This is a genomic window from Anaerocolumna sp., from assembly GCF_032079385.1.
GTDB lineage: Bacteria > Bacillota > Clostridia > Lachnospirales > Lachnospiraceae > Anaerocolumna.
This window is the reverse complement of the sequence record NZ_DAMAUC010000012.1, coordinates 1-57,671: the sequence shown is the minus strand read 5'-3', so window position 1 is coordinate 57,671 and position 57,671 is coordinate 1. Positions and strand designations below refer to the sequence as shown.

Genomic DNA, 57,671 nt, shown 5'->3' with positions numbered 1-57,671 from the left:
TCTTGTACGAATAATTGAGCAAAGAGGATATTTACTGCCTATGTAATGCAGTTCCTTATTTATGATGCATTCAAGAGCTTTCTGAGGTAGCACGAGATTGTTATCCCAAGAACTCCATGAACAAGTACAATGCGCAAAATCATAATTTTTATGAATCTCTTCTACCTCTCCCCAAAAACGAATAACTATCTGAATCTTATCCGATAAAGTAATTGCATTACTGGTAAGATAAACCGGTCTATACTTAGGCTTTTCTTGTTGTTCCTGAGCGACCTGTTCTGTCTCTTCCGGAATAACTGGCTCAGTTTCATCATCCTCTCCAGCAACGCCTTTGCTCTGGATAAAGATTTTAATCTTTCCGTTTTCATCCTTGATAATCGCACTAGTTTTGTGTGATTCATTGAATTTGTCAACATAGTATGTAGATACTGTTAAAACTGCTTCTTTTGTCTTGAAATACACATCATAATCATTAACTTCCGCACCGGTTAGGAGCGACACTAATGCTCCTCCGGATATAATCGCATTCTCCTTGATAACCTTTTTAACTTCGTTATCATCAATGCTTTCTAGCCATATATTTAACTTGGAATTAAGAGCCTTTTTTATATTTTTACTGTTCATATTATTTTACTCCTTTCTTATCCGATGTCTTCTTAAGTGCATTCATTACACGCGGGAATAACGCTTCTGTTATATCCTCTAACGATGCAATATCATATTCTTCTCTGGCACATACCGCCTTAGCGCTAATTCCGGTTCTATCAAGTTCCTTTTGGATTGCTGCAAGTTTGGCTTGTCCAATTTTCTGTTTTGCAACTGCAGCAGCTTTTTCATTCATTTCCTGTTCACTCTTTGGGACATTACTTTGTTGAGTAGGTTTATTTGCTGACTTTGTTTCTTTCTTTTTATTGGATTGTTTTCCATTAATGTCATAGGTGTCAGCATCAGGATCCTGCATTTCTTCTGTAGGAATACAAAAGACTTGAAAACAAGCATATTTATATGCAATGCTCATAGCCTTATTAGTGGCCTTATCTCCACTATCCATGGCTTCACCAATTATCTTAGTTTCTATAAAACTTCCATCAACTGTGTAAAACTTATAAGAAACTTCAAGCCTGGTATAAAACAATACACCGCCTTTTTGAGTGGTCCGTTCTTCCCTTTGCTCACTTATTACTTCCGGAGCAATAAATACCTTATTTTTCACCAGTGCCGGCTGCAGTGCGTTCATTACATCATCTATACCACGATACATAAATCCTTGTTGCAGGTTCTTTTTCTCCTTGCCAATGGCTCCAATTTCAGCCATTACATTGCTTATTGCTTCGTAAATCTTACCGTTTTCCATTAAGCATCCTTCCTTTCAAAGAACAATCCAATGCTATTAAGATATAATTCCACTTGTTCTATTTCCTCAAATGTCCCAACTACAGTAAATGTAGCTTTAACCTCGCCGACAGTTACAAAAGGAAGTTCACCTTCAACTTCGAACGGCTCTTCAGAAAAGGATTCTTCAGCAAACGGTTCTTCCGGTTCTACAAAGAATGGCTCTTCCGGAATATCATCTTTTACAGATGGAATGTCTGCAGGTATTTCCTGTATGGAATTCCGGGCCTTTTCTTCTTCGACTTTTCGCTTTTCGGCTTCAACTCTCTGTCTCTCTTCTTCAATTGCTTTCCGTCTTGCTTCCTCTCGAATGCGTTCTTCCTCGGCCACTCTCTTGCGCTCCAACTTGCGAATACGCTCTTCTTCAGCCCTGCGCTTACGTCCTTCCTCTTCCTTACGTTTTTGTTCTTCCCTTGCAAGAATTTCAGCTTTTTGCTGTTCATACCGGTTTACATAAGTTATTGCATTGGCAAGGCTTAAATCCTTCTTATACAGCTCCAGGGCCTGGGGAACAGCTTCGGAGTTCATGCCTTTAATAGTAGTAACAGCCATTACCGTGCTGGATATTGCATCTTCCATTTCTTCACGAATAGTTTTCATCGTAACGGACACATTCTCCCATTTGCTGTTATAAATTCTGTCCAGCGGAATATATTCACCCATTTCGCCAATAAGCTCCTGATAGGAATTCTTAATATCCTGCTTCTTCTTGAGTTTCTGACTTTCTTCAAATACTTTAACTTGGTTATCTATAAGCTCGATCGGATCATCTATCAAGGCTGTAAGCTCCTTTACTTTAGCCTCAAAGTCATCACAAGGTTTTAAATATTCCTTTTTTACTTCAATTCGCCTATCATCTAAAGCCTTTTTCATTTTGCGAAGAGTTGCAATGTCTTTCTTCCGTTCCGGCTTATTCTCTTCGGTAACCTCCAGCTCCTTATATATGTCCATTCGAGCTGATAACTCAGCCTTAATTTCTTCGAAATTCGTAGAAATAACCCCCGGCTTTTGATTTACAACAATCTGCAATTTATTCATTAGAATGGTCCCTCCTCTTTTTTGCTCTCAGGCAATTCAAACCCCAATATCGTTGCTATAACTTCATTGTCAATGCTGTACTTAGACGCTTTCACTGTATCAGCTAAAATCTTTGCCCTTGTTTCTGTACTTAGTAATTCGTTATATCTATCGAACGTAATAGTTATCTTTAAATCTTCACCCATAGCTATTTAACCCCCTTAGAGAATTTTTCAATGCACTCTGGACACATATGTACTCCATCAACTACGATGAGCTTGTCCTCGTTATCATTTCCACAGCACACACACTGCAGCTTTATTGTTTCCATGCAGATTACCCCATCCTTTAAATAGATATCTACAGGATCACCTTCTTTAATCTTCAGAGCCCTTCTCATTTCCTTTGGAATAACTACTCTACCTAAATCATCAATTTTTCTTACGATTCCTTTTACCATATTGTTTTCCTCCTAATTTATAAACAATTTTTTAGCATCAATGCTTGTTATCAAAGCCGTAGATTCTTTTTTTACCTCAATTTCAGAGGTATTAAATCCTAATTCATCAAGTAACTTCAAACTATCTTTTGCGATATTGGCCTGACACAAAGCAATCAGGTTATCATATTCGCGTTTTGTCTCTTCAATTTTCTTTTCATATCTCTGATTAATACTTTTTGCTTCCGCTACTTCTATGTAATACTGTTTTAGACTTGAACTAGACAATTTACTGCATAATTCATTAAAATAAGAATGAGGATTACTATATCTATCCATAAAATTAGCTAATCCTAAATCCTTTATTTTTTCTGCTAAACTGTCATAACTTGCACCAGCTTTAATTACTTGTAATTTTATTTCTTCAAATTTTTGTCCGTAAGTCTCAAAGAAAGCATTTTCCGACTGTTCTTGTAAGCTTTTACTCTCTTCGAATAATTTTGCAATAGCTTCCGACTGTTTTCTCTCTAAATATCTTCTGATTTGAATTTTGTTCGCCATCTTGTTTTCCTCCTTAATATGTCTTATAATAAGGCTGTAATATTTTTGTTATGCGCCTTACTTGTGTTCCCGCACTCGTGAGGCTTTTCTTTTTTCATAAAAGATTTCTAATATCTTGTTATTAATCCTGTTATGATCTTCTCTAATAATGGCAGCCTCTTGTTTTGATAGAAGCTCCAACTGCTCCATAGACTGTAAAGCTCCCGTAGCCTTATAAAGCAACTTTTGACATGCTCTAATTTCCATTGCAGACCTTTCTGCTGTTGCAGTATTAGCTTCCTTGGTAAGCATGTCCAGCTGTTTCCGAAGCTCTTCTACTGCTTTTTTGTCTACCGTTATTAACCTTTGCTGCATATGTACCATCCTTTCTTTTTCTTCTACTTGCACACCAGGGACATTCATACCCGGTTCGAGGTATTCTTTTTAATATGCTTATATTCCAGTACCGGTTACACTGCTTACAACGTGCAGTCAACTTCAATCACCACCCTCCTTAGTCAAAATATTCAGGATTATTGATGCCATTACGGACAATCTCTGTATCTAAGTGAAGGAACTCATCCTTGGTGATTTCCCCAAGGTGATATGCCATATCCAACATCCCTTTGGCTTCATAAAAAGCTTGACGTGGGAAATAACCTTTAGAACCTTTGGCTTTCCTAATCTGCTGTTCAATAAGTTTATATGCGTTCTTTTCTATTTTCTCCTCAAGCACCCTTCAATCCTCCCTCCCCAATCTTTTATATGTATCAGCAGCAATTAGCATATAAACTAATGCAGGAATACTAAACACTAAGGCTTGTCCGGATGATATTTTTCCCAAATATAGTGAATCAACCTTGATATAGACAAAGAAGAAAGCAGCAACAGCTGTAATAAAAACAAATAGTTGAGTCAACTTTTTTACATTAAGCCTTCTTTTTTCAATAGCCCTTATAGCCCTGTTTAAAGCAATAATGTCTTTTTCCCAAATCTCGTTATCATCCGGATTAGTATCATAATTATATTTGCTTTCTGCTTTAAGGCTTTCTAATTGTGTAATTACTTCTTTTTTAGTCACTGATTTGCCCTCCTTTATGGTATATTTTGTTATATGGTGTTATAATCTCCTTATCAACTGGGGAGTTGAAATACATATGAAAGGAGATACACAAGTGATTAATGTTAGTGGTATTGTAGTTTCATCAATCGATGATAATTTAAAATCCTTCATGGATGAGGTTAAAAGAGACACTCATGTTAGTTCGGATGGGAGTAGCGAGCGTGTATATAAGGCTCTTATTAATTATTCCACGCTACTCTTAGAGAAATATCACAATGCTTTAAAAGACGAATTATCTAAGCATGGAATTGATATTTAATTTTTAACTGATCAAGCGCTTTAAATAGTTCCTTTTCTTTATTTATTTGCTGGCTTTGAACTTGCCCTTCAAGGTCAGCAATTCTTTTTTCTAGTTCTCCGAATTTTTTCTTTGAAATCCACATATGCATCCTCCTTTCAGATGATAAGTGCCTTTTCTTCATCATTTAACTTGATTGCAATACATAGTCTTCTAAGCTCTCCCAAAGTAAAAGTTTCAGGACGTTTCTTTTTATTCTGGAATGTCCTCTTGGTGCACCTAAGTTTTATGGCAACCTGTTCATCTGTGAGGTTATACAATTCCATATTTTTTGCTATATAAGCCCTTGTGACATTATTTTTTTGTTCTTCTTCAGATAATTTTAGTCTGGGCATGGGTTATCTCCCTCCTTTCTTGTTACCTATTCACTTTCGTATGCGATATTTTCATAAGCAAATTCAACCATCTTGGAAACCACGCTTCTAAGTGATTCCCCTGTTTCATCTGCAACTTCTAAAACTTTATTGTAACTTTCCGCATTGATTTTAATAACAACTTGACCAGTTGCTTCTATTGCCGGACGTTTTTTCCTCTTGAACACTAATTCGGGCATGAATAGCACCTCCTTTCTTATATTGCAGATTTCTTCCTTTTCTCCTATACTTAAGTTACCGGGTATCGGCCGGAATACATAAGAAAGGAGAACACTAAATGAATATCGAATTAATGAAAAAATTAGAAGATTTAAAAAAGGTATCTGGTACCTTAAACTCAAAACTGGGCGAACAAATTAAGCTTAAAAAGGATAATTTTATTCAATCAGTGAGAAATGATTTCGCCAATTTCTTCAAAGAAAAAGACTTTCAAATTGATTCCGAAAATTTGAGCATTACAGCAACTTATGGTAGCTTAATTGCTTGTTTATCTCATGAAAAGCCAGAAACAAATTTCATTGGATGCTATTTTGTGTTTAACATGAATCTAAAATCTTTTAATAATAAAGAATATTCCATTATTCTAAGTAAGGGCGTGCCTTCAATTAGTTTCAACGTCTCTTCATCAGCTAGGTCTAAAGATGATGAATTGCAAAAAGAAATCGAAGCTATTCAAAAAACAATTGATGAAGCACAAAAGCGTCTTGATAATTTTTCACAAGAAGAATGGAAGCTCTTTATAAAAAATGAAGATGCAGCACAAAATAATTTAGTTGGCGAAGGATTCTCTTCTATGAGTGAAATCTTAAGTTCATTAATTGAGTGAAATCTTAAAAGCCATATCCTTTAGAGCATTTTCAAAATAATTGATAGCCCTATCCGGGTCTGTTAATATCATTTCATCAAGCTGGGATTGTTCGTAGGAATCTTCAAATTTAAAGTTCTGTATGGGGATTCTTACGAACAGTTCATTTGTATTCTCTGGCATATTCTTCTTCACTTCCTATCCTGTATTGTGTCTGGGCTACGTTTATACAGACTTTCCATAACGTGGTCCAGATATATCCTCGCCATCTTACTCTCTTCGATGGTTAATTCACTCATTGCTATCACACACTCTTCAACAGCTTTCGCTATCTTCTCACTGTTACGTATCCGATATGTGCGACCATTTAGTTTAGTGATTTTCGTAGTTCTTTCCACTCCTCTTCATCTCCTATCCTATCTTCCTTTGTTCATCTAACTTTTTTTCTTCACTAAGCATCTTATCAATAGGTATTTGCAGTACCGTAGAAAGCTTTATTAGAAATGGTACTTTAATTTCTTTTTGTCTCTCACTATTTTCAATGTCACAATAATAGTTTTGAGAAATTCCTAATGCGTTTGCAACATCTTCCTGAGTTAAACCTAATGCTTTTCTTGCGTGTTTTAGATATATTCTCAATTAATCACCTCCATATTCTCATATTGAGAATTTATATCTAAACATTACATCACAAAATGAGTATTGTCAATACTTATTTTCTCATTTTGTGATTATTTTTATCTTGCTATATCTCGTAATGAGATTTATAATGTATTTATTAAAGATGAGGTGTCATTATGAGAATAAGAGAATTAAGAGAACAAAGAGGTATACAGCAAAAAGAATTAGCTAGTTATTTAGGTATATCGCCTAATACATTAAGCCAGTATGAAAATTATAAAAGGGAACCAGGTTTAGACGCTATAACCAAAATAGCCGATTTTTTTGACGTTTCAATTGATTATGTTTATGGCAATACAGATATTACAACGTGTAAGGATTGCGGGCTTACGTATTGTCCAGTTGATGATTTTGATATCAAATTACATAATGAATTGCATGCGAATTGGAAGAATGCAATAAAAAAATTTGGATTCTGTTATAATCGTGCTGAGTCAGAAAGAATTAAAGCAGAAAACCGGAATATTGTCTGTGATACTTCTTTAATGCTGAATGAGAGATATTCTGCTCAAATAGAAGTTTTTAAATGTCTTTTTTCTCGCAGTTTAGAATTAAATAATTATGATATTGATCATGTCGAATTTGATAAATATGTCTCTATGCTGCTACACCAGAAGCATTTCAAAGATACAATTGATAGTGCGCTATATAGTGAACTTGTGCAAAACTTTGGAACATCTGAAGGATTAATGAATGGAACAACTATATATCAAATGTATATTCCTAAAAATGAATATCCTAATACTATGGCTGCACACTTCGAAGGTGATAAATTTACTGAGGACGAATTAGAAGAAATTAAACAATTTGCAGAATTTATTAAGAAAAGACGTAAATAAGGGGTAGATATACTTGACACATGATGAGGAACTAATGCAAGAGGCATATAATTGCGGGATTGAAATACTTGAGAAATACAATTTCAGAAGCCCTCGCATTAAAGGATTGTATTGCGATAATATTATTGCCTTAAATTGTTCAATCCAAACTAAAAAAGAAAAAGCCTGCATCCTAGCAGAAGAGCTTGGACATTACTATACCTCCTATGGAGATATCCTGGATCAGTCAGCAGTTAATAATCGCAAACAAGAATACAGAGCAAGATTATGGGCTTATAATAAATTGATCGGGCTAACAGGAATAATCAGAGCCTATGAATATGGCTGCCATAATTTATACAGTATGGCTGATCATTTAGATGTTACAGAAGAATTTTTACATGATGCTATTAAATATTATCGGGGTAAGTATGGCGAATATACCACTCTAGATAATTACATAATTTATTTTGAACCACACTTAGGAGTTTTTAAATTAATACAATAAAAAACCGCCCCTGTTACCAGCAGGAACGGCTTTTCATAGATACTATTCGGCGCAGAGCCGATATAATAACGATTCACAATCATATTATATCATTTAAAACTCTGCACCGCAATAGGTGTATTTTTTTTACTCAATTTTAGAAAGGAATGATATTTTATGGCAAAAGCTAAGAAATTACCAAGTGGTAGCTGGAGGGCACTGGCTTATAGTCATTCAATCGTTGAATTAGACGGTAATGGAAATGTTATATATGATGAAAACGGTAAGCCCAAGAAAAAACGTATTTATGAATCTTTCACAAGTGATAATCCAACACTGGATGGAAAAAAAGAAGCTGAGTATTTAGCTGCTGAATTCGCCTTAAATAAAAAGAAAAGGAGTAAACCCGAAAACCTTACACTTGTCGAAGCGATAGACAAATATATCACAAGTTCTGATGCCGTGCTATCCCCTACTACAATTCAAGGTTATGATAAGATTAAACGTAATAGTTATCAGGAGCTTATGGATGTTCCATTAAAAAATATTACTCAAGAATTGCTCCAAATAGCTGTTAATAATGAATCTAAAAGACATTCAAAGCGAAACAGTAAAACTCCCAAGACAATCTCTCCAAAAACTGTTAAAAATTCATACGGACTACTAACGGCTGTGTTAAATAGATATTGTCCTAGCATAGATTGCGATGTGCAATTACCGGCTGCCGAAAACAAGATTAAAGAATTAATACCACCTGAAATTATTATGGACATTGTTAAAGGTACGGAAATAGAACTTCCAGCTTTACTTGCAATGTGGCTATCACTTTCTCTCAGCGAAATACGAGGATTAAAGAAATCAACATCAATAAAAGATGGTTATTTAATCATAAATGAGGTTGTTGTTGATGTTAACTGCGAACCTATTAGAAAACAGCAAGCTAAAACATTTACAAGAATAAGAAAACATAAGATACCGGAATATATAGAAAAGTTAATCTATAATACCAATACAGATGATCTCATTACAATGAGTGGCCATGCTATATACATGAGGTTTAGACGTTTACTAAAAAAGAACAATTTGCCCCACATGACATTTCATGATTTAAGGCATGTTAACGCCTCCGTAATGGCGCTACTAAGAATTCCAGATAAATATGCTATGGAGCGCGGAGGATGGAAAACTGACGAAGTAATGAAAAAAGTTTATACGCATACATTTTCTAAAGAGCGTGAAATAGTAGACGAAGTAATAGATGATTACTTTCAGAAAATGCTCCAAGTTAAAAATGAAAATGTTGATATTCAAAAATATAAAGCATGGTTAACTTTATTCGGAAAACCTGATAACGAAGAATCTATGAATGAATTTAAAGAGTTTATGCAACACGAAATGCAACACGAATAAAAAAAGCCTTGATATATCAAGGCTTTTGAAGTGGAGCATAGGGGACTTGAACCCCTGACCCCCACACTGCCAGTGTGGTGCGCTCCCAACTGCGCTAATGCCCCTAAAACTATTTCTTTCTTTATGTACTAGAATAAATACTTCGTTCCTATTATAAATGAAAGAAATTTCTATGTCAATAGTTGATTAAAAAGCCTCCTGGTGTCGTTAAAAAACTTTAATTGAAAATTTAATTTCCACCCTTTCCTCTCAAAAAGTAGAATTAAGTCTTACAAAAAGGCAAGGTGGATTTTAGTCTTTCAATATTTCTCATAATTCTGTTATTCTTTCTATATACTTCCCTTGCTCTGATATGTCCCCATTTAGAAATGGAGGTAATTATATGGCAATTCAAAAACTATTTCTCTAACAATCTGTTCAAATACTTCGATTTTCATTTCCTTACTATATCTCCAATAAAGGATAAAACAAAGCCGGAAGAATTTTTCATAGTATTCTCTAACATTTGATAAATCAGCTTTGTGGATCTTTTTTGACAAGGATAAGCCTCTATTTATCTTGATTTGATGTTTCTCTCACCAGATTATTCCAACACTTTATACCCCAGCAAACAAGGGCAATACCCCAGCAAATAAGGACAACCGTCTTATGACTGCTGCCCTTGTTTATGGTTATTCGATCTACTTTATCTATATTTTATTATCTGGAAGCCGTTTCACCAGCAATACGTCCAAATACAACAGTATCTACAACAGCATTGCCGCCTACTCGGTTAGCACCATGAATACCACCGGTGATTTCTCCCGCCGCAATTAGACCTTCGATTGGTGTTCCATCTTCTCCTAAAACTCTACACTCTTTGTCTATTCTTACACCACCCATTGTGTGATGAGCAGATGGTACACGAGGAGTTGCAAAGTATGGCCCCTGTTCAATCTTGCAGTTAAGAAGTTCTCTTCCTGTTTCTGTATCCGCACCTGCATCTACACATGCATTGTAGCTATCTAAAGATTTTTGCAGGTTTACAGGATCTGCGCCAATTTGTTTTGCAAGTTCTTCTATCGTTTCTCCACGAAACACAGTTCCCTCTTTAACCATATTTTTAATTTCATCACTCTCAGGATCAATATTGTCACCGTTATGAATAATATACATAACACCATCTGTTTGTTCTAGAATTGCTTTACAAATAACGTCTCTACGTCCATCTTCTCTGATAAAACGATTACCCTCCTTATTTACAAAGATAACCTCATCAGCAGAACGAATTTTATTAAGAACTCCACCAGCAATAGACCCTGTTTTTGGATTTCCAAGGTGTAGAAGTTGGATATGCTCCATATCAACAAAACCTGCGCCAACTTTTTCTGCCATGATAATTCCATCACCTGTTACACCTTTTACATTTGTTGTTAGAACGCTCGTACCAAGATTTGGCCACTTCTGACCTTCACAATATTTTTGGCGAAGTTCTACATTACCTGCAAAACCACCTGTTGCAAGAATTACGCTTTTATTTGCTTTTAAAACAATATCATTGCCATCTTTATCTACTGCATTTACACCAACAACTTTGTTTCCATCAACAATAAGGTCAATACCTTTTGTATTCATCATGATTTCACAAAGGTCTGCTTTTTCAGATAGGTTTTTAACATAAGCGTTAATAAAGCCTGTTCCGTTTGGCTCTGTTGAACCGTGTGTTCTTCTATAGAGAGAACCAGCACCTTGTGTAATAAAGTTTTCAAATGGTACTCCAAGTTCTTTTAACCATACTAAGCCATCGTAAGCATTAGAACACATTGTATCAACGAGTTCTTTATTTGCCACTTTGTCACCAGCTTCCCATGTTTGGGCAGCAAAGAATTCTGGAGAATCTTCAATTCCCTCTGGCTCCTGAAGTTCTGGGTCCGGGCAATTATAAATGCCACCACAAACTAGTGTATTACCACCTAAAACACCAGTTTTCTCTATAACGATTACACTTGCACCATTATCTGTCGCTGTTATAGCAGCTGATAAGCCAGCACCACCGCCGCCAACAACAATAACATCAGCTGTTTTTTCTATTGTTGATTTCTCAGTTTCTTGTTTTTCTGGTGCCTTTTTTAGAGCCTCAATATCTGCACCAGCTTTTTTTAGCCCATCTTGTACTGCATTAAGAATACCTAAACTAGAGAATGTAGCACCTGATACTACATCAATTGCCAGACTCTGCTGCTCTATAATAGCAGGTGGAATTTGATCAAAAGCATTTGTACTTACTCCTGGTGTGTCCGCATGGCTAATAATATCAATTTTTGTAATACTCGTTTCATCCACAGTGACCTTAACTTTCATCTCACCGCCGTAGCCACTGCTCACGCCCTCATATTCACCAGGAGTATAACCTGATACTTGCTTTTCTTCTGTAGTAGTAACAGTTTCTCCATTTGTCTGCTGTTTTTTAGAACCACATGCCGTAAGAGATACAACCATTGAACATACTAGAACTAAGCCTATTGTCTTTTTCATCCATTTCATAAATATCAACCTTTCTCATTTGTAATTTGTATCGTGGACATCCACATTTTCTTGGTATTCAGCGAAATACTTAGTATTTCAATCCAAACACCATACTCCAATTTTGCTAATTTCTTTCTCTTTCATCCTATCAATACAATCCCTTTATTGACAAAATAATAACAATTAGTCATGCAAAAGAATCTTATTGTATGATTGTGAAAACGGATATTCCCACTTGCCTATAGGCATGTTTTCCGTTTACGCTGCCAACTCTACCTCATGCAGCAGAAGCTTCAACTCCTGCCGAAACAGGTGAGTCAGCTTCTCTAATGAGGTTAAATAATTCCTTGTTCTTTAAAACTAAGCCTTGTAACTATGTTATCCACTTTCGTTAAGCTTATAGAACCGCCAAGCACGAATAGCTAGATAAGCCATCAGGGATTATATAAATAGAATAATTCAAAGCCAAATAGTATGATTCAAAATTGTGATTGTTAATATTATAACAAGTTGATGCATAAAAAAATATATGGTAATGATATAATAATCATGGTCTTTCTTGTATTTACAGTACAAATATATTACAATAGAAAAGTCTATACATTTGTACTTAAAATACAAATCTGATAAGGTTAAATTCTAACTAAAATAATTCGACTTAAATTAAAGGAGCTACACTCATGAGTAACTACACAATTGAAAGTGCAAGTAAAACAATATTTGAACTTCTTAGAAAAGAACATACTCTTCAGGATCTTGTAAATTTAGGTGCCCAAATTCTAGGTACTTATACCTCCTATTCAAACTCTGCATACAAACACCGTGCAATTTCTACTGGTTACCCCAAAGAAGATATTGAAGAAAGAGAAAATTATTTCAAATTTCAGGACCCAATGATTGCCTATAAAGAACTTATACTTGCCCTTGAATCTAAAAATGATAATACTCCATTCATTATGGAGGCTACTGGTACAAGAAGACGTTGGATAAGTAAATCTTACTATGGCGGACGTCATGTAGGACACTTTACTGTACCTGAAGTTGATGTTCCTCTCGAAACTGTTGATAGCGAAATCATACGCCTTATGAGTGACGTATGCGCTATTTCGTATATGATGCAAAATAGTGTGCACACCCTTCAGCCGTTTATGCCCACACAAGCTTCTTTGCTGGAATCTGTTCTTAATGGAGCTATTAAAGACGAAACTTCATATAACGATAATGCACGACTTTATGCGCAACAAATTTATTCTAACTATTTTTTAATGTGTGGAACCTTCTCTCCCGATACGGATTCCCAGATTATTAATCTATTGTATCGACAAACAGAGTATTATAAATACAGCACTCAAATAATTTTTTTCAAAGGTAAACTGGTAATGCTTTTAGGTACTGACGAATCCGGGACTATTTCAGAAGCTTTAATGACTATGATGGAACATCTTTGTACAGAATATAAACTTTACTTTGGTGTAAGTGACCCTTTCCATAATATTATGGAAGCAAAAACGCAATTCGAATATGCTTCTAAAACACTAGATTTTCTTTTGAATCGATATCCACAAAAGCATACTTTATTCCACGATGACTGTAAAATTGATATGCTTTTATCCTATACAAAAGATAGCATAACATCACCTATCGATTTCTGCTCTCTCACTCTTAAAATTATATTAAACTATGATTTTAAGCATAATACAAGTTATGCAGAAACTTTAAAGCACTACCTACATAACAACTGTTCCCCACTTGCTACATCGTCCTCTATGTTTATACACAAAAACACTGTGATTTACCGAGTAAAACGTATGGAAGAACTTTTTAATATTGACTTTACGGATACCCACACTTTATTTTTGCTGCGGTTTTCTTTTCTTCTTCTAGAAAATAGTGAGAATTCTTTTATGTAGTTTACAAATTAACTATTTGTTTAGTTATATCATGACTGAAAGAAGACCCTGCTGTACCTATACCAATGAATTCAAAAAGCAAGTTGTTCACTTATAGTTCATCCAGTTCCTGAAAAACAAATTTAGCGTTGCATTTATAGCCACTGCGAAAATTTTGACTGGTAGATTGTATCGTCCAACAATAAAGGCAGCATATTGAGATTTGAAGCTGGTGAAACCATTTTACATGAAGGAATGCCAATTTTATATCTTTTAATTGTTGTAAAAGGTAAGGCTAAAGTTTGTACAATTTGGAAAAATTTTAGAGGGTGTTCCAAAAGTCATGACATGACTTGAGGAACACCCTCTTATGTAAAGAACCTAGGGAATCAAAATACAAATATAATTGCCAATGCAATAAAAATAACAATTAAATTTATAAAAAGAAGATTTATCACAGTCATGATAGTTCTTCTTTTTACATTGCATATTATCTTATAGCTACCAGAGTTTGCTTAAGTTCTGATTCTATTGAAACCAGCTCTGACTCTGCAGCTAGTCTTTCCTCTTTACCCTTCTTTTGTATTTCAAGAACTTGATTAATTGTTTCTATTAAATCCTGATTTACCTTTTTTATTGTTTCCATGGATACAATTCCCCTCTCGCTTTCCTTGGCCACATCCAGAGTACCTGCTTTAAGCATTTCGGAATTTTTCTTTAAAAGCTCGTTTGTCATATCTGTAACCTTGGTCTGAGCAGCAAGAGCGGCCTTTGCATTTTCAAGACCCAGGGATATAACCATCTGGTTCTTCCATAGGGGTATGGAGTTTACAATTGAAGATTGGATTTTGTCGGCCAGCTGGGCGTCGTTGTTTTGAATTAAGCGTATTTGCGGTCCCATTTGAAGTGATATCTGGCGGCTGAGCTGCAGGTCGTAAACCTTCTTTTCAAAGCGATTTACCGCATTAACGAAATCATTCAATCTTTGAGCCTCTGCTTCGTCACCTGATTTAGCAGCCTGTTCTCTTAGTTCTGGAATTACTTTTTCGTTCACTTCCTTAATCTTTTCCTTGCCTGCTACAATGTACATGGTAAGTTCTTTGAAATAATCCAAATTCGTTTTATACATTTCATCATACATGGCAATGTCCTTAAGCATGGTATGACGGTGAGACTGCAGCATATTGGTTATTTTGTCAATATTTACTTCAACATCGCTATAGCGAGCAATCATCTTGTCAATTTCATTTTTTGCCTTTCCGAATAGATTGCCTAAAAAGCCCTTATTTTCGCCAACGTAATCAAAATTTTTTATGGTAACAACTAGATCAGAAAGTAACTTGCCGGCTTCTCCGGAGTCCTTTGTCTTAACATTTTTCAATGTATCGTCCGCAAACTTTGCAAGCTTTGTTTGCGCACCGGAACCATATGTAACAATGGCGTTGCTATCTGTAACATCAATTTTTTCTACAAACTCCAGAACCTGCTTCTGTTCCTGGGGGGTTAAAGATGCCAAGCTCATACCGCCTTCTTCGGTTTGATTTTTTTCCGGTAATGCTTGTGCTTCGTTCCCGAAACCTAATTTGATTTCTTCCATTTTAATCTCCTTTATAAAAAATATTAATTTTTAAGTGCTTCAATTATTTTATCATAAATTTCTTTCTGCAGCCCCTTTGTTGCGGAGGTTATTTCCTGAGGAATTCCTTTTACCGGCACTGAATTAACATCGTATTCTCCGCCTACCACACCAGTTCTGAAGCCGTATTTTTCCCATGCTATCTTTTGAATCTCCGGGTCAGCCAAAGCATCCACATAGGATGTGCCATTCTCTGAAAAACTCATTATACAATGGGAATTCCATATGGTGGGATTCGGATACAGTATTCTTACCTTATCCTTGACCTTGTCAAAGCCGTCAGGATTGTTATTGGCAAAATCAATAATGGATTTTTCATAATCGACTATCATTGGATAAGCACCCTTCCCCATTCTAAGATACAGATCAAATAGATCGGCAGGAGTATTGTTCATAAAGCCTGAAAGTTTGTAAAAATCCTTGAGCTTTGGAAGAACATTGTCAATATTACTTTCATCCACATATCCCTCGTTCATAATTGATGCCAGCAATCCGTAGTATGTTGCACCAGGTGAGGATGTCACCGGATCAGTGCTGGCAATATTAATTTTGCCGTATATGTCCTTTATGCCTATATCCGACCATTTTGTATTATTTTCAATGTATGACAAAACCGCCGGCATATCAACAATGTAGTAGGTATCCTGAATTTTTTCAACTATACCATTAGTTATTAGAGTATCGCATATGCTGTCCCAGCTGTAAATCACTATGGGAGTTGATAGCACAATATTGGATTTTAATGTTTTTAGCCTTGGAGCCTCATCGGCTGCTGCAGGTCTTTTATAATATTCATAAAATCTTTCATCGCTGAAAAAAACAAAGTCATAGTCCTTTTCTTCTTTGGTTTCTATGGTGTCCTTAATAAGCTTATTATTGCTCCAGTTATCAACCTTTAAGTTTATATTGTATTTGTCATGTAAAATTGCCAAAATATCCGGATCAGCGAGAAAGTTTTCTTTACCTCCCCCTACTGCACCCATCACGGTAACCGCTTTATCCCTCGGCTTCATTATAATTGATACGGTTATGCCTATTGCAATAACTGCTACGAAAGCAATTATTCCTCTTACTATATTTTTCATTTTGTTCCTCCCATAAAATCTTTATTATCCACAAGTCCTTCTGATTTGAATAAGGCCGTCATGGCAGCCATTTCAGCCTTACTGTCCAGAACATCCTTTGAGAAAAGGCTGTAATATTTTTTATCGAAGGCATCTGTTATCTGAATTAGAAATTGGTAAAACTGCGAGGCAAATTTTTGTGCTTCGTCTGCTTTAAATGAGCCTTCGGCCAAGTTCTCGTAGGTATCTAAAATATTAATCAGCCCAGGCAAATAATATGAAGAAAAATCATTTAACTTCGTGTAGAGAGAATTATCTTCCTTAAGGGCATCTAATATTTTTAAACACGTTTTATGGATTGAATCCATCATGATTATAATGTCCGGAGATATAATATCTTTCTCTACATTCAGGCTTCTAAATTTATCCCTATACTTTGAAATGGAAGAAGTGTAATCTATAATTGATTTATGGACCTTATCGTAGGCATTTTCATCACCCTTTAAGTCAATCTTCAATTTCTTTTCCTTTTCCAACGCCTTTATTGTAAATAAGGCTATTATAAGGCAACCTGCACTGCTTAAGATGGATATTACAATGTTGCCGCCTATAAGCCAGACTGCAAGGAATACTACTGCGGAAACAACACCAAGAAATATTTCTTTCATATTGAATCTCCTCTAATTATATGCTCTTATTTCCTTAAAGGCATTAATAAGGTCTATTCTGCCGTCAAAGGTCTTGCCTTTTGTAAGTTTGCTGATTTCATTCAGTTGCTTCGGATTTGCCTCACCGAACATAATTGAAAACACAGGTATTTCGTAAGAGTTACCTTTACTGAAACCTCCAATCGATGCACCATCTGTCATTAAAACAATGGATTTTGTATATACATCAGCATCAAAATCCTTTAGTATTTCAATGGCATGCTCCACCGGCTTATATATATCCGTTCCGCCTCCTGCCTCCGTATCCTTTATTCTGGAAATGAGGTCAGCTGTATCTGTGCCAGAAATAGTTGAGTCCTCCCATTTGATCTCTTCTGCAAATGGAATAACAAAGATTTTGTCCCTTTCTGAAAACTGTATCATATCCTCTGATGCCAGCTTATAATCCAATATCCTTTCCATCGCCACAACAAGTTGTTCATTTCCTTCCCCATACATACTACCTGAATAATCAAGGCAAAAAACTACCGCGGAGGGTTTTCTGAATAAATCCTGGTAAAGATTCAGTGCACTTTTAATTACAGGGCTTGCGGGGTATTTAATCGGCGACAAATACGCGTTCTTATCAATTCCATATGATTCCTTAAAAACTTCATCGTTTGATACCTGACCGCCATAGGTGGTTCTTCTACCCATGCTTTCAAGTTTTTGCTGGATGTCTGCTGACAATAAAAAGTTTTGAAGCTTATTAAAAATTTCCAGCTTACTATCATTATTGTTGTCTATGTACGCAAAGGGGCTATCTGAAACAGAAACTCCATCAGAGGGATAAATGAACCTTAAGGGTTCTCTATTACTTTTTATTAACTGATTGTTCAGTTCTATTAGTGAAGATTCATAGTTCACAAGTGCATCGTAATCCCCTTCATTAAAGATGTCTATCAAATATTCATCGCTTCCGGAATTTCTGACTACTCCTTTAAACAAAGTCTTTAAACTTTCTTGAAGTTCTTCTGATTTTAAGTCTTCCTCTGTCAAAACCGGTGGATTACCTGCCAAACAGTTTAAAAATCCTATATAAGCGGAGGCTCCGCTGTTTGTTTGAGTAACCGAAGGCATTAGAAATTTTAAACTTCCTGCTTCAACTGCCTGCACCAAGTCTTTTACAACCGTGTCTTTACTAAATCCCAATTCTTCATACTTGCTTTCTTTTACCGCAAATATTACAGGATTAACAGATATGGATTTCGAATTTTTTAGAATGGAACTTGAGATAGAGGCATTCCATATGCTGTTTGAAGACCAAACAGCATCATAATCCTCTTGCGATGAATTTATCATAGATGGAATATTCAATGACCCTGTGTACTCAAATTTTAAATCAATTTTATTTTTTTCTGCAAATTCCGAAAGCATTTGCTCTAAATCCTTATTCTCACTGCTTGACAAAACAGTGAATGAATTGTCCTTTTTCTTGCTATTTTCAGAAGAACATGCGCCCAGAGAAAATAGTAAAGTTACCACCAAAAGGACAATAGCTATTTTTTTATACAAAATATCACTCCTCACCTTTTTAAGTTCAATTATAGCATATGTCATTTAGAATTTATACATAAAATTTACCAATTCATTATTGATGGTACGGGTTATAAAGTAAGCCCACAGTTTTTACCTGTGGGCTAATCTATGTTTGATATTTTCTATTTTTTCAAGTAATCAGGGGCAACATTTTTTAATCGCAGTTCTTTAAATGTCATGTATGATTCATAGAGTTTTTTACCTGTAGCTTTGTTTTAAATCACAACCGGAACGAATGCTCATTTTGCGAACGTCCTAGTTATTTGTTCTCTGTCATAATCCAATATCCAGTCATTGTATTTTACAAAAATCGGGTGTAGCAGCTCTTTATTCATTGCTACTAGATCTGCGCCCCGGTCATCATAAAGATGAAACAGAATGGAACCGATCGAATCAACAAAATATACGTTTGAAACCAGTCCGGAAATGTTGCCACCAATATCTGCCCTGATGATTTCCTGCAACAACGCTTCAGGGTGGAATGTTTTTTCAAGCCCCCAATAAGACTGTAGCTGTGTTACTGTATCATTTTCATCCTCCTGTCGAAGAGAAACCAATTTCTGTTCCTGTGGATGAGATATTCCTAAGTCCACCAACTTTTTTAATGTATCTTTCTGCTGGCTATATTCTCCATCAGGGTATGTGTCTATCCGCAGTATATCGGGCTGATGAGGAAGGCTCAGATATATGGTTTTTGCCCGGTTCAATGCTGCTGAAACATACTCAGGATTTGCTATATTTTCTCTATTGTTAGAATCGTTTATATATACAGGTTCATCTCCAGCGATTTCAAAGCGAATACCGACGGGAGTATTATAAAAAATTGGATGCTTGAGATCAGGCATGCCAATTTGGCAAAGCACTTCATTAAAACTAACTGATAACATATTTAGCACCACCTCTGCATTAATTTAGTGAATATCATTCGTAATCTTGCAAAAATTTGAATAGAATTTTGTTTTTAATATATCGAATTTCCGCAGTTAATGTCGAAAGGCATAATTAACAACTTTTGAATATCCTTGAGATGATTCTTGAAAAACCATTCTGTCGCTTTTCCGTAATTCTCCTTATTGTCGAATTCCCAATAAGAAAAATACTTAACACATTTAACAATTTTGGTTAACTCTCGCGGCGGTTCTCCACTCTCGACACCATCAATGGTAAAAAAACGCTTGACATATTTGATGTCAATACAACCCATTTGCTGTTTTTGTTCGTCAGCTATCGTCGTTATCAATGTTTCAAATTCAATTAATTTATCAGGTTTCACTTGAAATAGCTTAACCTCAGAAAAACTATTTTTCATCTCCCGCACCTCACTGATATATAAATTTCCTGCAACCTTGTTTTACTTCGCCTACAGGAGCGAATGCTCCTAATCTATGAAATTACAAGTTACCCCATAGAAGAAATTTTATCGATTGTATCTAACAACTTAAATGACATGAACACCAAACCCATTAAATTCAAATTTGTCAAATGCAAAGCTTTACTTCATAAATATACTGAGAAGTTCAGAATCCTATGCAAATTGGAATCTGTCAAGGTCTTTTTTAGAGGAAATATCAATTCTCTAAAATATTGTTTTGGGCAAAGTAATACCACAACTCAGGTCCAAACCTAGAATTGGATATTGCTTCAGCTCGCTTCTTAATACAATTCCATAGATAATCCTCAGTATCTTTATTTATCACGTCACTGTACTGCATAATATTATGTTGCTTATCCAAGTATGATTCATTTATTAAATGAATATCTGACATTCTTGAAAAAATATCTATTTTTGAAAAATAATTAGGAAAAATCTTTTTATAATCATCTAAATTAAATTTCAATAAAAGTAAAAATCTGTCCATAAAGTCTTTTATACAATACCTATTACTTGTTTTTGATAATTCATGTATAGACTTTCTTCCTAATTCCATTGGTATAATCCAAAAATTTGCAAGACAATGGTATTTGTTCTTTAATCCTGGTAATCTACTTACACTCGTCATTGTATCGCCTGCAAATTCATTATCCACCAAACAACCATTATCATCAACTACTTTTTTACCATCCAAGAACTCTTTATAAATTATTTCATAAAAGCCACAAGCAAAATCTGACATATCACAGTCTGGTTGAAAATTATACCTAAATGGTGTGCCAGTATTTTTATTTTTGTATTCAACCCAATATGTTTGAGTTGTTTTAATGCCATTTACTGTTTTTATAATATCAACTTTTCTTTCGTCATTAAAACCACTATGTTTTGTGCACTGTATTGGCATAAGTAAAACATTATATATTTGTTTTTTCTTTATTTCATCTAACATAAATTATCACCTGTTTTTATTTGTATCGGCATTTACTCTTCCAACAAATAAATCCAAGGCTAAATATCGAAAGGACAAACTTCGTTTTGTCAATTTAATTACTTTTCGATAATAACGATTGATTCTTCGTATTTACCTATCATTTCGACAGATACTTTATTAATTACCTAAGCAAATCCAGCGTTATATCTTTAATTCAATGGTATAGATTCGGCTTCATTGAATTGGTAAATCTTAATAAATTTCAATGAATCATTATTAAACTTATCTAGTTCTAAATTCATAAGACTATCTTCCATATTTGCCCTCCTTTTTCCTACTGTTATGTTCATATTTCAAGCTTACAAATTCAAGTTTTATGTGTGTGATATGCTACTCTACTACGAAACTTTTCCAACCATCTGCTGTCATTACCCGTACTTTTTCTAAGGTTGTATCATAATACATTGTTCCTACCGGAACTTTTGCCGATGATAATTGAGGATTTAAATCACTATCTGTCACTCTTTTAGGTGCTCCTCTCCTCCTTTGTAATGTTAAAGGAGTGTAAAGATTAGTCCAGCCTTGGGAAATATCTACCCCCTTTTTCTTCACATCTGAACCAATTTTTACCCAGCCAAATCGATGCTCCTCCCCATATAATCCTGCTGGTGAAAAAGTTTGAATACATGCAAATGTCTCATGAAATTTGCCCATCAATAAAGTTAATCGGCTCAGCTCGTTCCCTGACCAACCTTCAAATACATGTCCGCCAGACACAAAGCGATTGTTCCATCTTCCTTTTCCACCTCGTACAGATATCATGGTGTCTGATTCTAATACTCCATTCACTGTATTAAACACTGGTTGTTGATTACTATCAAATCCATAATGATAACGTACATCCTTCCACTTTTTCCAATCTGGGTCAACTTCTTTACCTACCTCTACATATTTATCTTTTAAGTATGCATCCAGATCTACAGAACCTATTTCTGTTTTTACCTTTACCCCCATACTGTCTTCTAGTCGGATAACCTTAATCAATAATATAGTGGTTATTGTAGTTAACACGGCAAGTAAACCAATGGTTGCAGATAGTAGTACTTTTATATTTTTATTCTTCATCTATTCTCTCCCTTATTTCCGTAAAATCTTATCCATCGCTTTCCCCTTTGCTAATTCATCTATCAACTTATCCAAATAACGAATTTCTTTCATAGTTGGTTCTTCAATATCTTCCACTCGAACCCCGCAAACCACACCTTTGATGAAAACCCTAGATGGATTCAGTTGCGGAGCATTCGCAAAGAAGGTCTCAAAGTCCGTCTGCTTTTCTAGTTGTTCTAGTAACCCTTCCTGGCTATATCCTGTCAGCCAACAGATGATTTCATCAACTTCTGTTTTCGTACGTCCTTTTCTTTCCGCCTTCGTAACATAATGAGGATAGACGCTTGCGACACTCATTGTATAGATATTATGTTTTGTCATGATATTCCCTCCCAAATTCCTGAAATTTTTTCATAATTTCAACACCGATCTGTTTACCGATGCAACCTAACAATTCTTCTCTTTTCTCCTTTAGTACCCCATCCTCATCTTTTGCTAAAATGTAAATATAGAAGACCGGTAGATAATCAGAATCAAGCTGTAAAATATCGGCAACTCCACTGATATCTTTTAAGGTACAAATTGTTCCCTTATGGTTATAGAAATAAATTGGAGAATCTAATCCAATCGAAATCCGTTTAAATAAAGTAACCGTATCATAAGTTTTAAGATCGGTAACTATATAGTTTGTTTCCTTCCTAACAATTTCACTTACCAGCTGTTCAAAGGCTTCGATTTTCATTTCCTTACTGTATCTCGAAATAAACGATAAAACAAAGCCAGAAGAATTTTTCATCGCAATGCCTAACATTTGATGAATCAATTCCGTAGATCTATCCCTACAAGATAACCCATTTTCCTTCAATAGGAACGCTTCAATCACGTCTTTGTGTTTCATTATCTCCAGCTTCACAGTGTCGTCAATAATCTTAAAATTCTCACTCCGCTTAATTAGAGAATGATACCGCTTGCTATTACGCAGCAATTCCGCCAGACGTTGTGCTAACACAAAACCCCCAGTGCCTTCTTCAATCTCTTCATTATGATAATATTCCGTATAATAAATTTGTCTCAATACGGTCATTAACCAGGAGTCATTCCATTGAGAAAGTGCATTTGCTTTGATTGCTGACTTTTTATCCCCCAATGGAAACCAGAGTCCTGAGATATCAAATGGTATCAGTACTTCGCTGTCACGCTGTGTTTTCGATACTGGTTCATTCAAATATTTCTTCACCAGATCTTTTACGATTCCTTCCAGAATATAATCAGATTGGATGACTCTATGGTGATAAATAATATCTTTATAGCTATTATATCTACGCTTAACAAAATCCTCCACCGAACTTACTGCTTTTAATGGAACACAGAAAAAAATTTCTCCGTTCTCCACAAACAGCTGCATATCATTAATAATTCTGCTATACTCTATCTTTCCAGAATCCTTTCCCGAATTGATTACATCTCTCGTCACATAATCCAAGCGGTCTCCGTCCAAACTAGAATCAATAATCCTATGAAGATACCTGAATGCCCCATCTTCTGCAAAAATTCTTTTAACACTTTCTAATATAAGAAGTTCAAATAAATTCTCATCATATTTCTCATCATCCTCTGAAATTGGCACAATAATTTTGCTTAAAATACCTTCACTGATCTCGTCACCCATTTGTTCGTGTAATTTCTTATTACCTTCAAAGTATTTCGACATAATTGAGACAAATTCTTTTGCATTTTCCTCTTCACTAATTGCTTTGTCTTTATATTCAAGATAAACATCTTTCAACGCAAATTCGACTATATGACTAAATGGAGGATGTCCAATATCATGTAACAATGCTGCTGCCCGGATAGATTGAATGAGGATAAGATAAATGACTTTATACTGATCAGGGATATTGTTCGGTATAAGGGAATGTCTCAACTTATCTAGTTCAATCTGCGGTATCGCCTCCGGAAGTCTGCTGCCTAATTTTTCTTCGCAAACATCCATTTGCTGTCTTAATCCATCTAAAATCGTGGCATATTCCTTATCAAAAATTTCAAAGAATTCACTCAACATGAAATCTGTTGTATTCAATAACGATTGAAAAAACATATCAGAACAAAGTTTCATCGTACCAACGGAGTGTTCAAATCGTTTGGTTCGATTAGTTGGAAATGTAAGATATACCGTAGAATTTTGATATACGTCATGGAGACGGTTAAAACCAATTGTTGAAACAATTCTTCTTTCATATTCGGTTAATGAAATCAATCCATGAACGGAATCATTCAAATAAATACCTTTTTTCAAGTCAAGCCTCCTACTATTTTTTACCCATTATAAAGTATCTCCACTCAAAATTCTACTGATTCAATGTAAATGTGTCACATATCAAAGTTATCTATTAAACTAAACTTATATCCCCATTCAACATTGTCTGTAGTATAAGAACGATGACACCAATATTTTCAAGTAACGTGAAAGATTTTTCAAACAAAAAGGACCATGTATTTCCACCTGATCCACATTGTTTTTCAGCCTTTTGTTATAGTAATTTAATCAATGTTTCTAATTCTTCAGATAAAGCCTTTGCTAGTTCAAAATTAGTATCCATTAAAGCCAAGGCTATTTTCGTCTCCACTGCTTTTTTCTTTTGTTCAATTTCTAAATAGTCTTTATCAAAATGATTCGCATAAATCATCTTTCTGAATTTTCGTATACTCATTTTTCTAATCGTCTTATCTTCAATGATTAAAACATAATCCATACAGTTTGCTATAGAATAGAAATCATGAGAGATCATAAGAACCGCACCGTTATAGTTTTCTATGGCTTTTTCTAGTGCTAATTGTGAATAAGTGTCTAGATGACTGGTTGGTTCATCAAGAAGCAGCAGATTTGCTTTACTAGCAGAAATTTTAGCCATCTGAAGTAAGTTTTTCTCTCCACCAGATAAAGCTTCTATCTTTTGATTCATGAGCTCTTCCTCAAAACCATAGTTCAAAAGATGTATTCGAATCTCATCATAAGATTTAAATCCAGTCTCGAAGAACTCTTCTAATATCGTATTCGATTCATTTAGCATTTCGCCTTGAAGCTGAGATAAAAAAGCCATATGGGTGTCTTCATGTATCTCAATAGACTCATGATTATTTTTAAAGATTTCTCGAAGTAAAGTTGTTTTTCCGCTACCATTTGGACCAATAAGGGCTACCTTATCAGTGGGGCTAATCTCAAAATTAACATTCTCTAATAGTACATCTTTAAACCCAACACTATAATCATTAACTTTTATAACGGTCGTTTCTTTGATTTCATTTTCTGCAACTAAACTTATTTCCGGTTGTTTAATATCAACAAATGGCTCTTTTATTCTACGCTCTTCTAATCTTTGTAAAAGTGAAACTCTGGCATTTAACGCTCTCCCTCTAGAGGCACAGGTAAAATAAGTTGCGTCAGATCTTAGTTTATCGACTATTTTCTTATTTCTCTCAATTTCCTGTGCATCAGCAATAGCCAGCTCTTGTAACTCGATTTTACTTTGAAGTAAGGAGAAGTTATAATCAATATATCTTCCATTAAACTCTTGGAGCTCTGTGTTTTCTAAGTGTATTATTTTATTAAAACAATGATTCAATAGATATCGGTTGTGGGTAATAACCAGCATAATCCCTTTGTGTGAATTAATTAGATTTTTAAGTGCATTAAGGTGTTCAAAGTCTAAAAATACATCAGGTTCATCCATAATCATTAAGTCTGGAACTGTTAGCATTTCCTTAATCACTTGAATAAGTTTGAATTCCCCACCACTAAGTTTCGATACCATGAGATCTTCATACTTACTTAGGTTGGCTAGATTTAGTTTCTTAGTAATGTTACTTTCGAAATCATCCCCACCAATTGCATGAAATGCATCTAAAGTTTGTTGGTACTTTTCCAGTAAAGAATCGATATCCGAAGATGTTTCCATTTCAGCACAAATAGAAGTTATTTCATTTTGTAACTTAATAAATTCTTCCGCTATATATTGGAACACTGTAATTTCTTTGGTTTCATCCAATTGCGAAAACTGACTTACATACCCAATTCTGCAGTTAGGGGTTACCTCTAACTTTCCATCGAATATATATCTTCCAGGGTTCATTATTATATCTATTAATGTACTTTTTCCAGTGCCACTTGTTCCTATAAAAGCACAATGTTGATTATCTTCTAATGTAAATGAAATTTTATTATATAAATCCTTTTGCGGAAAAGAATAGGATATGTTTTCAACTTTTATCATATTATTACCTCTCTTTATCAATAAAAAAGGGGCTGTTTCACAATAATTTTTGCAGTCCCTTCCATATATCATCACAATCGTAATTTTACAATTGATTGTCTTTATTTAAGATTTTTTTGTTTACCGTTGGTAGCATAACATTTTTTAAGACTAATTTCAATCCTAACTTTCTTTAGAAATCTTTATACAAAAAGTGTCACCCAAGCACCCATTCCCCTGTCACCATTCATCTACCTCTCCTTATTCTCTTACTTACACCATGTTCCAAATCATTCCATCCAACTTTCTATTCTCCGGCACTCCTTGACCCTCATAATGCTTGGTGACCATCGACTAGAGAAAAAAGAGCCAAATCCCTATGACTTAAGCCTAATGTCTATAACTGGAGACGTTGAGATTCAACCACACCCCATACCTCCAATTTAAGTAAAACTCTCCTTTACTTATGATACGGTTCTCTGTATCGTATTTAAAGGAACGTTTTATTATATCTTACCTCTAATTTATTCTGTTGAATTATTCTTATTTTGAATATAAATACAAATAAGTGAAAGTTTGAATCGTTATGTACTATTCAAACTCTCACTTATGTTACTAAATAAATTTATATGTTCTCTAAATCTGCTGGTCTACCTCCAGCCCTTTTACATCTTCCTCCAGCATTTTTTGCTTAGCGATCATAACTCGTATTTCTGCCTGGAATTTATTCTTGGCACTGTCTGCTTCTGCTATATTATCTAATTTGGTGGTAGTCTGTCCTATGACCACCTTCTTCTCAGCCGATTCTTTCTTATCTTTCAGCTTTTCTTTTTCTGCTTCCTTCTCCGCCCGCTTTTCTGCCTCTTCTTTATTTTCCTTTATTTTATCATCCACAAGTTCTTTTCCCTCATTCAATAGCATACCTACGATCTCTTTTGAAGCTTGTTCCATAATGTCATCTGCTACTTTTTGCGCATCCACTTGGACATGAAGTTTGCCCTGTTCTATTTTTAAAGCTTCAGCAACTCTGTTTTTATAGAAAGCATTATCTATAGCATCCGTTGCCCTGGTATTGAACTCAAATATAGCTTTTTCATATTCCAAAGCAGCGGTTTGATACTCTGTAAGCGGCCCCATTTCTGATAACCGTTTCTTTTCTTCATCCGACAGCACCTCTTTGGTTTCTCTTCTCTCAATTCTCTCCTGCTTTTCCAGAAGTTCTAAATCCTTTTGCTCCATGCTATCGTCCGCAATATCATAAGTTTTCTTTAAATCTGATTTTAGTCCCTCTAGTCTCTCGACTTCGGATAAGTTCATATTAGCTTCTTCTGTCAATTCTTCTGCCTTCCTGATATGTTCATTGATGCTGTCGCTAATGCCCTGTTCTACCCCAAACGCATTCAGAATAGTTCTTAAAGCCTTCTTCTGGGCTTGAATCTGCTTGGATAACACTGTATCCTGTTGTAAATTCAGTTTACTAGCATCCACACTCTTATTCTGCATTTCAGTTTTATTCTCTTGTTTATTATCAGCCTGCATCAATCCATTTTGCAGGTTGACATTGTCATTTCCCATTTTTCCAATCATAGTTTTCCTCCTTGATAACCATTTACTATTCATATCGGAGTTATTTCCCAAAATATTAGTAAAATCCCATTTGTCAGTCAGATAACGGGGGATCTCGTAAGCGCAAATTAACAGAACAATATTCTTTTAATTATTGACAAGTGTGAGTGAAAAAAGATATAATAAACAAAACGATGTTCTGTTTATTGGAGGAAACAACATGGCAAGAAAGGCTGTATTAGAAGGTGGAAAAAAAGATGAAATTCTAAATGTGGCATTAGAGCTATTTTTAAAAAATGGCTATGAAAATACTTCTATCCGTATGATTTTAGAACGAGTAGGTGGGGAGGTAGGAATGTTCTACCACTACTTTGATTCTAAGCAAGAAGTATTTGACAAGGCGTTTCAGCATTTTATGAAAAAACAGGGAGAAAAATTTTCTTCGCTGATGGTGGAACAATCTACAGATATAACATATCGAAAAAAAATAGAACAGATTATAGATTGTTATGATGCCGGAATGTCGGATTATAAAGTTCTGTTCCGTAACAATGTCCATTGGACAGTAGCATCGGCATTGCATGATATGACATTGGAAGCGATGTTTCCCGCCTTTAAAAAAATATTATTTGCGTTGATGCAATCCGATGAAGTAAGCGCTCCTTATAAAATGGAGTGGCACGCCCGATTCCTATTTCAGGGCATTGGTGGCGTATTACATGAAAATTCTTTTGAAAAAATAACGAAGGAACAGCGAGTTGACTTTATCCTTAAACTGATTGGCAAGACGCTGGAAATTCCTCAATGTCGGTTTGAAGCGCCTTTTTATATCAAATAGTGTGGCGTAGAGACATAAATAACTTCAACGGAATTATATCCTGTATATCGATTGGGATAGATTATTTTGCTCGTTACCATAGTTTCCATTGTGCTGCTTATCAGCGAATCAGACTAACAGTATGACATTAATCACACAGCTCATGGCTCAATGAAAGCACACGGTTTATTGAGGAAATCTTGCGCGTAACGGAAATACAGCAATCTAAGAAAAAGGAGAAAAATATGGTAAAAAATCAATATGTAATCACTGAACGGGCGCATTTCATGTGTCCCAACATGCACTTTGGGATTAAGGCAAAGATGGTTATGGCATATGACCTTTCTAAAGTGAGACGCACATTGGATTTACTTGCAAATGCGCATCCCTTTTTGAAAAGTCTAATTAAAACAGAGGACACAACAAGAAAGTTATTCTACAAATATTTTCCTGAAATGCAAATTCCAATTGTCGAAAAAGAGGATTGCAGCTTATGGGCCAAAGATTATCAAGCCCTCACAGAATGCGGTTGGAACGTATTTTGTGAGGGTTTATTAAAGATAATTGTTTATCCGGGAAAAAGTGGTTTTGAGATTTTATTTGTCGTTCATCATCTGTTGGGTGACGGGCGGAGTATCCTTGGCCTTATGTGTGAATTTGCTGATTGCTACGCTTCGGGAAATGCGCCCAGCTATACAGATGAGCAGTTGATTTGCTCCATTCATGATTTACCTGTGGGTAGTGATTTATCACTGATAAGTAAAATAATCATTAACAAAGCAAATCACGACTGGCGTAAAGAAAAACATACAGTAAATTATACGGATTATCTCAACTTTGAAAAAGATTTTATTCATAATAATCCTACAAGTTACGAGATTGAAACATTGGAAACGGAAAAGGTCAATGGGCTACTGAACCTCTGTCGAAAACACGGTATTTCACTTAATGATTATCTTGTAGCTGAAATGATGTGCAAAGAGCAAACAGACCGGGTTGTAATTGCTGTTGACATTCGGGAACAGGTTACTTGTTACCATAAAGGAGCCCTTGGTAATTATGCAACAGCGATAGGCATTGAGAATGCTTCTAAATCGAATAACGTAATACAAAAAGCGGAAGCAGTTGCAAAGCAGATTAGGCGAAACTTAAATAACGTGCAAAAGAAGATGATGATACTTGCTTGCTATTTTCGCCTTCATCCCGAATTGATTGACGCCGCCGCTATTTCAACAATGGGAGATTTTAAAAGCAAAGCCGGAAAATTTGTTGGGTCACTCATACTCGGCTATGAGAAAAGAAATGGATACAGCGTTACCAATCTGGGAAACGTGGAAAATCTAAATATTGAAGAAGCAATGTTTATCCCACCTGCTTCTCCTGCAAACAAAAAAACAATGGGGGTATTGTCTGTCAATCGCCGTATGAAAAAATGTACTGTTTGCTATGAAAATCGATCGCAAGCACAAAGCGAAAGAAGTTCAGAGAAAAAATTCGAAGCTCAATAAATAATGGTTTGTTGGGGAAATTGCTTATGAGCAATGTATGGAGTGGGAAATACCCGTTGTGCTTGCCGATTTTCATAAGTGTCTAAGTAAAAATACATTGAAGCAGTTTATAAAATTTAAAAAAACGGGACGTGATAGCCTTTTACTATCATGTCTCGTTTTATTTATACTATATCTGCAGTAAATTCAAAATTATCTCTGTAAATTCTTCCTCGGTCAGCCCATTGAGTTTTTCGATTGTGCGTCTTGCAAGTTCCAGCATGTCCTTTTCCATATAGGTTTGATTGCAGTCATAACCTCTACTGTATCAGCTCTGGTGTCCTCTTTACAGCAGCATATAAGATTGATTTCCTCAACTGTGAATATTTCCATATGCTTATACCTCTACTTCCTCACTTTTTTCTTGGCTACTTGCTTTTCGGTTCATTTTTACCCTTGTCCGTTCTCCATGTTCATAAACAAGTGTGGTACTGACCGTGGGCTGCGAAACGTCCCGGACATGGATAAAATGGTTCTGATAGTCCAACTCATAAAGATTACCTAAGACTTTTCCCTTTTTAATTCCCGTCAGCTCCACCGCATAGTCAAGTATCTTGTCTCTTGTCTGTTCAGCGTAAAAGCAAAAGGTACAAGATCTTTTTGACAGAAAAAAACACATATTGTTAGGTACCTAAAAACATATTGACATTTCCTTTTCGCTGTGCTATTTTAATTGTAAGGTACCTAACATTGAAAATTAAAGGAGAACATTATGAATAATAAAAATTTTGAAAACGAGCAAATAGTTGAAAAAAATATTGCATCTGAAAAGCTTTATTCTTTATTCTTGCGTTGTTCCCATGCTTTAAGCAGAGGACATCATCAGGAAAACGGAATGCATCCGAGCCAGTGGCGTATCCTTTCAATCCTTGCGCAAACAGGTGAAATGGCACAGCGAGACTTGCTTGAAGTATTACAGATACGAGCTGCTTCATTAAGCGAGCTTTTAAGCAAACTCGAATCAAGAGGGCTTATTACTCGCGAAAAAGAAGCGGGAAACAGGCGTAATGTGAATGTTGAACTTACAGAACTTGGGAAGATGGCCATTGATGAAAATGCGAATGCACAATACGAAACAGCTCAAGAATTATTTTCTATGCTATCACTTGAAGAACAACATCATTTAATTGAGGTCTTAGAAAAATTAATTCACTCTTGGCATGAACAGCATCATGGCAATGCTGCAAAAAATCAGCACGGGCATGAACACCATGAAGGTAATCATGACAATCATATTGGGCATAATGATATGCACCATGGTGGAAGTCGTGGCCCTCATGACCAGCATGGACACCACAGTCACCATTATAGAAAGGATTTTTAGCGTGTTTCCAAGCAATAAATATAACTCTCGGCAGCAAATCGGACAACGTGCAGGATATATTGGAGTTGCAGCAAATATTATCCTTTTTTCTGCAAAATGTACAATAGGTCTTATTGGAAATAGCGTTTCGATTCTTGCAGACGCTTTCAACAATCTCACTGATTGTGCCGCTTCGTTTGTTGCCATTATTGGCTTTAAGTTATGCGGTAAAGAAGCGGATGATAAATATCCGAATGGTTATGGTCGAATGGAGTATATCAGTGGATTTATTGTATCATTTTTAATAATGACAACTGCCCTGTCTTTTGGCAAGTACTCTATTGCAAGAATATTAACACCGCAAATCACAATAATGCCATCTTGGTTTCTTTGGATACCAGTAGCTTCCATTATCATAAAGTTGGCATTATCGCTGTATACACATATGGTAAATCGAGTAATCCAATCAGCAACGCTTCGTACAATGTTTAAAGACAATGTTTCAGATGCTATATTAACAGCGATGACTCTTTTATCTTTACTCTTAGCACCATTTACTACATTACCTTTAGATGGCGTGGCTGGATTACTCATTGCAGCGGCAATTATGTGGTCTGGAATTACATCTTTTCAAGAGCACCTTTCCTTGCTTCTTGGAAAAGGTACAGACAAAGAACTAATTGAACAAATAATGGAGCTTGTGTTAAAACAAGACAATGTTTTTAGCGGAGTGGAATCAATAGCCACATACGATTTTGGCCCTGAAAAGCGGCTTGCTTTCATACAAGTATGTTTGAAAGCAAGTCCTCATTTAGAAAATGTGCAAATAGCTATACAAAAGTTGACTGGAGATCTAAAACAAACACTTAATCTTGAAGCAACTATTTATTGGAATGCCAGCCACCACGAAAAACAGAAAGGAAGTGACCTTGATGCCAGTGGAGAAACTCAGCATTTCAAAGGAGAATTATCTAAAAACAATATTAAGTATTGAACAGGAGCAAGGATACGTGCGCGCCATGGATATAGCTAAGAAAATGGAGGTAAGCCGTCCCAGCGTATCGCACGCTATACATCTATTGAAGCAAGAAAAATATATTCATGTGGATGATAGGCACAACATTTCTTTTACTCCACAAGGATTTAAGCTTGCCTGTGCTATTACGGAGCGTTATGTTCTATTTTACAATTTGCTATTATCGCTGGGTGTACCAGCAGCAATAGCATCTTGTGACGCATGTAGAATGGAACATGCTATTAGCAATGAAACTTTATTACAATTAAAAAAAGTATTAATATAAATAAAATGACTGGAGAATTATAGAATGCATTTTGATAAGACTGAGGAGAACCACAATTACTTCTTGATAACATTGATTCTATTTGGGGCTGGTTTGGTTATCATCTCCAGCCTGCCACTCATTACCATCGAAAATAAAAAACCGTTGTTGTGGCGGTAGAATTATCATGCATCAATAAAGAGTGCTGCACCAAACGGCGGTTTTGAATTCAAAGCCGTCGTTTTCTTTTGGGAAATAAAATGCGGAGCTACTGGGCTTGCAGCGATCAATTAATTCTCTACGAACTGCATTATCAGAATACAGTAAAGCCTTATAGGGCAAGGTCTCAGGCATATTCGTTTTCTACAGAAACAAAAAAACGCTCTCATAAGAGAGCGTAGAAATCCGAAAAAAGGAAGAGCCTGCTGGGAACATTGACCACAAGCAGGCTCATAGCGGAGGCGGTGAGATTCGAACTCACGTGCCCGTGAGGACAACCTGATTTCGAGTCAGGCTCGTTATGACCACTTCGATACGCCTCCAAATGCTACCTGACTATTATAGCAAATCATACCCTGGGGATGTCAAGCTTTTTATCATCTTTTGTACATTTTATTTTAATTATAATGATTATGTAGCAGAACTGTACTTAACGATAAGTAATTCTAAACCAATTTTATCAATTAATCTTCCTGTTTTAATTCTCTCTTCTATATCTGCACAGCTATTTAAAGCCTTTGTTAATGTTTCCATGGTAAAATTTTTGCTTTGGTTTACATATTTATTAATAGTAAAAGGCATTAATCCTGTTTTTTGGCTAATAACGTCATTATGATATCCTAATGAAAGCAGATTTTTTACTTGAACAAGGATATTAAATTGTCTTGTGACTAAGAACAATATGGACATTGGTTTTTCTTTTAAGGACAATAAATCATAATATAAATCCAATGCTTTCTTCTGCTGTCTGCTGCCGATGGCATCCACCATAAGAAATATTTTTCCGGTAATCTGGGCAGTACATACTTCATCAACATCATCTTTCGTAATTATATCTCTGTCATAGGCATAACAGATAAGCTTTTCCACTTCATTTTGGATATTCTCCATGTCAGAACCTATTTTATTCAGCAGATATAGAATGGTATCTTCTGTGATTTTCTTATTTTCTTTATCCAATAAAGTTGCCACCCAAAGTTTAAGATTCTTTTCATCCATGGCATTCATTTCTGAAATGATTCCTGCATTTTTAACAGCTTTATATAAACGATTTCTTTTGTCTACTTCATTTTCTACAAATACAATATGGGTGGTTTCCGGAATGGAACTCATATAATCTGCCAAGTCACTCTGGTTCTTAAAAAAGCCGCTATTTTCAATTAGAATAAGCCTTCTGTCACTAAAAAACGGCATAGTGTTGGCAACAGATATTACTTCCGCTGTATCAATTCCTTTTCCTTCAAAATAAGAAAAGTTCATTTGATCCCCATCACCAAGTATTGCCGTTTTTAATTTATCCCTATATAATTTTTTCAAATAAATTTCTGTCCCACAGAGCAAATATACCGGCTTAAACTGATTCAGTTTAATATGCTCTTTTATATTTTTCATAGTAACCTCAATTCTAGCGTATTAATTTTTTAATCCTTTAATAAAACCATTAATTTGTACTCAAATACAGATTGTCCTATTACAAACTTACTTTTAAACAAATTTGCTTTTATGAACCTCACCTGTTAATTCAGTAAGCTTTATTCTAATACTTTAATACCTTTATTTCTTTTTATAATATCTCTTCTTCTTTTTCTTATGGAAAGGTTTATTAGCTGTTTTTTTATCCTGCTTCTTCTCTTCTTCCTGCTCCTGATCTCCTTCCGATTTCAGGGATACCCACATAGAAGTTCCTTCTTTCCCTTTCTTTTTGATTTCTAAGAAATCGAACTTCTTTAAAAACTTAGAAAGTTTTGTATCTCCGTAATTACGAATATCAAAATCCGGATACCGTTTCACTAAACGGCTTCCCAATTCGCCCATGTTCATGCTTTGATCTTCCGCATCAATTTCATTCATCATTTTTATAATTGCAGTTTTGATTACATCAATGTCCGTCATGTATTTTACATTATCAGTGCCATCCTGGCTATTTTTAAGGTCTTTATTATTGACGGAATTGCTATTTTCTTCTTTTGCTACAATATCATTTTCCAGAATAACGAAAGGAATGTCATGCTCTGCAATCTTTTTATTATCCTGTTTCTTACTGTGAACGGAAGCTTTGGTATTTAAATTTCCAATTTCCATACTCTTTTTCTCTGTTTCAGCAAGAACATCCAGATATTTAAACTGGTTGCAGGCCGCAATAAAGGGCTTTGGTGTTTTCTTTTCTCCCATACCGACTACCATCATTCCGGATTCCCGTAATCTTGAGGATAGTTTTGTGAAATCGCTGTCACTGGATACGATGCAAAATCCTTCTACATTTTTAGAATATAAAATATCCATTGCATCAATAATCATTGCGGAATCCGTAGCATTTTTCCCCACAGTATAGCCGTATTGCTGCACTGGAGTGACGGAATTCTCTAATAATACATCTTTCCACGAAGAAGTACTGGATTTCGTCCAATCACCATATATTCTTTTGTAAGTTGCCACACCATAATTTGATATTTCATCCAATATATATTTGATATATTTTGCTGATACGTTATCAGCATCTATAAGCACTGCAAATCTTTTTTCTTCTATCATATCATACTCCCAACTAATTGTTGTAAAATTGTCATCCTTTATTCATCCTTTATTCATTCTTGAATACAGATTGAATAAATCCTTTGTTCTAAACCCCATAGTTCTATATTCTATTTTCTTTTTGTTTTCCTGGAAAAATTATATTCCCCAATAATTCAAATAGATTTACACCTAGATAAAGTTCATAAACTATAATATATATTACATAAACAGGGAGAAGTAACCATATCTTCTTACTCTTTATGCAATTACGTTTTCTCTTCTTCTTTAACAATTTTGAATCTTCCCCTTTTTATTTTAGTATAATCCAAAGAATGGTTTATATCAAGTATATCTTACGGCACATCTTTCCTGCATTCCAAATATAAAAGTGTCATTCAAAAAGCCCGCCTTACAAAATCTCTGCCATCAGAGATTCTTTCGGCACAATTCTAGCTTGCTGAATTTGTTCAGTTTTGCTGAATTTGCTTTTAGAATGACATCTTTATGTTCTTTATATTCTTACGATTATTTCCAATACAATTTTTAATCCTTCACTTCCATATATGCGGTTTCCCTTTCAAATTGTGCCAACGCCCCTTCTAATCCATCCCTGCCGTTATAATCACAAATATCTTGTAATATGTTAAACCGAATCAATGGAGGGTAATTCTTTTTACCCTGAAGAATTGGAAATAATATCTTAGCATTGCAGTATTTCATTAGAAGTTGTTCCTTAACTAAAACACTGGGAGTTACCATAGGCGTATCCCCGGAAAGAATAAACAATGCTTCATATGGCAGTTCATCTTTTTGCTCTACATTCTGGATATATAGAATTTTCTTTAAACCCGCTCTCACGTGAGACATTAAGTCTTTTGCAGCAGTATGTGGATTATAAACAGCAATTACTTTTTTGTTTTTTAACAGGGATTCTGTCTGTTTTTTATCACTTCCAAGCACCACTACAATCGGATTAACTTCCGCTTTTTTTAACATATGAATAGATTTCTCAATAAACGTTGCATTCTTATAGGATAAAAGTGGTTCCGATGCCACAATTAAACCCACTGTTTTCATTTTACCACCACCTTATAATTGTTGTATTTCTCCCTGGCTGAACAAAGCAGTGTCATGAAAGCTTACTTTATTAGACTTTTTAACCTTCCCCCTCATATGACACAAACGAAGCATAGATTCATCTGCTTTTTTAGTGCAACCTACACAAATTTCTCCTCATCGATTAATTTATTTTATCATTATTATCCAAAAAAATCAACATAAGAATAAAGTTTCACACATTTTTAACAAATATAAACTGAAATTTATAAATTTGACTCCTATATAAAAACTGGCTTATAACTTGAGCAAATTTTCTTTATATCTGGTAGAATAAAATACTGCATTCTAAGGTCAAAAAAAGTACCGAATTCTATATGGAAAATTCTAATCTTAAAGATATTTTTCCATTAAAATTCAGTACTTCTGAATCTATGTTCAGAGAATGACAGTTTATAATAGTCTGGATTTAGTTTTTTCCGGATAACCTAATTTTGTGGCATTGTCTCGAATAGATAATTGATTAAAAAGATAATAAGCATCCGCCACCCTGATATGCCCCCTGTCAAGTTAATGTCATTAAGTTATGGAAGATCATATCACCCAAGTGAGATGCTTATTTTTAGCTATATTTTGTGTACCTTTGAAAATATTATAGTTTTAATGAAAGTTATTTCTTATTTCCATTAGTGAAAATTTAGAACGTAATAAGCAACATATCTTGCCCCAATTCAAATGATATTTATCTGTCCTTCTTTGATAACCGCCAAACTGCTAATAGAAAGAATATAATTGTTACAATTAATAAATACAAAATACTAAGAACAGGACTTATCACTGTATCACCTATTTTAAAAGTTACTCCCAATTCAAAATGAAATTGATCTATAAATTCTTTTGGAACACCTGCAAATGTAATACTTTCCGCTCGCTCCATCATAATTTTACGAAGCAGCATCCCTATATGAGCAGGGGGAAATACTTTAATTACATTTTGAACAGACACAGGTAAGTTCCCGATTGGTATGTAGATTCCTGTTAAAAATCCTATTAGAGTACCAAGAACTGTACTTAAGGCTCCAAAAGCACTTGCAGTTTTCATAAAAGATACCACAAGAAATAATGTAAAACCGGAAGATAAAATTTGAAGTATAATTAATGCCAGTACCTTCCACAACTCATTCAGGGACAATAATTCTCCGCCATTATAAATAATGTAAATCTCCGCCAATACTAAGCTAAATAAAGTTATAATAAAGCTGATAACAGCAGCACTTATAATATAGCCGCATGTTAATTTGCTTCTTTTAATTGGAGATGCGGAAAAATCTTTGAATAATTTATATTCTTTATCTCCAATCATAATTCCCAATGCTCCAAGTACTGTAGTGATTGGTGTAACGGACAATAATCCGGCCATAATCCAGCTATCCATTAAATATCTGACGCCAGTCAGTCCGTTTCCTTCCAATCCTTTAACAAGTAAATCACCTAAAAAAAGAAAATATAAACCAATTATTATAAATACAGATAGTAGGGAAAAAAATACAGAAGCCTTGTCCCTAAAAAATATTAATAAATTACGCTTAACAAATTGAATCATTCTCTCATTTCCCTCCCCGTAATACGAATAAATGCCTCATCCAGGGTTCCCTTGGTAACCTGGAAGCCTAACATAATATCTTTACACTGTTCCACAACAGGTATGGCCTGTAGTGTAGATTCCAGCGGAAGGATTACTGTATCCCCATTTATTTCGTAAGAAAATCCCAATTCATTTACCAGCTTTGTAACTTCTTCTATATTTTTAGTATGTATGGTCATGGAGTCATTACTATACTGTTCCTTTAGCTGTTCCGGAGTGCCTTTAGCGGTAATTTCACCATTATCGATTACAACCACATAATCAGCTTTGGCTGCTTCTTCCATATAGTGGGTAGTCAGGAATATTGTCATCCCTTCTTCCTTTTGCAAGCTTCGGATGGTTTCCCATACACTTTGTCTGGTTTGGGGATCCAATCCGGTAGTAGGCTCATCCAGGATAAGTATTTTAGGTTTATTAATCAGCGCTCTGGCAATATCTGCTCTTCTTCTTTGTCCGCCGGATAATTTACCATAAGGGCGGTTTAGAAAACTTTCTACATTGGCATTTTTTACAGCATGATCCGCGGCTGCTTTTAGTTCCTCTCTTGAAAGATTATAAAAGCTGCCCCGTATCATCATATTCTCTTTTACCGTAAGTAATCTGTCTAACAGATTGTCTTGAAATACGATTCCTAAAACAGAACGAATCTTATCATCTTCCTTACCTAAAATATGACCGTCAATAATAACCTCTCCTCCGTCAGGTTTTAACAGAGTGCTGATCATATCAATGGTAGTTGATTTACCGGCACCGTTAGGACCTAAGAAAGCAAATAAAGAACCTTGCTCCACGTAAAAATCAATTCCTTTTACCGCCTGAACATCCTCGTAGGATTTCTTTAGACCTGTTACTTCAATAATCTTCTCCATAACCTATTCCTTCCCTTATTAATGATTCAATATACTTTTATAAATCACCTAAACTATAAACCGGCTGAAAATCCTGACTGTCCGCACATAGGAACCCCTCCCACCGGTTCAGTATTACCTTTAGGATATTTTTAAACTCATCTTCCAAAATACCGCTTGCTATATATACAGCAAAAATAGTACGAACCTTTTGACTGTTTATGAATTCCATATCTGATGAATCTTTAAAATTCAAAGTCATTGGCTCAAAATCTATGGTTACTTGATTGGATAACTCTATCTGAAGAATATTTAGTTCTTCCCAAAGCTCCACGGAGGCCTTACATTCTACTTCCATTAATTGTGCAATACTCTTTGCATCAATTTCACTTGGAGTCATATAAAACCAATCTGTAATAGCCATCTTATTAGAATCGTTAAGATTCCCTTTCTTATTCTGTGATGTATTTTTGTTCCCCTTGCTGCCTTTTTTTATTTTCTTGTTCATATATATAAGAATGCTCCTTTCACAGGCTGAACATAATATTCTTTCAACCTTTTAACCTAATGTTCCTTTATAAGATTGGTATTCCCATTTTTTTACCTAAACTCATACCATTCATTTTACTTTATTGTACACAAAAATGCAAGAAACAGAGATTGTTTTATATGCACTTTACATAATCTGTACTTATTTTGTATCCTACTTTTTATTCAGATAAGAAGCTGGTTTTTTCTTGAGATTTTGATATTTTATGTTATACTAAATAGTAATTAAAGCCAAAGATTGAGAGTAAACAGGAGGTACGAATATGTATTACAAACAATATGGGGATACCCAAATGAAAGTATCGGCAATCGGTATGGGGTGCATGCGCTACGACGACGAAGATGTAAAGGCAGGGAATCTGGAGAAATGTGCTGAAGTAACCTTATATGCTCATGAAAAGGGCATAAACTACTTTGATACCGCTCCATTTTATTGTGATGATAAAAGTGAGACTATAACAGGAATAGCATTATCCCAATTACCCCGTGACAGCTATTATATTTCCTCCAAAACCAATATGGGTACCGTTGGGGGAAAATGCACCTCTGATGATTTCCGTAAAAGGTTGGAAACTACTTTAACACGATTAAAAGTAGATTATCTGGACTTTTATCACTTATGGTGTGTATTAAGCTTAGATGCTTTTGAAAAACAATGCGATGCATTATATAAATTTTTTGAACAGGCTAGGGCTGATGGGCTGATTCGTAATATTGTATTCTCCTCTCATATGCAGGGCAACGACTTAGAAGAAGCTGTTTCTAAAGATTTGTTTAAGGGAATGTTAATCGGCTATAATGCTTTGAATTATCGTTTCCGTCAAACCGGTATCGAAGCTGCTTATAAAAAAGGAATGGGTGTTGTTGTTATGAATCCATTAAGCGGCGGGTTAATTCCAAATAATCCAGAGACTTTTGCTTATCTGGCAGAAGGAACGGACTTAACCGTTCCACAGGCAGCTCTTCGTTTTGTAGCCTCCCATAAAGAGATTACAATTACCTTAAATGGATTTACAACGAAAGAACATGTTGATGATGCCTGTAAGGCAGTGGAGAATCTTGTTGAAAAACCGGCAAAGGAAATCTGCACAGAATATGAAAACAAAGGGATTGCCTTAAATAATCTATGTACCGGATGTGCATACTGCAAACATTGTCCAAAGGATATTGATATACCAAAATTCATGGATGCCTACAATCAACATATCTTAGGTAACAGTATGGAGGACCGTATAAAAGGCCATTGGGGTATGTCGGCTTCCAAAGCTGCCGATTGCATTAGCTGCGGAAAATGTGAATCCTTATGTACGCAGCATTTGCCGATTATAAATCGCTTACATGAAATAACTGCTAATTGTTAATCTATTTCTAAATGAATTTGAATTTAAATTATAAAATAATCTAATTATATAATAGAGTATTATAATAATACTTTGAACTTCAAAATACTATTGACGTAATAAAAAATTGCTGATACAATGTATTTAATTTGAAGTTCAAAGTATTTCTTTTTGGTCTTACTATTATGTTGGAGGTATGTATGGGTATTTATGAAGAACAGCTCAATACTTTTTTAGTTAATGTATTTAATAATATATTACGTTTAGAAGAAGCAAGTCTTGCAAAAGGTGAGTTTCGTAACTTGTCAATTACTGAAATGCATGTCATTGAAGCAGTTTATGAAAGTTTGGAGAATAAAGCAAATTCCATGGCAGAGATTGCAAATAGATTGGCGGTTACAGCCAGTACTCTAACAACCTCTGTTAAAACCTTAGAACAAAAAGGGTACCTTTTACGGACAAAAATGCCTGCTGACAAACGAAAAGTCATGGTAACTCCTACTCCCTTATCGGAAATGGCGTACAAAAAACATAAAGAATTTCATAAAGATCTGGTAAGCAGTGTTTCCAAAGAATTATCTGAAGAAGAAATATCTGCATTGACCCAGGCATTAAGTACACTGGATAACTTTTTCAATCATTTAGATAAAAAGTAAATAAGCTATTCTAAGTAAAGTTGAAATTTTTCAACTGCAATATATTCTGGCACATAAAATTGCTATTATTAAAAGGCGCTGGGGCGTCAGAATCGAGGTAATTATGATTAAAATTATAACAGATTCCACATCAGATATAAGTCAAAAACAAGCAAAAGAATTAGGAATCACAGTTTTACCTTTGAGAGTAATCTTTAAAGACGGAGAATACGAAGATGGCATCGATCTTCAAATCGATGAATTCTATAATAAATTAGTGAATTCTGATTCCCTTCCTTCTACCAGTCAGCTTACACCGGAACAATTCATACCTCTTTTTGAAGATGCAAAAAGCAATCAGGATTCTGTTATTGTTATTACACTCTCTTCCCACCTTAGTGGCACCTATCAAAGCGCTGTTATTGCTAAAGACATGTGTGAATATGATAACATCTATATCGTAGACAGTCTAAGCGTTACTTTAGGATTACAAATTTTAGTCAGAGAAGGGATTGACCTGCAAAAGAAAGGATGTCCGGTAGAAGAAATTGTAGAAACTTTAGAAACAAATAAGCATAAAATTCATGTATTTGCCTTAGTGGAAACTTTGGAATATCTGAAAAAAGGCGGTCGATTATCCGGCGTCAGTGCTCTTGCAGGAACCATTCTAAATATCAAACCCATTGTAGAAGTAAAAAACGGTAAAGTAGACGTAGCCGGAAAAGCCCGGGGACTTACCGGTGCCTTTAATAAATTAATTAATTTAATCCAGCAATACGGTGGAATGGATACTTCTAAATATTATTGTCTTGGTTACACCGGTAAAAAAGACAATTTAAACGCCTTTTTAGAATATACAAAGGACAATCTTAATCTGAAAGACGGATTAATAAGTCCTATCGGATCCGTCGTAGGAACTCATGCAGGTCCAGGTGTATGTGGAATTGCATTTTATGATTTTGGTGTTTCACAATAACATATTCTTATATAGATTGTGATAACATTTTATACTTGTTATCCTGTTTAAATCTTATACTCCCTCAACAAACCTCAGAATGGCACACCTCCCATGGTCCATTCTGAGGTTATACTTTTACCAGGCTGCGGTTGGTTTTTCATTTAATAAATTCATGCCTTAGTATTCAAACAATCTAAAAAATCTTAGTATTTATGCTAATCTGAAAATTGACTTTTTCTGCTATTCGTGATATTATTACAAAGTTATAAAACCCTTATAGATTTAAAGCTAAAATGTATGAGACATAAAAAAGTTTAGGATAAATACATATTTTAACTTTTGAAAATCACGTGAGGGAGGAAATCTACATATACTAATTTTATAACGGAACAGCTATCAACACAATCAGCCCAAGATTGGATTAACAGAAATGTTTAAATTAGCGCCATGTACCTCTATTGGGTCAGTATCTTAGAGGTTAACGAGGTAGAGGGTTATCGAAGGATTCGGCGGATGCTCTCTCGTGTTCCCGGACACGTAATATGTTGAAAAAACAATGGGTAACCATGGGACAAAAGCAGCATAACCGGAAAATGAATTAGATATTGCTATGACTTCGGAGTAGATTATTGTAGAAGCAGATTACGAATAATCTTAACTTTATCGAGGCTTAGTTTTATTGTGAATTCATCAGTACTAAGAACATTGAAAATTGAATAAAAAGGAGACATGATTATGTGTGGAATTATTGGTTTTACAGGACAAACGGAGGCTAAAAATGTGTTATTGGAAGGCTTAGAAGCACTGGAATACCGTGGCTATGACAGCGCAGGTATTGCCTGTTTTAATAATGATGTGATTGATACAATCAAAACTACCGGAAAGGTTTCTTCTTTACGAAAAAAAGTGGTGGCTATGCCAGAGTTTCATAGTACCTGCGGAATAGGGCATACCCGCTGGGCAACCCATGGAGGTGTATCAGATACCAATTCCCATCCTCATACTTTTGGTAAAGTTACTTTAATTCACAATGGGATCATCGAGAATTATCACGAGCTTGAAACTAAGCTGGCTGCAGAAGGAAAATTCCCTGTATCCCAAACTGATACGGAAATAGCTGTTATGTTAATTGATTATTTGTATCATGGAAATCCTATGGAAACTTTAAAAAAAGCAATGGACTATCTGGAAGGGACTTATGCTTTTTGCATTCTATTTAAAGATAGACCGGGCGTGATATATTGTCTGCGCAATGGAAGTCCTTTGGTTGCCTGTCACTGTGAAGAAGGTTCAGTTATTGCCTCTGATATGGTTGCTTTAATTAAGTATTCTAAAGAATACTTTGTATTGCCGGAGCAGCACATTGCGGTTCTAACCAAAGATCAGATAACCGTTTTTGACGCAAAGGATAAAGTGGTTATGCCGAAAATGCTTTATGTAAATTGGGATATGTCTGCCGCTATGAAAGGAGGATATCCTCACTTTATGTTAAAAGAGATTTACGAACAGCCGGAAGCTCTGCGTTCTACTATAATGCCCAGGATAGCAAAAGGGAATCTTCCTGATTTGACCAATGACGGGTTACCGCATACTATCCTTGATTCCGTTAATCGAATTATTATAACTGCTTGCGGTACTGCCATGCATGCAGGTTTAATAGGCAGAGTCATGTTTGAAAGACTTCTGCGTATACCGGTAACCGTTGAGATAGCTTCTGAATTCCGTTACCAGAAACCTATTATAGACAGCAATACCTTAGTAATAACCATATCCCAATCCGGAGAGACCGCAGATACTTTAGCAGCCCTTAGACTTGCTAAATCAGGTCATGCCAAAACTCTATCTATAGTAAATGTAAAAGGCTCCTCTATTGCCAGAGAAAGTGATTATGTTATGTATACACATGCCGGACCTGAGATAGCGGTTGCAAGTACAAAGGCTTATACGGCTCAATTATCCTGTCTTTATCTCCTTGCATTTGACTTTGCTTTAGAAAAGGGAAGACTTTCGGAAGAAGACTGTTCTAAAGAGATGGAAGGTTTGCTGCAAATTATACCTGCTATTGAAAAAACTCTAACTTTTCATCCATTGGCAAAAGAGATCAGCCGGAATATAAAAGACTGTGAAGACTTATTCTTTATCGGCCGGGGACTTGATTACGCACTTTCCTGCGAGGGCTCCATTAAGTTAAAAGAAATCAGCTACATTCACTCGGAAGCTTACGCTGCCGGAGAATTAAAACATGGTACACTCTCACTGGTTACGGAAGGAACCCCTGTTATTGCTGTAGCCACTCAATCCAGCGTTTATTCCAAAATGATATCTAATATTCGCGAAGTTCGTGCTCGTGGTGCTATGGTTATATTAATTACAAACGGTAATAACACCGTTGATTCTTCCCTTTATGATTATCATGTTCCATTGCCTTATCTATCCGATAATTTTGCCCCATTTACGGCTGCTGTAGTGCTGCAGATGCTTGCATACTATACTTCCGTCCAACGGGGTTTGGATGTGGACCAACCTCGTAATTTAGCAAAATCGGTAACCGTGGAATAAATGTATTTTATTTTTCTATCTTACTGTACTTTTATACATTCGCCCCTTTCAATCTTATCTTATTTGGCATATAATAAAGTTACTATATTTTTTAATGAAATGTATGAATCTTAGGATAATGATAAACCCTATTCATTATGCTAAGAAATTACATGCAGAAAGGATTTTTAGAAAATGAATGAATTTAAAGAAATTACTGCCGCCCAATTAGAAGGTAATCCATTTCAAATGATCGGAAAAGACTGGATGTTAGTTACTGCTGAAAAAGAAGGAACTGTAAATACTATGACTGCTTCCTGGGGAGGGCTAGGAATTATGTGGGGTAAAAATGTTGCTTTTGTAACTATAAGACCTCAACGCTATACAAAAGAATTTATAGACTTTTCCGACACATTTTCTTTAAGTTTTTATGATGAATCTTATAGAAAGACCCTGGCTTATTTAGGCAGAGTATCCGGAAGGGATGAGAATAAAATTGAGAAGGCGGAACTTACTATGGCATATGATAATAGAACACCTTATTTTGAAGAAGCAAATACTGTACTAATCTGTAAAAAATTATTTGCACAGCCTTATGCAGAAGAAAGTTTTATTGATAAATCTATACTGCCTGATGTTTACCCTAATAAGGATTTTCATACGCTTTATGTAGCGGATATTATTAAAGTTTTAGTAAAAGAGGCTTAATTCTAACAAGTTCTGATTCCCCTTTTTCGGTGAAGCAAGGTTTCATACCAAAAAGGGAATTTCATAAAGCAGAAGCTGATTTCACAAAGAATCCGGTAAATACTCTACTTAACAGATTCTTCGTAAAATCAGCTTCTTTTATTATATCTAAAGGTCAAATCGGACATTCCACTTGCCTACAGGCAAATTTATCTGCTTACCCTGCTTGCTCATAACCTCATTGCCACTAGGTGGTATTTCAGCAGGCGCTTGAACTCCTGCTGAAACAGACAAGTCCGCTTTCCTGATGAGGTTAAATAATCGCTAATATATCAATATCCCGTTCTTTTGATAAGTCAATAAAATCAGAGTTCTGTGTTCGTACAACCGGTTTGGTCAAATCATACTTATTAATCATAATAATTTCTGCTTTTTCTTCATTGCTAAGCAGCACCCAGTTATTTATATAGGCTTCTATTATCCTTTCTAAAAAAGTTAACAGAAAGGCCGGATCGTATTTCTGAAGTCCTTCCTTTTCGAATACAGCTATTACTTCAAAAGGACATATACGGCCCCGGTAAACTCTCTTCGCTGTCATAGCTTCATAAATATCAGCAATAGCAACTATTTTTGCAAAAGGTTCAATTTTATTCCTGGTTAATCCCAATGGATAACCGCTTCCATCACATTTTTCATGATGCATTAATGCAGCACGCTTAACTCTGGCATCAAGGTTTTGATGCTTTAAGATAAAATATCCTTTATTGGTATGCTCTTTTACACGTAAATATTCTTCCTGAGTTAATTGAGAGGGCTTTGTAATAAGGTCCTGAGGTATCATTAGTTTACCGATATCATGCAATAGCCCGGACAAAGCCAATAATCTGGTTTCTGATATTGAATATTTCATCCATCCCCCCATTATGTAGCAAAGCAACGCCACATTAATGGAATGTATGTAAGTATCGTCGTCGTATGTTCTCATACAATTTAGCATATCAATTACATGTAGGCCGTTACGGCTTTCCAGTAAGATTGCTTCTATCTCTGAAACCAGCCTCACCGTGTCCAGTTGTTCATTGCCCTTTATTATTGAATCCAAATAACTTTTTAAACTATTTGCATAACTAACAATAGAATCTTGAAAACGTATAAATTCCCTTGTTTTTCGAACTTTTTCCAGATAGGACATGTCCTCTTCAATAATCGGTTCATTTTGAGGTATAGTTTCTTCTACTTCCTGCCCATGGACTTTGTCCTCATTGGAAGCATATATTTTCAATTCACTTACACCATATAACTTTAAACGAATAATGCTGCGCTCTGTAAGCTCCGTATTCTTTTCAATTAACAATTTGTTCTTTGCCAAAACATCCGTTGCCGTAACCATTCCCACAACCGCTTGCTCGCTAGAAATTCGTTCAATATTCATATTTATACCCCCTGCTCCTATGTCATCCCAAATAATGGAGGAAGAAGTTCAAAATAAAAATTCCAAATGAGTTTCCTTCCGAAATTCACTTTGGAGTTCTTCCAGTGTGAAACTTAGAAATTCTTAGTATGCGTACTGTGCTGACTTAGTATATCTTCACACTTCCCCCTGGTTTATATTGTTCAAGTTTTTCATAGCTTACTTTGTACTATCTAATATATAACTTCCTGTAAAAACAGTCCTCTTGCTTCTGCTGTTGAACCCGCCTTTTCACGATCCCTTGAGTCAATGACTTCCTTTATAAAGTCAGGTTCCATATTACCTGCTCCAACTTCCATTAATGTGCCTGCTATGATTCTTGCCATATTAGGCCAAAAGTCATCTGCCTCAATAGTAATTACAATTTCATTTATATCAGAATAAATGTCTAACTTATGGATGGTTCTTTCTGTAGACTTTTTCATTCTTTTATTATCCGAAAATGCTTTTAAATCATGCTTTCCTATGAAATGCTTTGCAGCTTGTCTCATCTTCAGGGTATCCAGCTTGTGAAAGCTGTAAAAATTATATTTTCGTTCAAATACAGATGGAACTTCTCCCATAGATATTTTATATTCATATCGAAAAGCCTTTGCGTTAAAACTGCTATGAAACCGTTCAGGAACTTCAGCTACCTCAAGTACCGCAATATCTCTTGGCAAGAAACGATTTAGATAATGTTTTATTTCATATAATTTCAAATCCGTATTCGTTGTAAAATTAGCAATTTGGTTATAGGCATGTACCCCTGCTTCGGTTCTTGCAGCACCTACTAACTGAATCTGCTCATTTTCCATCTTGCTTAATACGCTTTCTATCTTATCCTGGATGGTAACTCTTTGGGGATTACCTGGCTGCTTCTGCCATCCGTCATATCTGGAACCATCATATTCTATTACTAATTTTATATTTCGCATAATTACTCCTTATATATACATATATCGAACTTTTTCTGGATTACTTTAATCTTGTGGCTTTACTATCATTTATCTTAATTATCTATTATATTGGTTAAAATGTCTAGGTGTTTCTACAAAGAAATGCAAAAAAACTACCTTGCTTCATTAGCAAGGTAGTAAATATATGTCTATTATATTTCAAATAATAAATCGCCATATGTTGGTACCGGCCATAATTCCTTATCCACAATCAATTCTAATTCGTCAATTGGTGCTCTTAGTTCAGACATAGCAGGAAATATTACTTCTCTAAAGTAGAAAGCCTGTTCTTTTCCTTCCTTGGAAGCAGCCTCCTCTACATAGGAAGTTAGATTGTTCACAGCCTGCTTCGTCTTCGATAATAAAGCAGATGTCTGCATTAACAAATCCTCCTGAACACTTACATCTGCCTGAGGGCATGCACCTTTAACAGTGGAAATAGATTCTGCCATTTTTGTAGCGTATTTAATAGCTGCAGGGATAAATTTCTTATTTGCCATTTGAATCATAGTCTTTGCTTCAATATTTATGGCTTTTGAATAGGTTTCATATTCAATCTCTGCCCTGGAGTGAAGTTCTGCTTCTGAGAACACATGATGCTTTCCAAATAATTTTATTGATTTTTCTGTGGTCAAAGAACTTACTGCCTCAACCATGGATCTAATGTTTGGTAATCCTCTTTTACTGGCTTCCTCTACCCATTCTTCCGAATAACCGTTACCGTTAAATACGATTCTTTGATGTTCCGTTACTGTTTTCTTAATCAAATCATGAACCGCTAAGTCAAAGTTATCTGCCTGCTCCAATTCATCCGCCATGTCACATAAAACGTCTGCAACCATTGTATTTAATACAGTATTTGGTCCTGCAATTGACATGGAGGAGCCAACCATCCTAAATTCAAATTTATTGCCGGTAAAGGCAAAGGGTGAAGTACGGTTTCTGTCCGTAGCATCTTTTCTGATGATTGGGATTGCATGAGCACCTACACTGATTCTTCCGCCCTGTTTACTTCTGGTGGCCTCACCGGTTTCAATTAATTGGGTTAATACATCTGCTAGCTGGTCACCTAAAAAGATAGAGATAATTGCAGGAGGCGCTTCATTGGCTCCTAGTCTATGATCATTTCCGGGAGTGGAAGCTGACTGACGAAGTAAATCTGCATGTTTATCTACTGCTTCTAGTACTGCAGATAAGAATAATAAAAACTGTACATTTTCATGAGGTGTTTTTCCCGGATATAGAAGATTTTTTCCTGTATTGGTTACCATAGACCAGTTATCATGTTTTCCAGAGCCATTTACACCTGCAAATGGTTTCTCATGAAGAAGGCATGTTAAACCATGATGATTCGCAATCCTTTTCATTAATTCCATGGTTAACTGGTTGTGGTCTGTTGATATATTGGCAGTTGTATAAATAGGTGCTAACTCGTGCTGTGCAGGAGCTACTTCATTATGCTGTGTTTTAGCCAACACTCCCAGCTTCCACAGCTCTTCATTTAATTCTTTCATGAAGGAGGCAACTCTTTCTTTCAGAGTTCCAAAATAATGATCATCCAGTTCCTGTCCTTTAGGAGGCATTGCGCCAAATAAAGTTCTTCCTGTAAAGATTAAGTCTTCTCTTGTTAAGTATTTTTCTTTATCTATTAAAAAATATTCCTGTTCCGCTCCTACAGAACACGAAACATATGTTACATCACTATGTCCAAATAATTTAAGAATACGAACCGCCTGAGTGCTTAAAGCTTCCATGGAACGAAGTAATGGGGTTTTCTTATCCAATGCTTCACCGGTATAAGAACAAAAAGCAGTTGGTATACAAAGGGTAACTCCGGAAGAATCTTCTCTTAAGAAGGCCGGGGAGGTACAATCCCATGCCGTATAGCCTCTCGCTTCAAAAGTAGCTCTAAGTCCGCCTGAAGGAAAGGAGGAAGCATCCGGTTCACCTTTAATTAATTCTTTACCGGAAAACTCCATAATTACTTTACCGTCTACTGTGGGGCTGATAAAGGAATCATGTTTTTCGGCAGTAATTCCTGTCATTGGTTGGAACCAGTGAGTATAATGAGTTGCGCCTCTTTCAATAGCCCAATCTTTCATTGCATTGGCAACTACCTCTGCAACCGCCGGATCTAAATCCTCACCGTTTTCAATAGTTTTCTTTAATGCAATATACGTTTTCTTAGGAAGACGTTCCACCATAGTTGCATCATTGAAAACGTCAATACCAAATATCTCAGTTAATTTTCCTGCCATTTCGAATTTAACTCCTTCCATTTCCTATTATCTGTTCTACTTTAAACAATTTAAATTGCAATGTCAATCTTATACGTAGATGTATGCTGCGAAATCATAACTATTTGAATGAAAAAAGTGTTCTCAATATATAAAATTTGAGAACACCTTTGCTCCAACGAAATTTCGCCTACAAATAAAATACCACGTTTCTTAAAAAAAGAAAAGAGTTTTTTATAATTTTTTTATATTTTCTTTATATTTATTTACTCGTTTATTTATAAGCTGATATTATAAATCTATTTGTTCTAGAATATATACTTATTATTTATGCATTGTAATCTCCAACTGATTAAAAGGTATGGTAATCTGATTTTTATCAAAAGCAGCTTTGATTTGCTCAAGTAGTTCCCATTTTAACTTTAGATATTCATCGTTTAATACCCATACCCGAATGCCCATACTAACGGAATTGACATCTAAGGAATTCACAAACACATTAATATCCTTATCTTTTATAACTTTTTCATTCTGATTCAGGATATTCATTAGAACCTCTTTTACTTTCTGAATATCCTCCCTATATTCAATAGAAACTGTCAAATCTAATCGTCTTGTAGCTTCATTGGACGCATTAATAATGTTAGAATTGGAAAGGGCACCATTTGGCATAACTAGCAGCTTATTATCTGCAGTATGAATCTTGGTATAAAAAATATCAATAGCAGTTACCGTACCTTCATTGGTCATATTTCCAACGGAGCCCGTAGTTATGATATAATCCCCGACACGGAAAGGTTTCAAAATTAATATTAACACACCACCTGCAAAATTGGACAGCCCCCCCTGTAAAGCCAAGCTGATACTTAATCCCGCAGATCCAATGATTGCAACTATGGTTCCGCTATCTATTCCAAATAACCAGATAATACTTTGAGTAAATAAAATCGTGTGTAGTATAGCTTTAACCAATGCAAGCAAAAACCCGGAAACACTAATTTCAATCTTTGATCGGTTAAAGAATTTCTCCAGAATGCGGATAGCATACTTAATTAACTTTTTACCAACAAAAATAATTACTAGGGCAAACAATAATCTTATTAAGAAATTCAATCCTTTTTCAGATATATTCTTAATAAACTTATCAAAATTAAGCAAAGTTTCCTGGGGTGTTCCCGTCTCTAACAAAGGTAAATATTTGATCATGCCGTAAATCCTTTCTGACTTCAATATAAATAATTACCCCTTATTTCACTCCCTCTATTCCGGATAAATCGGTTACTTCCCTTTTTGTCCGTATATCTTCTGTGGGTGTACAAGTAAATATGGATATTCCAAGAGGCGGAACTGTTACATGGATGGAATCCTCCCTGCCGTCTGCTTCTTTTCTCTTGGATGTTTTTAACCTTGGATTAACATTTCCATGTCCGCCATAGATTTCTTTATCACTGTTAAATATCTCTTTGTATTTTCCTGCAAAAGGTACACCAACAGGGAATTCTTTATATACCACAGGTGTAAAATTGCATAGTACCAATAAGGTATCCTCTGCACTATCTGTCCTTCTGGCAAATACTATAATACTATGGTCTGCATCCATACAACTAATCCATTCAAAACCCTCTGCTTCAAAATCCAGCTGATACAAAGCCGGATATTTGACATATAATTTATTCAACTCTTTTACATAGCGGTTTAACTTTCTGTGGCTTTCTTCTCCCAAAAGTTCCCAGTCCAGGCCTTTGTTTTCATTCCACTCATTCCATTGTGCAAAATCCTGTCCCATAAATAATAATTTCTTGCCAGGATGAGTCATCATAAAACCATAAGCCACACGTAGGTTATCAAATTTCTCTTCTACACTCCCCGGCATTTTATTAACCATAGAGCCTTTTTCATGAACAACTTCATCATGAGAAAATACCAATATAAAATTCTCGCTATATGCATAAATCATACTAAAGGTAAGTTCCCCATGCCTGCCTTTACGAAACAGGGGATCGCATTTCATATAACCTAAGAAGTCATTCATCCATCCCATGTTCCATTTCATATCAAAGCCTAGTCCACCCTTCTCAACCTCTCCCGTGACTTTAGGCCAGGCAGTGGATTCTTCCGCAATTAGCAGGGCTCCGTATTTTCTCTTTTTCAAAATAGAATTTAAATGTTTTAACAGTTCTACTGCTTCTAAATTTTCATTGCTGCCATAGATATTCGCTACCCATTCTCCATCTTTCTTACCATAATCCAGATAAAGCATGGAAGCAACTGCATCTATGCGGATGCCATCTACGTGATATTTTTCTATCCAGAACAATGCGTTGGCAATAAGGAAATTGGATACCTGAGGCCTTCCATAATTATATATTAATGTTCCCCAATGAGGATGTGAACCTTGCCTCGGGTCTAAATGCTCATATAAACAGGTTCCGTCAAAATTAGCCAAACCAAAAGCATCCCTTGGAAAATGTGCCGGTACCCAGTCAAGGATAACACCGATTCCCTTCTGATGCATATAATCCATAAAATACATAAAGTCATATGGAGTACCATATCTTGCTGTAGGTGCATAATATCCGGTTACCTGATACCCCCAGGAACCGTCATATGGATGCTCCATAATAGGCAATAATTCAATATGGGTATATCCCATATTCTTCACATAACTTGCCAGTTTAGGCGCTATCTCCCTGTAATTATAAAATTCCTTTTCCCCTTCTGGATTTGGTTTCATCCAGGACCCCAAATGCACCTCATATATGGACATGGGCTCCTTCTTAAAATCAAATTGTACTCTATCTTTTAACCATTTTTTATCTTTCCAGTTATACTGGCTTATATCCCAGACAACGGAAGCCGTATTGGGACGAAACTCTGCAGCATTGGCATATGGATCTGCTTTAAGAAAAGTAAGTCCGCCCTGCCCCTTCAATTCGTATTTGTATAACTGTCCGGACTGTATTCCTGGAATAAACAATTCAAAGATTCCGGAATCCCCCAAACGTCTCATGGGATGTCTTCTTCCATCCCAGTAATTAAAGTCACCTACCACACTGACTCTAATAGCATTTGGTGCCCAAACTGCAAATAAAGTGCCCTGGACTCCATTGGTTTCCATAAGATGGGCACCTAGTTTTTCATAAATTTCATAGTGAATACCATTAGAAAAGCGATTCATATCCAGTCCATCAATAACTGGTTCAAAAGAATAAGGATCAAATATTTCTTCTTTTGTATTATTATCATAAGTTACCAGATAAGTATATGGTTCTACTTTTTTTATAGGCAGCAAAACAGCAAAATAGCCCTCTTCTTCGAATAGTTCAATGCTTTCGTTCTTCTTGGAGAATCTTACATTCTCCATGCTATAGGTATTTTGGCTGTCTCTTAATTTAACAGCTACCTCTTTTGCAGTGGGAATATATGCCTGAATCAAAACTCCATATTTTGTTTCATGTGCACCCAGGATATTATGTGGATCATCATGTTCTGAGTGAATGATTGCTTTAGCCCCATCCCAATCCATTAATTTGTAAAGTGCTTCCATAGGAATCCTCCTGCTATTTTTAATTACAAGCTTTAACCTATACTTATTTCTTCAGTTTTATTCCAAATACCATTCATCTACTTTAGTATCCTCTCCATCTTCTGATTTTGGAATGTATTTTTTTAATACCCTTTCCAATGGAAGAGAGCATAATAAAAGACAGATTCCTGAAGAAAAGAATAGGAATATAGGTTGTACCCATATAATGAAAGCAAAAACTCCAACAATTAGTAACATAAGTATCGTAGTTGGCAAATGTTTTACAGACATAAGAAAAGAAGTTTTTAATATCTGCAATTTGCCCATGGTAAATCTAGATAATAGTGGAAATACATAAACAGTACCACATAGCATGATAAATGAAAATGCAGTAAAGGCAGCTAATAAAATTGATTTCATACTGCCTTCTTCTAAGGCTCTTGCAAAATTGAAGTCTATATACAGTATGTAATATGATATCATTAAAATAATACCAAGAACCATACCATTAAGAAAGTTCATTTTAAATGAATGAAAAAACTCCCGGAACAAATATCCTCTTTCTCTTCTAATTACCTTTACTACAGTATAATACAATGCCGTGGTAGCAGGGCCTATCGTTACAATGGGCAGACATAGCAAAAGCCACAGAATACTAATAACCAATATATCCCACATCTTTCCTAAGAAGCTGAAAACGCCATTGTCCATACTAAAAAAATTGTTCATTTTATTTCTCCTTTTGCTCTTCATAAGTTGAGATTAACTATATATTACTATTTTATCATAAAAAACAAGGAAGCAAAAGTACAATTATAATAATTATAGAAGTTGATTCATCCCCGCACTAAATTAATAATATAATCAAGGCAAAAACTGCTTCAAGCAGAGACACTAACTGTAAAAAGGAATTAATATGCAAGAAAGTGTTAATGTGAAGAAAGTGTTAATGTGATAGAAAGGTCTAATGTGATAGATAAACCTAACGTGATAGATAAACCTAATGTGATAGATAAACCTAATGCGATAGATAAACCTAATGTGATAGATAAACCTAATGTGATAGATAAACCTAATGTGATAGAAACGTCCAATGAAAAGAAATGCCTAATGTATAATGTTAAAAAGTTTAATATGAAAGAACTCTAATATGAAAGAAGCGAAGAACCCCAAGTAAGGATTCTTCGCCTCTTCGATACCAAAACTAATTTATTTCGTTTCTCTTTATTTATTTGTAGAAAGCAATGTTAATACCATGTCTGCAGCTTCTGCACGTGTTAACTTTTCATTCGGTCTGTATTCATTTCTGTCGTTTGTAGTGATAAGTTTGAAACCATGGGCAAGAGCCGCATAACCTATATTAGATTCTGTAATTTGACTTTGGTCAACAAATGCAGTACTATAAATACCTTTTAGTTTAGCAATGTTATCATAACCTAGTATCTGCACTGTGAATTTTGCAGCATCTATACGTGTTATGGAAGAATTATTCTTGTTTAGTTCAAATTTCTTATCATAATAATAGTTCAATTTAGTAAGGAATTCATTTAATTCCTTTACGGTAATTGCTTCATCTGGCAGGAATTTACCGCCTTCAAAGCCAACTCCCAATTCTGCCAGTAAAAGGATGTTCTTTTCTGATTTGTGTCCCTTAATATCACTGTAGGTATAATTACCAGCATTATCTGTATATTCTTTTCCATCATAGTCTAATTGTTTACCTGTAAAAGGTGAAATATATGCCGGTACTAAATCATTTCTGTACACTAATCTAATTTCACTTTTTACAGAATAGCCTTCAGCTTGTTCTTGTACTTTAGCCTTATCATTATAGCTGTGAATATTATTGATTTCATATACTAAACCAAAAGTATCTTTTAAATTATAATACTCAAAAGCTTTCTCTGCAGATATTATATTCTTTGGTGATTCAAATTGGATGTTTTCATCCCAATTATAGGAGAAATTATATATTTTGCCGGTTATTCCATCTACAGCGCCATATATTCCATTATAGGAATAGTTTATTTTTTCATGAACTCTATCATAGTTATAATAATATCCGCCATAGATTTGAGTATCACCCTTATAACCAATCACATAGGATCCATCATTTGCAGTTAAGACTGTATTCCCAAATAGATTTGCCACCTGTTCTTTTAAGAATTTTTCTAAAATTGTCTGCCCTTGCTTTTTACTGTATTTAATTTTGGGAAGTTCTTTTCCTTCCAGTCCATAATAGTAGGAATCTTTTACGCTGGAATTGAAAGAAATTAATTTACCTGTTTTTGCATCTACTGTGGCACTGGCATAAGCACGGTAAGTATCCCCGCCTTTTTCGTGATTTACTTCTCTTGGATCAGAAAAATAAATATTCCATACATATTTATCTTCTGCATCTTTATTTTCTCTTATATAATAATCCCTATATTTGTATAAACGGGCAGATATAGAATTTGCATTTTTATCTAATAACAAACTGGAATTGTCGGTTACTGTTTTTATTGCTTTGTCTTTACTGATTAGTCCCTTTAATTCATCTATTTTTGCAATTTCCTCATCCGTAAGGCCTCTGTTTGCAGCCGTATCGGAAGCTGCTTCTTTACTATTTTCTTCAGTTTGAAGTGTACTCACCCATTGGTTTTGAGTCGTGTAAACTTCACCAGTTTTTGCATTTACAGATGCATATGATAACTCCGGTGAATATACAAGAAATGCCTTAATAGTTGTATTTCCCTTATCATCTGTTTCGTATGCATTCTGATAAGATAATTTCATAGTTACTTTTTTTCCCAATTTCTCAGCAGCTTCTTTTTCGGAAATTTTTACATCAGCAGATGGAACCTTTACACCAAACAACCAATTTAAGTCATAAGAAGTTACTTTACCAGTATCATAATTTACACCTATAGTAACAGTATTGTCCGGCATAGGAACCTTATTTTCTACACGTCTGAATGTATAAATATATTGGCTGGAATAGCTTCCGCTGGATTCCGCTTTCACAAATTCTATTTTATCTGCAACTGCGGGCACCGTTTTCTTAATAAAATCCATTGCAGTAGACTGTAATTCTGATTTTAAATACTTAGGGGTAGACCTTCCCTCCTTATCATTATAAAAATTATACCTGATAATATTCTCGTCTTGATCAACACAAACCGTAATATTTTGTGAATAATCCTCACTACTCCAATTCAAATACCAGTAAGCATTGCTATAAGCATTTTGAGTATTATAATAATAATCAAATTTAGTCATTTCTTTTGGAATGAAAAGCGTTGCTTTCACAACTTTAATAACCGATTCCAGTTTTTTATCCGTAGGCTCTGTGACAACACTTTCTTTGGCTTGTGTGCCTCCTGTAGCCGCTATTCCTGCAGCTTCAACCGGCAAACCAGTAAATAACATACAACCAATCAGAGCTAAAGGTATTATCTTTTTCTTTACCATTTTATTTCCTCCTTAAACTTTTACAAACATTCTTATAATTTTTTGATATACATTAGACGAAGTAAATTATGGTATAGTTCCATAATTTTAACAAAAATTTATTTGATTTATTTGCCAAACTAAATTCTAGCTATTACTAGAAGTAACTCTGGCAAATCCC

Annotated in this window: 56 protein-coding genes, 2 tRNA genes and 2 pseudogenes (1 of these 60 running past the window's edge); 16 read left to right on the top strand and 44 right to left on the bottom strand. The window is 35.2% G+C overall.

The window, feature by feature from the left end; translation table 11 throughout:
• The 9 genes and pseudogenes from RT261_RS11325 to RT261_RS11285 form a co-directional block, all read right to left on the bottom strand.
• Window positions 1–624, bottom strand: partial view of a hypothetical protein gene (locus RT261_RS11325; protein WP_313132604.1) — the 5' portion only. It extends 231 nt beyond the left edge of the window; 624 of the gene's 855 nt are visible here — the first part of the coding sequence; its start codon is at window positions 622–624; its stop codon lies beyond the left edge, outside the window.
• A gap of 1 nt (window position 625) precedes the next feature.
• Complete coding sequence (locus RT261_RS11320) at window positions 626–1,354, bottom strand: ERF family protein (protein WP_313132603.1); 729 nt, start codon at window positions 1,352–1,354, stop codon at window positions 626–628.
• The gene (locus RT261_RS11315) at window positions 1,354–2,430 is read right to left on the bottom strand and encodes a DUF1351 domain-containing protein (RefSeq protein WP_313132602.1); all 1,077 of its coding nucleotides are present in this window, start codon (window positions 2,428–2,430) and stop codon (window positions 1,354–1,356) included. The genes RT261_RS11320 and RT261_RS11315 overlap by 1 nt, the downstream gene beginning before the upstream one ends.
• Window positions 2,430–2,615 (bottom strand): hypothetical protein, encoded by a 186-nt coding sequence (locus RT261_RS11310; protein WP_313132600.1) that lies wholly within the window; start codon window positions 2,613–2,615, stop codon window positions 2,430–2,432. The genes RT261_RS11315 and RT261_RS11310 overlap by 1 nt, the downstream gene beginning before the upstream one ends.
• A 119-nt stretch (window positions 2,616–2,734) precedes the next feature.
• Window positions 2,735–2,869, bottom strand: a pseudogene (locus RT261_RS21025) (AbrB/MazE/SpoVT family DNA-binding domain-containing protein); the annotation flags it as partial.
• A 12-nt stretch (window positions 2,870–2,881) separates the two neighbouring features.
• A complete protein-coding gene (locus RT261_RS11300; protein WP_313132597.1) occupies window positions 2,882–3,409 on the bottom strand; it encodes a hypothetical protein in 528 nt (175 codons plus the stop codon).
• 57 nt (window positions 3,410–3,466) lie between these two features.
• The gene (locus tag RT261_RS11295; RefSeq protein WP_313132596.1) at window positions 3,467–3,763 is read right to left on the bottom strand and encodes a hypothetical protein; all 297 of its coding nucleotides are present in this window, start codon (window positions 3,761–3,763) and stop codon (window positions 3,467–3,469) included.
• Window positions 3,764–3,902: 139 nt separating this feature from the next.
• On the bottom strand, window positions 3,903–4,124 hold the full coding sequence (locus tag RT261_RS11290; protein WP_313132595.1) for a hypothetical protein: 222 nt from the start codon (window positions 4,122–4,124) through the stop codon (window positions 3,903–3,905).
• Window positions 4,125–4,127: 3 nt separating this feature from the next.
• Complete coding sequence (locus tag RT261_RS11285; RefSeq protein WP_313132594.1) at window positions 4,128–4,469, bottom strand: hypothetical protein; 342 nt, start codon at window positions 4,467–4,469, stop codon at window positions 4,128–4,130.
• 76 nt (window positions 4,470–4,545) lie between these two features.
• On the opposite strand from RT261_RS11285, the gene RT261_RS11280 reads away from it, so the two are divergent.
• On the top strand, window positions 4,546–4,770 hold the full coding sequence (locus RT261_RS11280) for a hypothetical protein (protein WP_313132592.1): 225 nt from the start codon (window positions 4,546–4,548) through the stop codon (window positions 4,768–4,770).
• Here the strand turns inward: RT261_RS11280 and RT261_RS11275 are convergent.
• Genes RT261_RS11275 through RT261_RS11265 form a run of 3 tightly spaced genes read right to left on the bottom strand, consistent with a single transcriptional unit; the run spans window position 4,748 to window position 5,362 of the window.
• On the bottom strand, window positions 4,748–4,894 hold the full coding sequence (locus RT261_RS11275) for a hypothetical protein (protein WP_313132591.1): 147 nt from the start codon (window positions 4,892–4,894) through the stop codon (window positions 4,748–4,750). The genes RT261_RS11280 and RT261_RS11275 overlap by 23 nt on opposite strands.
• A 13-nt stretch (window positions 4,895–4,907) precedes the next feature.
• Window positions 4,908–5,144: a hypothetical protein gene (locus RT261_RS11270; protein WP_313132590.1), complete on the bottom strand. Its 237-nt coding sequence runs from the start codon at window positions 5,142–5,144 to the stop codon at window positions 4,908–4,910.
• 26 nt (window positions 5,145–5,170) lie between these two features.
• Entirely contained in the window at window positions 5,171–5,362 is a 192-nt protein-coding gene (locus RT261_RS11265; protein WP_313132589.1) for a hypothetical protein, read from the bottom strand.
• 98 nt (window positions 5,363–5,460) lie between these two features.
• On the opposite strand from RT261_RS11265, the gene RT261_RS11260 reads away from it, so the two are divergent.
• Window positions 5,461–6,009, top strand: a complete 549-nt coding sequence (locus RT261_RS11260) for a hypothetical protein (protein ID WP_313132588.1) — start codon at window positions 5,461–5,463, stop codon at window positions 6,007–6,009.
• Here the strand turns inward: RT261_RS11260 and RT261_RS11255 are convergent.
• The gene (locus RT261_RS11255; protein ID WP_313132587.1) at window positions 5,998–6,171 is read right to left on the bottom strand and encodes a hypothetical protein; all 174 of its coding nucleotides are present in this window, start codon (window positions 6,169–6,171) and stop codon (window positions 5,998–6,000) included. The two genes, RT261_RS11260 and RT261_RS11255, sit on opposite strands and share 12 nt — an antisense overlap.
• Window positions 6,172–6,399: 228 nt before the next feature.
• Entirely contained in the window at window positions 6,400–6,627 is a 228-nt protein-coding gene (locus RT261_RS11250; RefSeq protein WP_313132585.1) for a helix-turn-helix domain-containing protein, read from the bottom strand.
• A gap of 158 nt (window positions 6,628–6,785) precedes the next feature.
• Between RT261_RS11250 and RT261_RS11245 the strand changes: the two genes are divergently transcribed.
• From RT261_RS11245 to RT261_RS11235, 3 genes are all read left to right on the top strand, one after another.
• Window positions 6,786–7,508, top strand: a complete 723-nt coding sequence (locus tag RT261_RS11245; RefSeq protein WP_313132584.1) for a helix-turn-helix domain-containing protein — start codon at window positions 6,786–6,788, stop codon at window positions 7,506–7,508.
• A 13-nt stretch (window positions 7,509–7,521) separates the two neighbouring features.
• Window positions 7,522–7,995 (top strand): ImmA/IrrE family metallo-endopeptidase, encoded by a 474-nt coding sequence (locus tag RT261_RS11240; protein WP_313132583.1) that lies wholly within the window; start codon window positions 7,522–7,524, stop codon window positions 7,993–7,995.
• Between the two features lie 156 nt (window positions 7,996–8,151).
• Window positions 8,152–9,384 (top strand): site-specific integrase, encoded by a 1,233-nt coding sequence (locus RT261_RS11235; protein ID WP_313132581.1) that lies wholly within the window; start codon window positions 8,152–8,154, stop codon window positions 9,382–9,384.
• Window positions 9,385–9,415: 31 nt separating this feature from the next.
• Here RT261_RS11235 and RT261_RS11230 read toward each other — a convergent pair.
• Together RT261_RS11230 and RT261_RS11225 are read right to left on the bottom strand one after the other, a co-directional pair.
• A tRNA-Ala gene (locus tag RT261_RS11230) sits at window positions 9,416–9,488 on the bottom strand.
• A gap of 595 nt (window positions 9,489–10,083) precedes the next feature.
• Window positions 10,084–11,907, bottom strand: coding sequence for a flavocytochrome c (locus RT261_RS11225; protein WP_313132580.1), 1,824 nt, complete (start codon window positions 11,905–11,907; stop codon window positions 10,084–10,086).
• A 662-nt stretch (window positions 11,908–12,569) separates the two neighbouring features.
• Between RT261_RS11225 and RT261_RS11220 the strand changes: the two genes are divergently transcribed.
• Entirely contained in the window at window positions 12,570–13,799 is a 1,230-nt protein-coding gene (locus RT261_RS11220) for a PucR family transcriptional regulator (protein ID WP_313132579.1), read from the top strand.
• Between the two features lie 469 nt (window positions 13,800–14,268).
• Here RT261_RS11220 and RT261_RS11215 read toward each other — a convergent pair whose 3' ends face one another.
• The 12 genes from RT261_RS11215 to RT261_RS11160 all read right to left on the bottom strand — a co-directional run bounded on the left by RT261_RS11215 (window position 14,269) and on the right by RT261_RS11160 (window position 27,971).
• Window positions 14,269–15,375: a toxic anion resistance protein gene (locus RT261_RS11215; RefSeq protein ID WP_313132578.1), complete on the bottom strand. Its 1,107-nt coding sequence runs from the start codon at window positions 15,373–15,375 to the stop codon at window positions 14,269–14,271.
• 23 nt (window positions 15,376–15,398) lie between these two features.
• A complete protein-coding gene (locus RT261_RS11210) occupies window positions 15,399–16,499 on the bottom strand; it encodes a hypothetical protein (protein ID WP_313132576.1) in 1,101 nt (366 codons plus the stop codon).
• On the bottom strand, window positions 16,496–17,146 hold the full coding sequence (locus RT261_RS11205; protein ID WP_313132575.1) for a 5-bromo-4-chloroindolyl phosphate hydrolysis family protein: 651 nt from the start codon (window positions 17,144–17,146) through the stop codon (window positions 16,496–16,498). Before RT261_RS11205 ends, RT261_RS11210 begins: the two co-directional genes overlap by 4 nt.
• Window positions 17,147–17,158: 12 nt before the next feature.
• Window positions 17,159–18,700 (bottom strand): VWA domain-containing protein, encoded by a 1,542-nt coding sequence (locus tag RT261_RS11200; RefSeq protein ID WP_313132573.1) that lies wholly within the window; start codon window positions 18,698–18,700, stop codon window positions 17,159–17,161.
• A gap of 263 nt (window positions 18,701–18,963) precedes the next feature.
• Window positions 18,964–19,611, bottom strand: a complete 648-nt coding sequence (locus tag RT261_RS11195; RefSeq protein ID WP_313132572.1) for a DUF3885 domain-containing protein — start codon at window positions 19,609–19,611, stop codon at window positions 18,964–18,966.
• 74 nt (window positions 19,612–19,685) lie between these two features.
• Entirely contained in the window at window positions 19,686–20,033 is a 348-nt protein-coding gene (locus RT261_RS11190; RefSeq protein ID WP_313132570.1) for a hypothetical protein, read from the bottom strand.
• A 259-nt stretch (window positions 20,034–20,292) separates the two neighbouring features.
• Entirely contained in the window at window positions 20,293–21,045 is a 753-nt protein-coding gene (locus tag RT261_RS11185) for a hypothetical protein (protein WP_313132569.1), read from the bottom strand.
• A gap of 372 nt (window positions 21,046–21,417) precedes the next feature.
• The gene (locus tag RT261_RS11180; RefSeq protein WP_313132567.1) at window positions 21,418–22,152 is read right to left on the bottom strand and encodes a hypothetical protein; all 735 of its coding nucleotides are present in this window, start codon (window positions 22,150–22,152) and stop codon (window positions 21,418–21,420) included.
• Between the two features lie 12 nt (window positions 22,153–22,164).
• Complete coding sequence (locus RT261_RS11175) at window positions 22,165–22,515, bottom strand: DUF2200 domain-containing protein (protein WP_313132566.1); 351 nt, start codon at window positions 22,513–22,515, stop codon at window positions 22,165–22,167.
• Window positions 22,502–24,430, bottom strand: coding sequence for an HD domain-containing protein (locus RT261_RS11170; protein ID WP_313132565.1), 1,929 nt, complete (start codon window positions 24,428–24,430; stop codon window positions 22,502–22,504). Before RT261_RS11170 ends, RT261_RS11175 begins: the two co-directional genes overlap by 14 nt.
• A gap of 235 nt (window positions 24,431–24,665) precedes the next feature.
• The gene (locus tag RT261_RS11165) at window positions 24,666–26,405 is read right to left on the bottom strand and encodes an ABC-F family ATP-binding cassette domain-containing protein (protein WP_313132563.1); all 1,740 of its coding nucleotides are present in this window, start codon (window positions 26,403–26,405) and stop codon (window positions 24,666–24,668) included.
• A gap of 615 nt (window positions 26,406–27,020) precedes the next feature.
• Window positions 27,021–27,971 (bottom strand): hypothetical protein, encoded by a 951-nt coding sequence (locus RT261_RS11160; protein ID WP_313132561.1) that lies wholly within the window; start codon window positions 27,969–27,971, stop codon window positions 27,021–27,023.
• A gap of 199 nt (window positions 27,972–28,170) precedes the next feature.
• Between RT261_RS11160 and RT261_RS11155 the strand changes: the two genes are divergently transcribed.
• Together RT261_RS11155 and RT261_RS11150 are read left to right on the top strand one after the other, a co-directional pair.
• The gene (locus RT261_RS11155) at window positions 28,171–28,788 is read left to right on the top strand and encodes a TetR/AcrR family transcriptional regulator (RefSeq protein ID WP_313132560.1); all 618 of its coding nucleotides are present in this window, start codon (window positions 28,171–28,173) and stop codon (window positions 28,786–28,788) included.
• 224 nt (window positions 28,789–29,012) lie between these two features.
• Window positions 29,013–30,275 (top strand): hypothetical protein, encoded by a 1,263-nt coding sequence (locus RT261_RS11150; RefSeq protein WP_313132559.1) that lies wholly within the window; start codon window positions 29,013–29,015, stop codon window positions 30,273–30,275.
• Window positions 30,276–30,444: 169 nt separating this feature from the next.
• Here the strand turns inward: RT261_RS11150 and RT261_RS21020 are convergent.
• Window positions 30,445–30,647, bottom strand: a pseudogene (locus RT261_RS21020) (transposon-transfer assisting family protein).
• Between the two features lie 4 nt (window positions 30,648–30,651).
• Entirely contained in the window at window positions 30,652–30,933 is a 282-nt protein-coding gene (locus tag RT261_RS11140) for a hypothetical protein (RefSeq protein ID WP_313132725.1), read from the bottom strand.
• 93 nt (window positions 30,934–31,026) lie between these two features.
• On the opposite strand from RT261_RS11140, the gene RT261_RS11135 reads away from it, so the two are divergent.
• The 3 genes from RT261_RS11135 to RT261_RS11125 are packed head-to-tail and all read left to right on the top strand — an operon-like array spanning window position 31,027 to window position 32,918.
• Window positions 31,027–31,638, top strand: coding sequence for a MarR family winged helix-turn-helix transcriptional regulator (locus RT261_RS11135; RefSeq protein ID WP_313132557.1), 612 nt, complete (start codon window positions 31,027–31,029; stop codon window positions 31,636–31,638).
• Window positions 31,601–32,611 carry a cation diffusion facilitator family transporter gene (locus RT261_RS11130; RefSeq protein WP_313132556.1) on the top strand — a complete coding sequence of 337 codons (1,011 nt, stop codon included), beginning with the start codon at window positions 31,601–31,603 and terminating at the stop codon, window positions 32,609–32,611. Before RT261_RS11135 ends, RT261_RS11130 begins: the two co-directional genes overlap by 38 nt.
• Window positions 32,550–32,918: a metal-dependent transcriptional regulator gene (locus RT261_RS11125; RefSeq protein WP_313132555.1), complete on the top strand. Its 369-nt coding sequence runs from the start codon at window positions 32,550–32,552 to the stop codon at window positions 32,916–32,918. The genes RT261_RS11130 and RT261_RS11125 overlap by 62 nt, the downstream gene beginning before the upstream one ends.
• Window positions 32,919–33,353: 435 nt before the next feature.
• On the opposite strand, the gene RT261_RS11120 is transcribed toward RT261_RS11125, so the two are convergent.
• From RT261_RS11120 to RT261_RS11090, 7 genes are all read right to left on the bottom strand, one after another.
• A tRNA-Ser gene (locus tag RT261_RS11120) sits at window positions 33,354–33,439 on the bottom strand.
• Window positions 33,440–33,527: 88 nt separating this feature from the next.
• Window positions 33,528–34,508 (bottom strand): DNA polymerase III subunit delta, encoded by a 981-nt coding sequence (gene holA, locus RT261_RS11115; protein WP_313132553.1) that lies wholly within the window; start codon window positions 34,506–34,508, stop codon window positions 33,528–33,530.
• A gap of 162 nt (window positions 34,509–34,670) precedes the next feature.
• The gene (locus RT261_RS11110) at window positions 34,671–35,648 is read right to left on the bottom strand and encodes an NYN domain-containing protein (RefSeq protein WP_313132551.1); all 978 of its coding nucleotides are present in this window, start codon (window positions 35,646–35,648) and stop codon (window positions 34,671–34,673) included.
• 525 nt (window positions 35,649–36,173) lie between these two features.
• Window positions 36,174–36,707 (bottom strand): nucleotidyltransferase family protein, encoded by a 534-nt coding sequence (locus tag RT261_RS11105; RefSeq protein ID WP_313132549.1) that lies wholly within the window; start codon window positions 36,705–36,707, stop codon window positions 36,174–36,176.
• A 721-nt stretch (window positions 36,708–37,428) separates the two neighbouring features.
• Window positions 37,429–38,289, bottom strand: a complete 861-nt coding sequence (locus tag RT261_RS11100) for an ABC transporter permease (protein WP_313132547.1) — start codon at window positions 38,287–38,289, stop codon at window positions 37,429–37,431.
• Entirely contained in the window at window positions 38,286–39,200 is a 915-nt protein-coding gene (locus RT261_RS11095; RefSeq protein WP_313132546.1) for an ABC transporter ATP-binding protein, read from the bottom strand. Before RT261_RS11095 ends, RT261_RS11100 begins: the two co-directional genes overlap by 4 nt.
• Window positions 39,201–39,237: 37 nt before the next feature.
• Window positions 39,238–39,687 carry a hypothetical protein gene (locus RT261_RS11090; protein WP_313132544.1) on the bottom strand — a complete coding sequence of 150 codons (450 nt, stop codon included), beginning with the start codon at window positions 39,685–39,687 and terminating at the stop codon, window positions 39,238–39,240.
• A gap of 304 nt (window positions 39,688–39,991) precedes the next feature.
• Here RT261_RS11090 and RT261_RS11085 point away from each other — a divergent pair, with 304 nt between their 5' ends.
• The 5 genes from RT261_RS11085 to RT261_RS11065 all read left to right on the top strand — a co-directional run bounded on the left by RT261_RS11085 (window position 39,992) and on the right by RT261_RS11065 (window position 45,907).
• Window positions 39,992–41,089 carry an aldo/keto reductase gene (locus RT261_RS11085; protein ID WP_313132543.1) on the top strand — a complete coding sequence of 366 codons (1,098 nt, stop codon included), beginning with the start codon at window positions 39,992–39,994 and terminating at the stop codon, window positions 41,087–41,089.
• A 179-nt stretch (window positions 41,090–41,268) separates the two neighbouring features.
• Window positions 41,269–41,724 (top strand): MarR family winged helix-turn-helix transcriptional regulator, encoded by a 456-nt coding sequence (locus RT261_RS11080; RefSeq protein ID WP_313132541.1) that lies wholly within the window; start codon window positions 41,269–41,271, stop codon window positions 41,722–41,724.
• Window positions 41,725–41,827: 103 nt separating this feature from the next.
• Entirely contained in the window at window positions 41,828–42,679 is an 852-nt protein-coding gene (locus RT261_RS11075) for a DegV family protein (RefSeq protein WP_313132539.1), read from the top strand.
• A 717-nt stretch (window positions 42,680–43,396) separates the two neighbouring features.
• The gene (gene glmS, locus RT261_RS11070; RefSeq protein ID WP_313132538.1) at window positions 43,397–45,220 is read left to right on the top strand and encodes a glutamine--fructose-6-phosphate transaminase (isomerizing); all 1,824 of its coding nucleotides are present in this window, start codon (window positions 43,397–43,399) and stop codon (window positions 45,218–45,220) included.
• 174 nt (window positions 45,221–45,394) lie between these two features.
• Window positions 45,395–45,907: a flavin reductase family protein gene (locus RT261_RS11065; RefSeq protein WP_313132536.1), complete on the top strand. Its 513-nt coding sequence runs from the start codon at window positions 45,395–45,397 to the stop codon at window positions 45,905–45,907.
• A 292-nt stretch (window positions 45,908–46,199) separates the two neighbouring features.
• On the opposite strand, the gene RT261_RS11060 is transcribed toward RT261_RS11065, so the two are convergent.
• From RT261_RS11060 to RT261_RS11030, 7 genes are all read right to left on the bottom strand, one after another.
• A complete protein-coding gene (locus RT261_RS11060; RefSeq protein WP_313132534.1) occupies window positions 46,200–47,318 on the bottom strand; it encodes an HD-GYP domain-containing protein in 1,119 nt (372 codons plus the stop codon).
• A 212-nt stretch (window positions 47,319–47,530) separates the two neighbouring features.
• Window positions 47,531–48,274, bottom strand: a complete 744-nt coding sequence (truA, locus tag RT261_RS11055; RefSeq protein ID WP_313132533.1) for a tRNA pseudouridine(38-40) synthase TruA — start codon at window positions 48,272–48,274, stop codon at window positions 47,531–47,533.
• A 173-nt stretch (window positions 48,275–48,447) separates the two neighbouring features.
• Window positions 48,448–50,553 (bottom strand): glutamine synthetase III family protein, encoded by a 2,106-nt coding sequence (locus RT261_RS11050; protein WP_313132531.1) that lies wholly within the window; start codon window positions 50,551–50,553, stop codon window positions 48,448–48,450.
• A 303-nt stretch (window positions 50,554–50,856) separates the two neighbouring features.
• A complete protein-coding gene (locus RT261_RS11045) occupies window positions 50,857–51,738 on the bottom strand; it encodes a mechanosensitive ion channel family protein (protein WP_313132530.1) in 882 nt (293 codons plus the stop codon).
• 40 nt (window positions 51,739–51,778) lie between these two features.
• Entirely contained in the window at window positions 51,779–54,079 is a 2,301-nt protein-coding gene (glgB, locus tag RT261_RS11040; RefSeq protein ID WP_331665461.1) for a 1,4-alpha-glucan branching protein GlgB, read from the bottom strand.
• Between the two features lie 57 nt (window positions 54,080–54,136).
• Window positions 54,137–54,787, bottom strand: a complete 651-nt coding sequence (locus RT261_RS11035; RefSeq protein ID WP_313132529.1) for a YesL family protein — start codon at window positions 54,785–54,787, stop codon at window positions 54,137–54,139.
• Between the two features lie 495 nt (window positions 54,788–55,282).
• Window positions 55,283–57,511: a YcdB/YcdC domain-containing protein gene (locus tag RT261_RS11030; RefSeq protein ID WP_313132527.1), complete on the bottom strand. Its 2,229-nt coding sequence runs from the start codon at window positions 57,509–57,511 to the stop codon at window positions 55,283–55,285.
• Window positions 57,512–57,671 lie beyond the last annotated feature (160 nt).

Bases quoted from the DNA above. Each gene is read 5' to 3' on its own strand.
- RT261_RS11320 (WP_313132603.1), bottom strand. From the start codon at position 1,354: ATGGAAAACGGTAAGATTTACGAAGCAATAAGCAATGTAATGGCTGAA.
- RT261_RS11315 (WP_313132602.1), bottom strand. From the start codon at position 2,430: ATGAATAAATTGCAGATTGTTGTAAATCAAAAGCCGGGGGTTATTTCT.
- RT261_RS11310 (WP_313132600.1), bottom strand. From the start codon at position 2,615: ATGGGTGAAGATTTAAAGATAACTATTACGTTCGATAGATATAACGAA.
- RT261_RS11300 (WP_313132597.1), bottom strand. From the start codon at position 3,409: ATGGCGAACAAAATTCAAATCAGAAGATATTTAGAGAGAAAACAGTCG.
- RT261_RS11295 (WP_313132596.1), bottom strand. From the start codon at position 3,763: ATGCAGCAAAGGTTAATAACGGTAGACAAAAAAGCAGTAGAAGAGCTT.
- RT261_RS11280 (WP_313132592.1), top strand. From the start codon at position 4,546: ATGAAAGGAGATACACAAGTGATTAATGTTAGTGGTATTGTAGTTTCA.
- RT261_RS11275 (WP_313132591.1), bottom strand. From the start codon at position 4,894: ATGTGGATTTCAAAGAAAAAATTCGGAGAACTAGAAAAAAGAATTGCT.
- RT261_RS11270 (WP_313132590.1), bottom strand. From the start codon at position 5,144: ATGCCCAGACTAAAATTATCTGAAGAAGAACAAAAAAATAATGTCACA.
- RT261_RS11265 (WP_313132589.1), bottom strand. From the start codon at position 5,362: ATGCCCGAATTAGTGTTCAAGAGGAAAAAACGTCCGGCAATAGAAGCA.
- RT261_RS11260 (WP_313132588.1), top strand. From the start codon at position 5,461: ATGAATATCGAATTAATGAAAAAATTAGAAGATTTAAAAAAGGTATCT.
- RT261_RS11255 (WP_313132587.1), bottom strand. From the start codon at position 6,171: ATGCCAGAGAATACAAATGAACTGTTCGTAAGAATCCCCATACAGAAC.
- RT261_RS11245 (WP_313132584.1), top strand. From the start codon at position 6,786: ATGAGAATAAGAGAATTAAGAGAACAAAGAGGTATACAGCAAAAAGAA.
- RT261_RS11235 (WP_313132581.1), top strand. From the start codon at position 8,152: ATGGCAAAAGCTAAGAAATTACCAAGTGGTAGCTGGAGGGCACTGGCT.
- RT261_RS11225 (WP_313132580.1), bottom strand. From the start codon at position 11,907: ATGAAATGGATGAAAAAGACAATAGGCTTAGTTCTAGTATGTTCAATG.
- RT261_RS11220 (WP_313132579.1), top strand. From the start codon at position 12,570: ATGAGTAACTACACAATTGAAAGTGCAAGTAAAACAATATTTGAACTT.
- RT261_RS11215 (WP_313132578.1), bottom strand. From the start codon at position 15,375: ATGGAAGAAATCAAATTAGGTTTCGGGAACGAAGCACAAGCATTACCG.
- RT261_RS11210 (WP_313132576.1), bottom strand. From the start codon at position 16,499: ATGAAAAATATAGTAAGAGGAATAATTGCTTTCGTAGCAGTTATTGCA.
- RT261_RS11205 (WP_313132575.1), bottom strand. From the start codon at position 17,146: ATGAAAGAAATATTTCTTGGTGTTGTTTCCGCAGTAGTATTCCTTGCA.
- RT261_RS11195 (WP_313132572.1), bottom strand. From the start codon at position 19,611: ATGTTATCAGTTAGTTTTAATGAAGTGCTTTGCCAAATTGGCATGCCT.
- RT261_RS11190 (WP_313132570.1), bottom strand. From the start codon at position 20,033: ATGAAAAATAGTTTTTCTGAGGTTAAGCTATTTCAAGTGAAACCTGAT.
- RT261_RS11185 (WP_313132569.1), bottom strand. From the start codon at position 21,045: ATGTTAGATGAAATAAAGAAAAAACAAATATATAATGTTTTACTTATG.
- RT261_RS11180 (WP_313132567.1), bottom strand. From the start codon at position 22,152: ATGAAGAATAAAAATATAAAAGTACTACTATCTGCAACCATTGGTTTA.
- RT261_RS11175 (WP_313132566.1), bottom strand. From the start codon at position 22,515: ATGACAAAACATAATATCTATACAATGAGTGTCGCAAGCGTCTATCCT.
- RT261_RS11165 (WP_313132563.1), bottom strand. From the start codon at position 26,405: ATGATAAAAGTTGAAAACATATCCTATTCTTTTCCGCAAAAGGATTTA.
- RT261_RS11160 (WP_313132561.1), bottom strand. From the start codon at position 27,971: ATGATTGGAAAAATGGGAAATGACAATGTCAACCTGCAAAATGGATTG.
- RT261_RS11155 (WP_313132560.1), top strand. From the start codon at position 28,171: ATGGCAAGAAAGGCTGTATTAGAAGGTGGAAAAAAAGATGAAATTCTA.
- RT261_RS11150 (WP_313132559.1), top strand. From the start codon at position 29,013: ATGGTAAAAAATCAATATGTAATCACTGAACGGGCGCATTTCATGTGT.
- RT261_RS11140 (WP_313132725.1), bottom strand. From the start codon at position 30,933: ATGTGTTTTTTTCTGTCAAAAAGATCTTGTACCTTTTGCTTTTACGCT.
- RT261_RS11135 (WP_313132557.1), top strand. From the start codon at position 31,027: ATGAATAATAAAAATTTTGAAAACGAGCAAATAGTTGAAAAAAATATT.
- RT261_RS11130 (WP_313132556.1), top strand. From the start codon at position 31,601: ATGGACACCACAGTCACCATTATAGAAAGGATTTTTAGCGTGTTTCCA.
- RT261_RS11125 (WP_313132555.1), top strand. From the start codon at position 32,550: ATGCCAGTGGAGAAACTCAGCATTTCAAAGGAGAATTATCTAAAAACA.
- holA (WP_313132553.1), bottom strand. From the start codon at position 34,508: ATGAAAAATATAAAAGAGCATATTAAACTGAATCAGTTTAAGCCGGTA.
- RT261_RS11110 (WP_313132551.1), bottom strand. From the start codon at position 35,648: ATGATAGAAGAAAAAAGATTTGCAGTGCTTATAGATGCTGATAACGTA.
- RT261_RS11105 (WP_313132549.1), bottom strand. From the start codon at position 36,707: ATGAAAACAGTGGGTTTAATTGTGGCATCGGAACCACTTTTATCCTAT.
- RT261_RS11100 (WP_313132547.1), bottom strand. From the start codon at position 38,289: ATGATTCAATTTGTTAAGCGTAATTTATTAATATTTTTTAGGGACAAG.
- RT261_RS11095 (WP_313132546.1), bottom strand. From the start codon at position 39,200: ATGGAGAAGATTATTGAAGTAACAGGTCTAAAGAAATCCTACGAGGAT.
- RT261_RS11090 (WP_313132544.1), bottom strand. From the start codon at position 39,687: ATGAACAAGAAAATAAAAAAAGGCAGCAAGGGGAACAAAAATACATCA.
- RT261_RS11085 (WP_313132543.1), top strand. From the start codon at position 39,992: ATGTATTACAAACAATATGGGGATACCCAAATGAAAGTATCGGCAATC.
- RT261_RS11080 (WP_313132541.1), top strand. From the start codon at position 41,269: ATGGGTATTTATGAAGAACAGCTCAATACTTTTTTAGTTAATGTATTT.
- RT261_RS11075 (WP_313132539.1), top strand. From the start codon at position 41,828: ATGATTAAAATTATAACAGATTCCACATCAGATATAAGTCAAAAACAA.
- glmS (WP_313132538.1), top strand. From the start codon at position 43,397: ATGTGTGGAATTATTGGTTTTACAGGACAAACGGAGGCTAAAAATGTG.
- RT261_RS11065 (WP_313132536.1), top strand. From the start codon at position 45,395: ATGAATGAATTTAAAGAAATTACTGCCGCCCAATTAGAAGGTAATCCA.
- RT261_RS11060 (WP_313132534.1), bottom strand. From the start codon at position 47,318: ATGAATATTGAACGAATTTCTAGCGAGCAAGCGGTTGTGGGAATGGTT.
- truA (WP_313132533.1), bottom strand. From the start codon at position 48,274: ATGCGAAATATAAAATTAGTAATAGAATATGATGGTTCCAGATATGAC.
- RT261_RS11050 (WP_313132531.1), bottom strand. From the start codon at position 50,553: ATGGCAGGAAAATTAACTGAGATATTTGGTATTGACGTTTTCAATGAT.
- RT261_RS11045 (WP_313132530.1), bottom strand. From the start codon at position 51,738: ATGATCAAATATTTACCTTTGTTAGAGACGGGAACACCCCAGGAAACT.
- glgB (WP_331665461.1), bottom strand. From the start codon at position 54,079: ATGGAAGCACTTTACAAATTAATGGATTGGGATGGGGCTAAAGCAATC.
- RT261_RS11035 (WP_313132529.1), bottom strand. From the start codon at position 54,787: ATGAACAATTTTTTTAGTATGGACAATGGCGTTTTCAGCTTCTTAGGA.
- RT261_RS11030 (WP_313132527.1), bottom strand. From the start codon at position 57,511: ATGGTAAAGAAAAAGATAATACCTTTAGCTCTGATTGGTTGTATGTTA.